This is a genomic window from uncultured Brachyspira sp. (assembly GCF_910578695.1).
Lineage (GTDB): Bacteria > Spirochaetota > Brachyspiria > Brachyspirales > Brachyspiraceae > Brachyspira.
In genome coordinates this window covers 19,367-73,871 of the sequence record NZ_CAJTQJ010000008.1, presented here as the reverse complement: position 1 = coordinate 73,871, position 54,505 = coordinate 19,367, and the positions used below count along the sequence as shown (strand labels likewise).

The 54,505-nt window shown below is 26.8% G+C and carries 48 protein-coding genes and 4 tRNA genes; 24 read left to right on the top strand and 28 right to left on the bottom strand.

What is annotated here, in order from left to right:
- Window positions 1–457: 457 nt before the first annotated feature.
- Window positions 458–3,223 (bottom strand): isoleucine--tRNA ligase, encoded by a 2,766-nt coding sequence (gene ileS, locus QZ288_RS04325; RefSeq protein ID WP_295155436.1) that lies wholly within the window; start codon window positions 3,221–3,223, stop codon window positions 458–460.
- Between the two features lie 152 nt (window positions 3,224–3,375).
- Between ileS and QZ288_RS04320 the strand changes: the two genes are divergently transcribed.
- On the top strand, window positions 3,376–4,242 hold the full coding sequence (locus tag QZ288_RS04320; protein ID WP_295155433.1) for a HindIII family type II restriction endonuclease: 867 nt from the start codon (window positions 3,376–3,378) through the stop codon (window positions 4,240–4,242).
- On the top strand, window positions 4,239–5,171 hold the full coding sequence (locus tag QZ288_RS04315; protein WP_295155432.1) for a site-specific DNA-methyltransferase: 933 nt from the start codon (window positions 4,239–4,241) through the stop codon (window positions 5,169–5,171). Before QZ288_RS04320 ends, QZ288_RS04315 begins: the two co-directional genes overlap by 4 nt.
- Here the strand turns inward: QZ288_RS04315 and QZ288_RS04310 are convergent.
- A complete protein-coding gene (locus QZ288_RS04310) occupies window positions 5,166–6,527 on the bottom strand; it encodes an MATE family efflux transporter (RefSeq protein ID WP_295155430.1) in 1,362 nt (453 codons plus the stop codon). The genes QZ288_RS04315 and QZ288_RS04310 overlap by 6 nt on opposite strands.
- A 318-nt stretch (window positions 6,528–6,845) precedes the next feature.
- Here QZ288_RS04310 and QZ288_RS04305 point away from each other — a divergent pair, with 318 nt between their 5' ends.
- The gene (locus tag QZ288_RS04305) at window positions 6,846–7,232 is read left to right on the top strand and encodes a hypothetical protein (RefSeq protein WP_295155427.1); all 387 of its coding nucleotides are present in this window, start codon (window positions 6,846–6,848) and stop codon (window positions 7,230–7,232) included.
- A gap of 297 nt (window positions 7,233–7,529) precedes the next feature.
- On the opposite strand, the gene QZ288_RS04300 is transcribed toward QZ288_RS04305, so the two are convergent.
- Window positions 7,530–8,264, bottom strand: a complete 735-nt coding sequence (locus tag QZ288_RS04300; protein ID WP_295155425.1) for a Bax inhibitor-1/YccA family protein — start codon at window positions 8,262–8,264, stop codon at window positions 7,530–7,532.
- Window positions 8,265–8,813: 549 nt separating this feature from the next.
- Between QZ288_RS04300 and thiE the strand changes: the two genes are divergently transcribed.
- Window positions 8,814–9,515, top strand: coding sequence for a thiamine phosphate synthase (gene thiE / locus QZ288_RS04295; RefSeq protein WP_295155423.1), 702 nt, complete (start codon window positions 8,814–8,816; stop codon window positions 9,513–9,515).
- Window positions 9,479–10,450: a thermonuclease family protein gene (locus QZ288_RS04290; RefSeq protein ID WP_295155420.1), complete on the top strand. Its 972-nt coding sequence runs from the start codon at window positions 9,479–9,481 to the stop codon at window positions 10,448–10,450. The genes thiE and QZ288_RS04290 overlap by 37 nt, the downstream gene beginning before the upstream one ends.
- A 64-nt stretch (window positions 10,451–10,514) precedes the next feature.
- Here QZ288_RS04290 and hcp read toward each other — a convergent pair whose 3' ends face one another.
- The 6 genes from hcp to QZ288_RS04260 all read right to left on the bottom strand — a co-directional run bounded on the left by hcp (window position 10,515) and on the right by QZ288_RS04260 (window position 17,778).
- Complete coding sequence (gene hcp, locus QZ288_RS04285; RefSeq protein ID WP_295155417.1) at window positions 10,515–12,164, bottom strand: hydroxylamine reductase; 1,650 nt, start codon at window positions 12,162–12,164, stop codon at window positions 10,515–10,517.
- 20 nt (window positions 12,165–12,184) lie between these two features.
- Window positions 12,185–12,622, bottom strand: a complete 438-nt coding sequence (locus QZ288_RS04280) for an Rrf2 family transcriptional regulator (RefSeq protein ID WP_295155414.1) — start codon at window positions 12,620–12,622, stop codon at window positions 12,185–12,187.
- Window positions 12,623–13,003: 381 nt separating this feature from the next.
- Window positions 13,004–13,936: a thioredoxin-disulfide reductase gene (gene trxB, locus QZ288_RS04275; RefSeq protein WP_295155411.1), complete on the bottom strand. Its 933-nt coding sequence runs from the start codon at window positions 13,934–13,936 to the stop codon at window positions 13,004–13,006.
- Window positions 13,937–14,102: 166 nt separating this feature from the next.
- Window positions 14,103–15,566 carry an ATP-binding protein gene (locus QZ288_RS04270; RefSeq protein ID WP_295155408.1) on the bottom strand — a complete coding sequence of 488 codons (1,464 nt, stop codon included), beginning with the start codon at window positions 15,564–15,566 and terminating at the stop codon, window positions 14,103–14,105.
- A gap of 133 nt (window positions 15,567–15,699) precedes the next feature.
- Entirely contained in the window at window positions 15,700–16,680 is a 981-nt protein-coding gene (locus QZ288_RS04265; RefSeq protein WP_295155405.1) for an acetylxylan esterase, read from the bottom strand.
- Window positions 16,681–16,767: 87 nt separating this feature from the next.
- Window positions 16,768–17,778, bottom strand: coding sequence for an FAD:protein FMN transferase (locus tag QZ288_RS04260; RefSeq protein ID WP_295155403.1), 1,011 nt, complete (start codon window positions 17,776–17,778; stop codon window positions 16,768–16,770).
- Between the two features lie 361 nt (window positions 17,779–18,139).
- Between QZ288_RS04260 and QZ288_RS04255 the strand changes: the two genes are divergently transcribed.
- Window positions 18,140–18,571, top strand: a complete 432-nt coding sequence (locus QZ288_RS04255) for a PepSY-like domain-containing protein (RefSeq protein WP_295155400.1) — start codon at window positions 18,140–18,142, stop codon at window positions 18,569–18,571.
- 94 nt (window positions 18,572–18,665) lie between these two features.
- Here the strand turns inward: QZ288_RS04255 and rsmD are convergent, their stop codons facing one another.
- The 15 genes from rsmD to eno all read right to left on the bottom strand — a co-directional run bounded on the left by rsmD (window position 18,666) and on the right by eno (window position 32,632).
- Window positions 18,666–19,229: a 16S rRNA (guanine(966)-N(2))-methyltransferase RsmD gene (gene rsmD, locus QZ288_RS04250; RefSeq protein ID WP_295155397.1), complete on the bottom strand. Its 564-nt coding sequence runs from the start codon at window positions 19,227–19,229 to the stop codon at window positions 18,666–18,668.
- 39 nt (window positions 19,230–19,268) lie between these two features.
- On the bottom strand, window positions 19,269–19,943 hold the full coding sequence (locus QZ288_RS04245; protein WP_295155395.1) for a hypothetical protein: 675 nt from the start codon (window positions 19,941–19,943) through the stop codon (window positions 19,269–19,271).
- Between the two features lie 54 nt (window positions 19,944–19,997).
- Window positions 19,998–21,119 (bottom strand): homoserine O-acetyltransferase, encoded by a 1,122-nt coding sequence (locus QZ288_RS04240; RefSeq protein ID WP_295155393.1) that lies wholly within the window; start codon window positions 21,117–21,119, stop codon window positions 19,998–20,000.
- Between the two features lie 23 nt (window positions 21,120–21,142).
- Window positions 21,143–22,441, bottom strand: a complete 1,299-nt coding sequence (locus QZ288_RS04235) for an O-acetylhomoserine aminocarboxypropyltransferase/cysteine synthase family protein (RefSeq protein ID WP_295155391.1) — start codon at window positions 22,439–22,441, stop codon at window positions 21,143–21,145.
- 254 nt (window positions 22,442–22,695) lie between these two features.
- Window positions 22,696–24,219, bottom strand: coding sequence for a YifB family Mg chelatase-like AAA ATPase (locus tag QZ288_RS04230; RefSeq protein ID WP_295155388.1), 1,524 nt, complete (start codon window positions 24,217–24,219; stop codon window positions 22,696–22,698).
- A gap of 133 nt (window positions 24,220–24,352) precedes the next feature.
- Window positions 24,353–25,150 (bottom strand): OmpA family protein, encoded by a 798-nt coding sequence (locus tag QZ288_RS04225; protein WP_295155386.1) that lies wholly within the window; start codon window positions 25,148–25,150, stop codon window positions 24,353–24,355.
- 23 nt (window positions 25,151–25,173) lie between these two features.
- Window positions 25,174–25,812, bottom strand: coding sequence for a tia invasion determinant (locus QZ288_RS04220; protein WP_295155383.1), 639 nt, complete (start codon window positions 25,810–25,812; stop codon window positions 25,174–25,176).
- A 12-nt stretch (window positions 25,813–25,824) separates the two neighbouring features.
- A complete protein-coding gene (locus QZ288_RS04215; RefSeq protein ID WP_295155380.1) occupies window positions 25,825–26,076 on the bottom strand; it encodes a hypothetical protein in 252 nt (83 codons plus the stop codon).
- 5 nt (window positions 26,077–26,081) lie between these two features.
- Window positions 26,082–26,750 (bottom strand): cell envelope biogenesis protein OmpA, encoded by a 669-nt coding sequence (locus QZ288_RS04210; RefSeq protein ID WP_295155377.1) that lies wholly within the window; start codon window positions 26,748–26,750, stop codon window positions 26,082–26,084.
- Window positions 26,751–26,801: 51 nt separating this feature from the next.
- Window positions 26,802–27,512, bottom strand: coding sequence for a hypothetical protein (locus tag QZ288_RS04205; RefSeq protein ID WP_295155375.1), 711 nt, complete (start codon window positions 27,510–27,512; stop codon window positions 26,802–26,804).
- A gap of 12 nt (window positions 27,513–27,524) precedes the next feature.
- Complete coding sequence (locus QZ288_RS04200; protein WP_295155372.1) at window positions 27,525–28,433, bottom strand: hypothetical protein; 909 nt, start codon at window positions 28,431–28,433, stop codon at window positions 27,525–27,527.
- 16 nt (window positions 28,434–28,449) lie between these two features.
- The gene (locus QZ288_RS04195; protein WP_295155369.1) at window positions 28,450–28,986 is read right to left on the bottom strand and encodes a hypothetical protein; all 537 of its coding nucleotides are present in this window, start codon (window positions 28,984–28,986) and stop codon (window positions 28,450–28,452) included.
- A 357-nt stretch (window positions 28,987–29,343) separates the two neighbouring features.
- On the bottom strand, window positions 29,344–30,033 hold the full coding sequence (gene hisIE, locus QZ288_RS04190; RefSeq protein ID WP_295155366.1) for a bifunctional phosphoribosyl-AMP cyclohydrolase/phosphoribosyl-ATP diphosphatase HisIE: 690 nt from the start codon (window positions 30,031–30,033) through the stop codon (window positions 29,344–29,346).
- Between the two features lie 332 nt (window positions 30,034–30,365).
- On the bottom strand, window positions 30,366–30,737 hold the full coding sequence (locus QZ288_RS04185; RefSeq protein WP_295155363.1) for a PepSY-like domain-containing protein: 372 nt from the start codon (window positions 30,735–30,737) through the stop codon (window positions 30,366–30,368).
- Between the two features lie 599 nt (window positions 30,738–31,336).
- Window positions 31,337–32,632, bottom strand: a complete 1,296-nt coding sequence (gene eno, locus QZ288_RS04180; protein WP_295155361.1) for a phosphopyruvate hydratase — start codon at window positions 32,630–32,632, stop codon at window positions 31,337–31,339.
- A 137-nt stretch (window positions 32,633–32,769) separates the two neighbouring features.
- Here eno and QZ288_RS04175 point away from each other — a divergent pair, with 137 nt between their 5' ends.
- The 3 genes from QZ288_RS04175 to plsY all read left to right on the top strand — a co-directional run bounded on the left by QZ288_RS04175 (window position 32,770) and on the right by plsY (window position 35,422).
- Entirely contained in the window at window positions 32,770–33,198 is a 429-nt protein-coding gene (locus tag QZ288_RS04175) for a hypothetical protein (RefSeq protein WP_295155358.1), read from the top strand.
- A 114-nt stretch (window positions 33,199–33,312) separates the two neighbouring features.
- The gene (gene der / locus QZ288_RS04170; RefSeq protein ID WP_295155355.1) at window positions 33,313–34,779 is read left to right on the top strand and encodes a ribosome biogenesis GTPase Der; all 1,467 of its coding nucleotides are present in this window, start codon (window positions 33,313–33,315) and stop codon (window positions 34,777–34,779) included.
- Complete coding sequence (gene plsY, locus QZ288_RS04165) at window positions 34,769–35,422, top strand: glycerol-3-phosphate 1-O-acyltransferase PlsY (RefSeq protein ID WP_295155352.1); 654 nt, start codon at window positions 34,769–34,771, stop codon at window positions 35,420–35,422. Before der ends, plsY begins: the two co-directional genes overlap by 11 nt.
- 56 nt (window positions 35,423–35,478) lie before the next feature.
- On the opposite strand, the gene hpt is transcribed toward plsY, so the two are convergent.
- Complete coding sequence (hpt, locus tag QZ288_RS04160; protein WP_295155349.1) at window positions 35,479–36,009, bottom strand: hypoxanthine phosphoribosyltransferase; 531 nt, start codon at window positions 36,007–36,009, stop codon at window positions 35,479–35,481.
- Between the two features lie 204 nt (window positions 36,010–36,213).
- On the opposite strand from hpt, the gene gatB reads away from it, so the two are divergent.
- The 5 genes from gatB to QZ288_RS04135 all read left to right on the top strand — a co-directional run bounded on the left by gatB (window position 36,214) and on the right by QZ288_RS04135 (window position 40,685).
- Window positions 36,214–37,665, top strand: a complete 1,452-nt coding sequence (gene gatB / locus QZ288_RS04155; protein WP_295155346.1) for an Asp-tRNA(Asn)/Glu-tRNA(Gln) amidotransferase subunit GatB — start codon at window positions 36,214–36,216, stop codon at window positions 37,663–37,665.
- A gap of 147 nt (window positions 37,666–37,812) precedes the next feature.
- Entirely contained in the window at window positions 37,813–38,715 is a 903-nt protein-coding gene (locus QZ288_RS04150; protein ID WP_295155344.1) for a fumarylacetoacetate hydrolase family protein, read from the top strand.
- Between the two features lie 61 nt (window positions 38,716–38,776).
- Window positions 38,777–39,271: a hypothetical protein gene (locus QZ288_RS04145; RefSeq protein WP_295155341.1), complete on the top strand. Its 495-nt coding sequence runs from the start codon at window positions 38,777–38,779 to the stop codon at window positions 39,269–39,271.
- Between the two features lie 27 nt (window positions 39,272–39,298).
- The gene (locus QZ288_RS04140) at window positions 39,299–39,844 is read left to right on the top strand and encodes a phosphoribosyltransferase family protein (RefSeq protein ID WP_295155338.1); all 546 of its coding nucleotides are present in this window, start codon (window positions 39,299–39,301) and stop codon (window positions 39,842–39,844) included.
- Window positions 39,834–40,685, top strand: coding sequence for a DinB family protein (locus QZ288_RS04135; RefSeq protein WP_295155336.1), 852 nt, complete (start codon window positions 39,834–39,836; stop codon window positions 40,683–40,685). The genes QZ288_RS04140 and QZ288_RS04135 overlap by 11 nt, the downstream gene beginning before the upstream one ends.
- 18 nt (window positions 40,686–40,703) lie before the next feature.
- Here QZ288_RS04135 and QZ288_RS04130 read toward each other — a convergent pair whose 3' ends face one another.
- Window positions 40,704–41,756, bottom strand: a complete 1,053-nt coding sequence (locus tag QZ288_RS04130) for a D-alanine--D-alanine ligase (protein WP_295155334.1) — start codon at window positions 41,754–41,756, stop codon at window positions 40,704–40,706.
- A 117-nt stretch (window positions 41,757–41,873) separates the two neighbouring features.
- On the opposite strand from QZ288_RS04130, the gene QZ288_RS04125 reads away from it, so the two are divergent.
- Window positions 41,874–42,545, top strand: a complete 672-nt coding sequence (locus QZ288_RS04125) for a hemolysin III family protein (RefSeq protein WP_295155331.1) — start codon at window positions 41,874–41,876, stop codon at window positions 42,543–42,545.
- 47 nt (window positions 42,546–42,592) lie between these two features.
- Window positions 42,593–44,251, top strand: a complete 1,659-nt coding sequence (locus tag QZ288_RS04120; protein ID WP_295155329.1) for an AMP-binding protein — start codon at window positions 42,593–42,595, stop codon at window positions 44,249–44,251.
- A 6-nt stretch (window positions 44,252–44,257) separates the two neighbouring features.
- Here the strand turns inward: QZ288_RS04120 and QZ288_RS04115 are convergent, their stop codons facing one another.
- Entirely contained in the window at window positions 44,258–46,438 is a 2,181-nt protein-coding gene (locus tag QZ288_RS04115; RefSeq protein ID WP_295155326.1) for a U32 family peptidase, read from the bottom strand.
- Window positions 46,439–46,647: 209 nt separating this feature from the next.
- Between QZ288_RS04115 and QZ288_RS04110 the strand changes: the two genes are divergently transcribed.
- The 3 genes from QZ288_RS04110 to QZ288_RS04100 all read left to right on the top strand — a co-directional run bounded on the left by QZ288_RS04110 (window position 46,648) and on the right by QZ288_RS04100 (window position 50,218).
- The gene (locus QZ288_RS04110) at window positions 46,648–48,177 is read left to right on the top strand and encodes a hypothetical protein (protein WP_295155322.1); all 1,530 of its coding nucleotides are present in this window, start codon (window positions 46,648–46,650) and stop codon (window positions 48,175–48,177) included.
- Between the two features lie 68 nt (window positions 48,178–48,245).
- Window positions 48,246–48,581 (top strand): DUF2971 domain-containing protein, encoded by a 336-nt coding sequence (locus tag QZ288_RS04105; protein ID WP_295155319.1) that lies wholly within the window; start codon window positions 48,246–48,248, stop codon window positions 48,579–48,581.
- Window positions 48,582–48,769: 188 nt separating this feature from the next.
- Window positions 48,770–50,218 (top strand): nucleoside-diphosphate sugar epimerase/dehydratase, encoded by a 1,449-nt coding sequence (locus QZ288_RS04100; RefSeq protein ID WP_363322946.1) that lies wholly within the window; start codon window positions 48,770–48,772, stop codon window positions 50,216–50,218.
- 80 nt (window positions 50,219–50,298) lie between these two features.
- Here the strand turns inward: QZ288_RS04100 and QZ288_RS04095 are convergent, their stop codons facing one another.
- Window positions 50,299–52,242, bottom strand: coding sequence for a fructose-1,6-bisphosphatase (locus QZ288_RS04095; RefSeq protein ID WP_295155313.1), 1,944 nt, complete (start codon window positions 52,240–52,242; stop codon window positions 50,299–50,301).
- A gap of 131 nt (window positions 52,243–52,373) precedes the next feature.
- On the opposite strand from QZ288_RS04095, the gene QZ288_RS04090 reads away from it, so the two are divergent.
- The 5 genes from QZ288_RS04090 to QZ288_RS04070 all read left to right on the top strand — a co-directional run bounded on the left by QZ288_RS04090 (window position 52,374) and on the right by QZ288_RS04070 (window position 54,358).
- Window positions 52,374–52,447, top strand: a tRNA-Pro gene (locus QZ288_RS04090).
- A 2-nt stretch (window positions 52,448–52,449) separates the two neighbouring features.
- Window positions 52,450–52,523 (top strand) — tRNA-Arg (locus QZ288_RS04085).
- A gap of 65 nt (window positions 52,524–52,588) precedes the next feature.
- A tRNA-His gene (locus QZ288_RS04080) sits at window positions 52,589–52,664 on the top strand.
- A gap of 407 nt (window positions 52,665–53,071) precedes the next feature.
- Window positions 53,072–53,145 (top strand) — tRNA-Arg (locus tag QZ288_RS04075).
- Window positions 53,146–53,212: 67 nt separating this feature from the next.
- Window positions 53,213–54,358 (top strand): hypothetical protein, encoded by a 1,146-nt coding sequence (locus tag QZ288_RS04070; protein ID WP_295155310.1) that lies wholly within the window; start codon window positions 53,213–53,215, stop codon window positions 54,356–54,358.
- The last annotated feature ends 147 nt before the right edge of the window (window positions 54,359–54,505 follow it).

Genomic DNA, 54,505 nt, shown 5'->3' with positions numbered 1-54,505 from the left:
GTTGACTGTTGACTGTTGACTGTTGACTGTTGACTGTTGACTGTTGACTGTTGACTGTTGACTGTTGACTTTCATAATATAAAATACCCTAATTATAACTTTATACTACAATATATCAAAACTGCAAGTTTTGCAACTAAATATAAATATTAAACAAAAAACTTTTTATATATTACTAACTATCATAAAGTGCAGTTGAGTAGTATATGAATAAAGTTTGCATATAATGAGTGTATATATTTCTTTTTGTTATTTACAAACTTATTTAAAAGCTCTTTAATTCTATGATTTTTATTTATTATTTTTTCTAAAATATTTTTAATGATAATAAATGCATTTACTTATAAAATAGCAAGGAAAAATTTAAATTAAATATTCAATAATAAAACAAACAAAAAAGGCAGCCATTATTCACAGCTGCCCTTTTATATTCAAACAATTATTATTTTTTTATACATTATCTCACAGCCTCAGCACAACGGGAACATAACTCCTTATGCTTATCTCCCACACTGTCATAATGCCCCCAGCAGCGAGCACACTTCTCATGACTAGCTTTCTCTGTCTTAACAAAAGAAACTCCGCCCTCTATAAATGTATCGTCCTTGCTGTCGGAAAGCGTCACTTTACTTACAATAAATATCTCATTTAAATACTTTTCATATTTAGCAAGCAAGTCTTTAGTCGATGATTCTTTAGTACATATTGTTATATAAGCCTCTAAAGATTTACCTATAGTATTATTATCTCTAGCCCTCTCAAGCGATAATAATACATCATCTCGTACTTTAAGAAGCAAAGCCCATTCTTTTTCTAAATCTAAATCGATTAAATTATCATCTGATTTAGGATATAATTCTAAATGTACAGAAGAAGCATTTTCTCCTTTGTAGTATCCCCAAACCTCATCAGTAGTGAAAGGAAGCACAGGAGCTATAAGCCTAACTAATACATCTAATATTTCAGTAAGTACAGTCTGAGCACTTCTTCTTGAGAGAGAATCTTTTCTATCACAGTATAATCTGTCTTTTATAATGTCGAAGTAAGTAGCAGAAAGCTCAACAACACAGTAATTTATAAGCCTTTGATAAAATAAATGAAACTCATAACTATCGCAAGCCTTCTCGGCAACCTTGATAAAACTATGAAGTCTTGATAAAGCATATCTGTCTGCAGGAAGCAATTCTTTAATATCAACTTTATCATTGCTGAAATTAAAATCAGAAATATTTCCAAGCAAATATCTGAAAGTATTTCTTATTTTTCTGTAATTGTCAGCAATAGCTTTCATCATATTATCACCCACACGGGCATTATGCGTAAAATCCTCGCTTATACACCAAAGCCTTAATATATCAGCACCATATTTATCTATAACTTCTAAAGGCGAAACCACATTGCCTGCACTTTTATGCATAGCCCTGCCCTGCTCATCTAAAGTCCAGCCATGAGTTATAAGCTCTTTATACGGCGGTATTCCCCTTATAGCCATAGAAGGCCAAATTGCAGCTTGAAACCAGCCTCTGTATTGATCGCCTCCCTCCAAATATATATCAACAGGAAAATTTCCTTCTAAATCTTTATTAGTTTTCTGTACTGCAAAAGATGATACACCAGAATCAAACCAAACATCCAAAATATCTTCTTCTTTGCCGAAATCAGTACAGCCGCATTCACATTCAGTACTTTCAGGAAGTAAATCTTTAGGCTCTAATTCAAACCATACATCTATTCCTTTAGTTTTTACTATATCAGCAAAATGCTTAACAGACTCGGCAGTAAGCAGAGTTTTGCCGCAGTTTTTGCAATAAAAAGCAGGTATAGGAACTCCCCAAGAACGCTGCCTTGATAAGCACCAATCAGGACGATTTTCAAGCATATTTTTCATTCTTTCATGTCCCCAAGAAGGATACCATTTAATATTATTCAAAGATTCAACCGTTCTTTTATCAATATTATTATGCTTCATATTCATAAACCATTGAGATGTAGCTCTGAATATTAAAGGATTTTTACATCTCCAGCATATAGGATAACTATGCACAACTTTTTCTTTATAAAATAATGAACCATTATTTTCAAGTATTTCTACTATTTTAGGATTAGCATCTCTTACTTTCACATTCTGCATTTCTGGAAACTCGCTTGTATATCTGCCCTCTTTATCCACAGGACAATATATATCAAGTCCGTAATTAACACCTGTCTGATAGTCTTCCATACCATGACCTGGTGCAGTATGAACGATACCTGTACCAGCAGAAGCCTCAACATAATCGGCAAATACTACAGCAGATTTCCTATTTTTTATAAAAGGATGTGCTATTTCTAATTTTTCAATATCTTGAATAGTTATAGGAATAATATCTCTGCCTTCTGCTTTCATATCCTTTTTAGATAAAACAGTATCAATTAAAGAAACTGTCATTATTGCATATCTTCCGTCTATTTCAACTGCTGCATATTCCAAATCTCTATTAAAAGCACAAGCCATATTTGAAGGCAGCGTCCAAGGAGTAGTAGTCCATATCATAACATCAGTATTGCCGTCTAATTTATCATTTATTTTATTTAATACAGGAAATCTTACATAAACGCTTGTAGAAGTATGATTATCATCGTACTCTATTTCAGCAGCAGCCAATGCAGTTTCACAGTCAATACACCAATGAATAGTTCTTAATCCCTTATATATATATCCTTTCTCTACCAACTGTGCAAATACTTCAACTATTTCAGATTCATATTCAGGCGACATAGTAAGATAAGGATTTTCCCAATCGCCCATTACGCCGAGTCTTTTGAACTCTTTTCTTTGAATATCAATATATTTCTGAGCATAGGCACGGCATTTTTTTCTCATTATAAACTTAGAAGTTTCTTTATATTTATCTCCCAAATTCTCCTGCACCTTTAATTCTATAGGCATACCATGACAATCCCAGCCTGGAACATAAGGAGAATCGAAACCTTTAGCAGATTTATATCTTACAATAATATCTTTAATAATTTTATTTAATGATGTTCCAATATGAATATCTCCATTCGCATAAGGCGGTCCATCATGTAAAATACATTTAGGAGCACCTTTTCTTAATTCTCTAAGCTTATGATAAAGTTTTTCTTCGTCCCATTTTTTTATTATTTTGGGCTCTTTTTCCTTCAAACCTGCCTTCATAGGAAAAGCAGTTTTAGGCAAATTGATAGTAGAACTATAATCCATCTTATTTTTGCTCCATTTTTTTATTTTATAAAGATATTCAATTCTATACTATAAGCAGAAATTTTACAAGTTTTTATTTTATACTAATCTGCAAATACATTGACAAAAATAGTAATAAATATATATTATAAAAATAATATAACGAGGAATAAATGTTTAATAAATTAATTAAAGAAATACATAAATATGAAAAATTAACATTTGATGAAATATCCGAAAAACTAGAAGATATTATTTTTAATACAAATAATTTTTTAGATATAATATATAATATAAGAATAATACCAGAGTCAATAGGACATGATACTACAGAAGAAAAAATTTTTTCAAAGTTATCTGATATAGTTTTGGCTAGAGCCTTTAGGGAAATAGGTCTTAATTCTTATGTTTTTAAAAAAAGAGGAAACTCAGCAGATGTACATGCAGAATCTAAAATACATAAATATTCTTTAGTAGCAGATGCTAAATCTTTTAGAATGAGCAGAACCGCTAAAAATCAAAAAGATTTTAAAATTAATGCTCTTTCTAATTGGAAAGTAAAAGAAGACTATTCTATTTTATGTTCTCCATATTTCCAATACCCTAGAAAAAAAAGCCAAATTTATAAACAATCATTAGAAAAAAATGTATGTTTACTAAGTTGGGAACATTTAATATTTTTAATAGAGAATAAAATTAAGGAAAATAAATTTATAAATTTGGAAAATATATGGAATTTTGGAAATTTATATTCAGAAAAAATTTCATTGAAAGATAGTGAAAATAATTTTTTTGATAATTTTAATAAAGAATTTTGCAGCACTATAAATATAGATGATGACAACTTTAATGATACATTAATTAATCAAATTACTATAATAAAAAACAGATCAATAAAAGAAAAATTATATTTAGAGAAAGAAATAAATATAATAAAAAACTATACCAAAGAACAAGCAATATCTGAATTGCTCAAATCTCAAAAATTAGAAGATAGAATTAAGCATATAGATGATTTTATTAAAAAGGTTAAATTATGACTATTATAGATAAAATAATATGCGGTGATTCAATAGAGATAATGAAAACTATCGATAGCGAAACTATACATGCTATTATATCAGATATACCTTATGGAATATCTTATGAAGATTGGGATATATTACATAATAATTCAAATTCTGCTTTAGGCGGAACTTCAAATGCTCAAATAGAAATGGGTACTTTATTTAAAAGGAGAGGAAAGCCTTTAAATGGCTGGAGTGAGGCAGATAAAAAAATACCTTTAGAATATCAAGAATGGTGCTCTTCTTGGGCTTCAGATTGGCTTAGAGTTTTAAAATCTGGAGCAAGCTGTTTTATTTTTGCTGGAAGAAGATATGCTCATAGATGTATAGTAGCACTTGAAGATGCAGGCTTCACATTTAAAGATATGCTCGCTTGGGAAAAGAATTTTGCTGCATCTAAAGCTCAAAGACTCTCTGCTATATATGAAAGAAGAAATGATACTGAAAATTATGAAAAATGGAAAGGCTGGAGAGTTGCTAATTTAAGACCAATGTTTGAACCTATATTATGGTTTCAAAAACCGTATAAAATAGGCTCTACAATAGCAGATAATGTAATAAATAATGATGTTGGTGCTTGGAATGAGGACGCAATAAAAAAATATTGTATAAATCATAAAGGTAATAATTTTTATGACAATATAATAAAAGTAGATACAACAAAATACGATTCTGGTATGCATGTTAATCAAAAACCTGTAAAGTTAATGGAATTATTAATATCATTGGTAACAAAAGAAAATGCTATTATTTTAGATCCTTTCGTAGGTTCTGGAACAACTTGCGTAGCCGCTAAAAATACAAATAGGTATTATATAGGTATAGACATTGATGCTAACAATACAAATACAGCAAATAAAAGATTATTAGATGAATGCTGTCAATTTGATTTAAATTTATAAAGTCATATTTGAATTCTTCTGCCATTTATTTGATTTTAAATAATACATACTAAAAAAAGTATTAATTATATAGCATATACCCATAGAAAACCATATACCTACAAGCTCAAAATGAGGCGATAATGCATAAGCTAAAATAGTTCTTAGAATTAATGTTGTTGATGTTGTAAAAGCCATTATAACTATAGTTTTTCCAGCTCCGTTTATAACACCATTACATACAAACATTATAGAATAAAAAATAAATATAGGCATTATAGTATAAATATAGCTTCTTGCATATTCAAAAACCTGCATATCTTTTGTAAACATTCTTATGAGAAGATAAGGATTAGTAATTGAAAATATACTCATAATAGAAGAGATTATAAGCCCTATGATAATTCCGCTTTTTAGAATTTCTTTTACTCTATCTAATTTTTTAGCCCCGATATTCTGTGCAGACATTGTCATAACAGCATTTCCCAAAGCACCCATAGGCATAATAAAAAGAGATTCTACTCTATTTACTATTGCAACAGTTGCACTCGCAGCATCTCCGAAACTGCTTATAAGTCTGGTTATTACAAGCCAGCCGAAAGCTACTATAAATTGATTAAATGAAATTGGTACTCCTAATTTGAGTATTTTTTTAGTCATTTTTAAATCAAATGTAAATATAAAAGGATTGATTTTTATAAAGCTGTTTTTTATTCTAAGATAAGTTATGCTTATTAATACTGAAGTAAATTGAGAAATTACCGTAGCAATAGCAGCACCCTGAAGCCCCATTGCAGGTATTATCCAAAAACCTTTTATAAGTATAGGGTCTAACATTATATTAAGTAATGAAGATATTATTAAAAATATTAATGGTCTTACTGTATCGCCTACAGCTCTTAATATGGAAGAAATAAAAAAGTAAGTATAAGCAAAAGGCATACCCAAAATAGATATTCTCAAATATATTAATGCCATATCCATAGCATTTTTAGGAGTTTCCATCATTATTAATATATTTTTTGAAAATATTAACATTAAAGAACCTACAGAAATTAATATTATAACTCCCAAAGTTGTGGATACCTTTATAACATAGCTTACAGTATCATAATCTTTAGACCCATAATATTGAGAAACTATAACGCCATTAGCCATATTAACACCAAAAGCAAAAGAACCCATTATAAGCATTATTGGAAAACTTACAGCGACTGCAGAAAGTCCAAGCGGTCCTATAATATTGCCTATCCAAATACTATCTGCTATATTATATACAACATTAAGCATATTAGAAAGCAATATAGGTATAAGCAATTTTAATAATGCGGGAACAACTTTTGCTTCTGTAAGATCTGTTCCTATATGATTAGCCATTTATATTTTTAACACCTATTATTTAACTAAACTTATTATCATATTATAAACTAAATAATAATTAATTGAATAGTAATAAATAATTTGTCATATTAATTTTTTAAATGCTTGAAATTCTTTTTATATAAAAATCAGTACTGGATAATACTTATATTCTAAATAATTAAAAAAACTTATAATTAATACTCAAAATAAATAAGAAAGTTAAAGTTTGACTTTCATTTTATTAAATATTAGGATAATATTATTTTCATTTACAAATACAAATATATATTTGAGTATATTTATATATAAAAATTAATCAGAAGGAATTTTAAAATGAATAAAAAATTTTTAATCCTATTATTACTAATAATATTATTAATAAACTGCAAAAGCAAACAAGACCCAAAAGGCATAGAACAGTATAACGGGAATTATTATGCATCAGGAAAAATAGAAGTTAATGGCAAAGATAATACTTTATGGATATCAATAAAAGATTGTACATTTGGAGCAGCTTTTAGCGATAATACTAATAAACCTGCATTTAATCAAAGTGATTATATGGATGTAACAGGTTCAGGCACTGATTATAATTTTCAAGATTATGCTTTTAAAGGAACATTAAGATTTAGTTCTGATGGTTCTTCTGTTACGGTTAAATATGAAAAATGCCAAGACTCTAACTTAACAAATAAATATATTAAATGTTATAAAAAATAATCAATTATATTTTTAATTAAACGGCTTTTACTCAAAGTTTTTTATTTTATTAATATAATATTATCAATATTTTTTTATTTCAGTATTTATTTAAAAAATAAAATCCGTTTCTAATAATAAGGCTTTGAAATGTTTGCAAAATATATATTTAGTATTATAAATAAAATTAAAAAAAATTAATCACAAAAAATATTTGCATTTTTTTATTGATTTACAAACCGCAAATAATATTCATAATGCAAATAAAAAAAGCATGCATAAATTAATATGCATGCCTATAAAATATAATTATTAATTTTAATCTCTGTTTCTTACTTTAGCTAAAAGTTTTAGTATTTCCAAATAAAGCCATACCAAAGTAACAAGAAGCCCAAAAGCAGCATACCACTCAAAATATTTAGGCATATTATATTCTTCGCCTTTCTCCATAAAATCAAAATCCAAAAGAAGATTGAAAGAAGCAATAAGAACTATTACAATGCTTATACCAATACTCAAAGGACTTGAACCATATAAAAAAGGCACTCTCATACCAAAGAATGACATTATAAAATTAATTAAATATACAATGCCTATGCATAATGTAGATACAGTTATTACACTTCTTAATTTATCAGTTACTCTTATTATTCTAAATCTGTATAATATCAGCATTATAAACAAATCTAAAAATGTAAGAAATACAGCCTGCACAACTATGCCTTCATAAACAGCATTAAAAATATAAGAAACAGCCCCAATAGCAACACCTTCAAGTATAGCATAAAGTATAGAAAAAACTTTAGCCAATTCTTTTTTAAAAGTCATTATTAAAGCTAAAACAAAAGCACCAATAGATGAAACTAATGCTGCAGGATAAAGCATATCTGGTCTTTTTGCTAAAACAAAAAATACACTCACCATAGCAGAAAGCATTAATATTAATGTAAGCATTATTGATTTGTTTATTGCTCCATTAAGAGTCATTGTACCTTCATTTTCATTTCTAAGCTCATAATCAAATGCTTTTTCTTGTAAAACAGGATTTGCCATAATTTTTTAAACCTCCAAAATTATTTTCATTAGCCAATTATTATATAATAATTTATATAATAATACAACTATTATAATTCATAAATTATTGTTAATATAATTCCTGTCATCATCATAAATATAAGATACTCACAAGTTTTTTATTTTATTGCTAGCTATAAACTTTTTTATTACTGATAATAAAAATTGTTTTTATTATTGCCGACGAAGTATGCCTTTGGCGTCTGCTTAGTTAAATATAATTTATAAACTGCTCATTTATCGCTTTAAAATTAATTTGCTCTGCAATTCTTACGAATATCAGGCACTCATAATTTTTATATTTAGTCTTCAAGCATTTAAAAAATTATTAGTTTTTATTATCGCTTTAAAAAATTTTATTTAATTCAATAATCCCAAAGCATAATATTTCTATTATGTATATATTAGTATATCAAAAAAAATATTTAAGTAAATAAAAATACTTCTGTAATTATTGCTGATAAAAAAATTATATTTGAAAAAATGATTAAACTGTAATAGAATATATAAAAACTTTAGGATTATTTTATGAATTATATAAAAAATATAGTAAGTATTAATGATATTAAAGAGAGAAGAAAAATCTTAAAAGATAAATATTTTCAGGATTCTATATACTGTACTACGGCAGAAGATTTTTCTAATGGACTAAATAATGTAGAAGTTGTAAAATCAATGCTTGATGCAGGCATAAAGATAATACAGTATAGAGAAAAAGATAATCCTAATAAATATATGCGTGAAAAATATGATGAATGTTTAAAGATTAGAGAACTTACAAAAGAATATAAGGCTTTATTTATAATAGATGATTATGCTGACTTAGCTATTGCTGTCGAAGCTGACGGAGTTCATATAGGGCAGAAAGATATGCCTATAGAGGCAGTAAGAAAAATAGTAGGATATGATAAAATTATAGGGCTTTCTACTACGAATGAAAAAGAAGCTATTGAGGCTGTTAATACCTCTGCAGACTATATAGGCATAGGTCCTATATTTCCTACTAATACTAAACCAGATGCTAATAAAGCTGCTGGAATTAATTATCTTGATTATGTAGTTAAAAATTTGGATATTCCTTTTGTCTGTATAGGAGGCATAAAATTAAATAATATGGATATTCTTATAGAACATAAGGCTATGAGTTTATGCATGATTACAGAAATAGTATCTTCTGAGGATATAAAATCTAAATGCGAACTTCTAATAAAAAAAATGAAAAGATTATAAAATCTCTTATTTTTTCTGCTTTTATAATATTATCTTTTACTTTTGTTTTAAAAACTTCTGATTTTAAAAGCAGTAAGCATAATAAGAATAGTAAATATAATAATAAAGATTTATTCATTGATTCAAAGTCTGTAATAAGTATGATAAATAATAATAAAACAAGCATTATTTATGATTATATAAAAAACAGAGATGAAGTTTATGTTTATAATTATTTTCTAAAGATTAAAAACGAAGATAAAAAATATATAAATACTTATTTTCCAAGCGTAAAATATATCGGAAGTTTTAGATTTTTTATTTATACTCTGCTTTTTAAAAATAGTATTATGTTTTATACAAGCGATGATAAGCTTGCAGATAAATTAAAGTTTTTTAATGCTCATTACTGCAGAGTAATTCTTAGTATAAATGATATAAAAAGCGAAGAATATTTAACTTTGAGAGATATTAATAATGCAAAAATCTTCTTATCATTAACAAATAAAGACTTTTATAAAATAGATTCTAATTATAATAAAGAGCTGTCAAAATATTTAGTTTCCCTTAATAAAGATTTTATAAATGTAATAGACGGAGATACTATAAAATACAAAGACAATTATTACAGATTCATAGGGCTTGATGCACCTGAACTTAAGCAAGATTATGGGAGCAATGTAAAAAACTATGTTGAAGAAAAAATAAAAAATGCATCAAGTATTAATATGCTTATAAGTTCTTATGATATTTTCGGACGAATTTTATGTCATTTATTTATAGATGATATTCCATTAGCATATTTTATGATGAAAGATAAGCAGGCAAAAGAAACAATAATGAAATACGGAGATAACGGATTTATAAATATAGCAAGCAATATAGTTTATTTATCAAAATTTCAAGGCAGACGCCCATTCACAGACCCTGCAAAATTTAGAAGCGAGAACAGATGATAATTTTTTTAATTAAAAAATAACAGAACCTAATTTTAATAAAGTTAAGCTCTGTTATTATATTTTATGCAGTTAAATTAAATTTTTTCAAATCATCATCAGCATTCGTTATTATATTTATACCAAATTTTGAAACTAATATATTAACTACATTAGGCGATAAGAATCCTGGTACAGTAGGTCCAAGATGTATATTTTTAACTCCTAAATATAGAAGCGAAAGTAAAACTATTACAGCTTTCTGTTCATACCAAGCTATATTATAAACTATAGGTAAATCATTAATATCATCTAAACCAAATAAATCTTTAAGTCCCAAAGCAATAACCGCCAATGAATAAGAATCGTTACATTGTCCTGCATCTAATACTCTAGGTATTCCATTAATATCTCCTAAATCTAATTTATTATATCTATATTTAGCACAGCCCGCAGTTAATATTACAGTGTCTTTTGGAAGTTTTTTAGCAAACTCAGTATAGTATTCTCTTTCTTTATGTCTTCCATCACAACCGCCCATTACAATGAATCTTTTTATAGCACCGGATTTAACAGCTTCTGCTATCTTATCTTTAAGAGATAAAACCTGATTATGTGCAAATCCTCCTACTATAAAACCGCTTTCTATTTCTTTAGGAGCTTTACATTTTTTTGCATGTTCTATTATAGAAGTAAAATCTTTATCATTTTCTTTATCAGCATGACTTTCTATATGTTTCAATCCTTCATAACCAGCAGCACCTGTTGTATATACTCTATCTTTATAACTTTCTAAAGGCGGTACTATACAGTTTGTAGTCATAAGTATTGGACCATTAAAGTTTTCAAAATCTTTTCTTTGATCCCACCAAGCTCCGCCGTAATTTCCTACAAAATGTTTATATTTTTTTAATTCAGGATAATAATGTGCAGGAAGCATTTCTGAATGGGTATATACATCTACTCCAGTACCTTCTGTTTGTTTTAATAATATTTCTATATCTTTTAAATCATGACCTGAAACTAATATACCAGGATTGGTGCCAACACCTATATTAACTTTTGTAATTTCTGGGTTTCCATAAGTAGAAGTATTAGCCTTATCAAGTAAAGCCATTCCATCAACTCCATTTTTTCCTGTTTCAAGCACTAATGCTAAAAGTTCATCGCTATTTATATCATTTCTTAATGTTTCATTTAAAGCTTTTTGTATGAATGCATCCACTTCTTCATTCTCATAATCAAGCATATTGGCATGTCTTATATAAGCACTTAATCCTTTGACTCCATATACAACTGTTTCTTTTAAGCTTCTTATATCTTCATTTTTTTCTTCTAATATACCTACAGTTTTTGATTTAGCATCTATATCTTCCTTACTTTTAGGTGTCCACAAAGATTCTTCAAGTATTAATGATTTATCCTTTACCTGATTTGCCAATTCATTACAAAGTTTTGAAGTATATTCTATTCTTTTATAAAAAACTTCTTTATCAAAGTTAGCATTTGTTATTGTAGCAAATAAATTGAATGTTATATCATGATTTATTTTTTTATCTACTTTTCCGCCTTCTTTTCTTACAGCAGTTGTTATATTAGAAAGCCCTTTAGTTATATGTACAAGTAAATCTTCTAAATATGCTAAATCTGGCTTTTTACCGCATACTCCTGATACAACACAGCCTGTATTATTCATTGTTTCCTGACATTGATAACAAAACATTTTATTATCCATATAATTAATCCTCCATTTATTTATTTTTTATAATTTATTTTCTTATTTATTTTAAAATCTTTATTGAGCAGATAACGATCTTTGATGGTGTGGCTTTCCATATAATTCTTGAATTTTCTGTTTATATCGTTAACTAAATCACCCATTATACAGCTTGAACAATATTTGTCACATTTAGAATGAAATAAACAGCTTCTTTCCCAATTCTTACCTTCTATAGTTTCATATATTTCAAGAAATGAAGTATTTTCTTTTCCTTCAGCTATTCTAAATCCTCCGGCCGGACCTTTTGAAGAAGTAAGATATCCAGCCTTTACAAGCGTTTGAAGTACTTTTGATAAATGATTTGAAGATACATCGAATCTATCTGCTATATCTTTTAGAGATACAAACTCTTTTACAGATATATATACAACAGAATGTAATGCTATAGCTGAAGCTTCTGATATTTGAATCATTCCAAGTTCCTTATTTAGTATATTAGTACTATAATACCAAATTAATTTTTTGTCAACATATTTTAATAGAAAATATCAATTCCTTATAAGAAAATAAATTTATTATATACATATAGCAAGCAATATAGTTTATTTATCAAAATTTCAAGGCAGACGCCCATTCACAGACCCCGCAAAATTTAGAAGCGAGAACAGATGATAATTTTTTTAATTAAAAAATAACAGAACCTAATTTTAATAAAGTTAAGCTCTGTTATTATATTTTATGCAGTTAAATTAAATTTTTTCAAATCATCATCAGCATTCGTTATTATATTTATACCAAATTTTGAAACTAATATATTAACTACATTTAAAAAGCTAAACTCTTTTTTATTAAAATTATGCTTTATTTAAATAATGAGTTACGCTCATAGCTGCCACAGCACCCTCTCCAACGGCATTTGCAACTTGACGAACAGGCTTTAATATAGAATCTCCGCATGCAAATACTCCTGCAATATTGGTTTCCATTGTAGACATATCTGTAACTATATGCCCTGTTTCTTTTAATTCTAATCCAGTATCCTTTAAGAAATGAGTAGCAGGCTCCTGACCTACAAAGACAAATACGCCGTCTATAGGCTGATTATGTATAGAACCGTCTACAACATTTTTTATTTTTATGCTATTAACCTTACCTTCTCCGCAAATCTCATCTATTACAGAATCAAGTACATATTCTACTTTTCCAGTATCTGTTAAATGCTTGACATTTATAGGCTCTGCTCTGAACTCTTTTCTTCTATGAACTAAATATATTTTATTAACGAATCTTGTAAGAAAATAAGCCTCATCAAAGGCACTGTTTCCTCCGCCTACTACAGCAACAGTTTTATTTCTGTAAAAAGCTCCGTCGCAGGTAGCACAGTAAGAAACTCCCTTTCCTGAAAAAGTTTCTTCTCCATTAGCACCTAATTTCTTAGAAAAACCTCCCATAGCAAATATTATCGTTTTTGTTTCATAAGTTTTTCCGTCAGCAGTAATGATTTTCTTTACTTCATCTTTAATATTTTCTACTTTTATAACTTCATCATAAACTATTTCATTTTTAGAAAATTTTTCAGCATGCTGCTGCATTCTGGATACTAATTCAAAAGAACTTATATCTTCAGGAAAACCTAAATAATTTTCAACAGCATCAGTACTCATCATCTGTCCGCCTATACCTCTCTTTTCTATTAATATAGAATTAGTTAAAGCTCTTCCTAAATAGAGCATAGCTGAAAGTCCTGCAGGACCTCCTCCTATTATTATGCTATCATATACAGACATATAAACACTCCTTTTATTATTGATAATAATTATATATTTTTAATTAGATACACAAAATATTTTACTGATTTAAATATTTTATATATATCATCTCATCATTTCAAATGCCTTTTTGACATTATATCAGCATTTCAAATGCTTTTTTTACATTATATTAGCATTTCAATTACTTGAAATGCTTTTTTACATAGGCTATTATCTCGCTTGCATTAGCTATCTCTCTTGAAGAATTTCCTACTCTTATATAAAACTTTTCTTCTTTAGCACCCTGCTTATTTGTTATTTTAGTATATACAGGTTCTCTTCCTCTGCTTATATATACTATACAAATATCTTTTCCTTTTTCTGCAACAAAATCTATTCTTATTCCTTCAGCAGAAAATGCATTTCCATAATATGTTTCTATCAATGTTCTTAAATGAAGTTCAAAAAAATCTCTGTTAGGCTGCTTTAATGTAGAATAATCATGTTCAAGCCCTAAAATCTCACCATTATTTGAAATACCTATAAATAGTCTTCCGCCTTCTGTATTACTAAAAGCAGCTATTGATTTCATAATCACTTCTTCCAATGCTTTATTTATCTTTTCAGTATTGCTGTCATAACGAAGCGTAGATTTAAACTCTATATTTGTATTTTCGCCTTCTTCAATAAGTTTTTCTATATTCATATGATTTCTTTTCAAATCTTCAATTATTCTTATATAATGTATGGCAAGCATAACTATTATAACTATAGTAACTATTACAAATATAATCAAAAATAATATTATAGGTATTTGTATTTTATTAATAAGAGCTTTTTCAGGTATAATGATGCCTATTTCTATATTATTATCAACAACTGAAAAAGAACCTTTATATCCCCAATAATTATTATCCTTGTAGAGTACTTTTATCATATCTTCATTAGTGCCTTTAAACTCTTCCGTCATAATATTTGCTATAGTTACATAATCTAAATTCTCTAAATGATTATTTGTATGAGAATATGATATTGGAAAAGTTATTTTACTATTTCCCGTTACCAAATATGCATAAATATTATCTATATTTTTTAATTCAATATCTTTAAAATTTATATTAAATTGCGAAATATATTCAAAAGCAATATTTTCATTTGCTATATATATTAGATGTATATAAGGCTTTCCATCTTTTATATAGAAAGAATCTATACTAAGCTGTTCAAAAGGTACTGATGAATACTGACTTTCTGTATTAGTAGTTACAATTTGCCCTACTACCTTATAGCCTTTCTCTTCTTTAGTTATTGACATATAATTATTTCCGACATGCATAGCCGCTTTTTCTATAAATTGATGTTTTGGAAAAAAATTAGTTATTAAAATCTTATATGCCTCAGGAGCTTGATTTACTATATCAAATATAGGAGTCATCTGCATAGAAAAATAGTATGTAGGATAGAATATTTTCGAGTATTCTTCTACAACTGATGTTTTTACATCCTGAAAAAGAGATTTAAATATAAATCTGATAGGTATTGGATTTCTAATCTGCATATAAACTAAAATAATTATAGATAAAAATAAAACTGAAATAACTACATCTCTTAATATTCTGTTTTTTAATTCGGTTTTAGATAAGAACCTGCCAGATATAATTTTCATACCATATCCATTAATCCGTTATTTATATGCTGCTATGCTATAATAACATATATACAATATATTATCAACCTGCTTATTAAAATTAACTTATACAAAATAATATGAATTTTTAGCCATTACATCATATATACATTTACAAGTTTAATGAGTTCAAAAAGCTTAATTTTTTTTCGCTCTGCTCATTATCTCCGCCCTCATGCCCATTAAAAGTATAAACTTCTATAGACTTTTCACCTGCATAATTATTATAAGCGGCAAATACTGTAGAAGGCGGACATAAAATATCCATTAATCCCACAGAAAATAATGCTTTTACCCTGCTTCTTTTTGCAAATAAAGCTCCGTCAAAATATGATAAAGTTTCAAAAGCAGTTTTTTCATGCATTCTATTAGTTTTGCAAAATCTTGCTATTTCATTATAAGGTAAAGTATCTGTTATAGTACATGCTCTTTTATAATCGCATAGAAAAGGCACATCAATCATAGCAGCCTCAATTTTTTCTTTTTTTAGTTCAGCAAGAGCTAAAACAGCAAGCGATATTCCTCCGCCCTGACTTGTACCGTTTACAGCGATTTTTCCTGTAAGAGTATGCTCTTTTGCAGCCTCAATAGATTTAAAAGCATCTATAAAAACTCTTTTATAATAATAATCTTTTTTATCTAATATTCCCATAGTAAGAAAACCGTCAGCATGAGGAGATGAACCTATAGGATCTGAAGTTACAGCTCCGTTTCCTCCCTCAGCACCTTGTCCTCTTACCTCCATAACAAATAAGCTGTATCCTGCTGAAGGAAAAAGTAAATGATTATTAGGATAATCTCTGCCGCCGCCGTATCCCGGATAGCACATTATACATGTTAATTTTTGATTATTTTCCCTAGCATACTTTGGGGCTATATACCATCCGTTTATAGAATGCTTAGAATATCCCTTGAAAGATACATCCCATACATCAAATAGTTTTAAATGAGTATCTATTAAAGTATATTGAACTTCTGTTTTATGATTATTTTCATTTAAAGTATTAATCCAAAATTCATCAAAATCTTTAGGCTCTTCACTGCTGCCCTTATATTTATAAAGTTCTTCCAAATTTAAATCAAAAAAAGCCATATAAAAAAAACCTCCGTAAAGCTAGTATATTTTTAATTATATTTGAAGTATAGTATATATCATCTTTTTTTCAATATTTTTATATAATTAAAAATTTTCATTAGTAACTATAAATAACTCATTATCAGAAGTTACAATATATGCCTCTTTATACTTGAAAGCCTCATTTGTAAAAAAATTAGTACCCATCAAAAATGCAGTTGTAGACAATGCATCTGCCTCTTCTGCATTAGTATGAACTATTGTAGCAGATATGCTTTTGTATGCAGGATACCCTGTTTCGGCATCTATTATATGATGATAATTAGTACCGTCCTGAGTAAAATATCTTTCATAATCTCCGCTTGTTACTATAGCATAATTAGTAGATTCTAAAAAACCTAAATAACCTTCATCATTATCTCTAGGATTTCTTATAGCTATTACCCAAGGCTTGCCTCTTCTATTAAGTCCGTTGGCATAGGTATCTCCGCCGTAATCTATTAAATAGTTTTTTATATTATAATCTGCAAATACTCTTTTTAATTTTTCTATTATATAGCCTTTGCCGTAAGAACCGAAATCAAATGTTAAAGGCTTTGATAATTTTAATATTTTTTTATTATCATTATTTGTAATTATACTTACAGCTGAATAATCTATATTAGCTGCAGCATTATCTATATCTGTTTTCAAAGGAACTGCCTGATTTTCCTTTACTCCAAATCCCCATAACTCTATCAAAGGTCTTACGCTTATATCAAAAGAGGGATTTAATTTTGAATATTTCAATCCTGATGTAAATATATGAGCCATATTATCTGAAATTTCTATCTCAGTTTTTCCTGATAAACTTTCTCTATTTATTATGCTTATTTCACTTGAAGCATTATACGGATTTAATATATTATCCATATTATTTATTTCATTTGTAATACTTACTATTAATCTCTCCATATTCTTATGAGATGTCTGTGCAGTTATATTAAGTATAGTATCGCTTATCACAACAGAAGATGTTATATATTTGCCTCTGCTTCTATAAAATGAAATAGATATTATTAATGCTACGGCTATTATCGGTATTAATAGGTATATATTTTTTTTCTTTTTTTTCATAGTACTGATTATATCCAATATATTATTTTCTTTTATTTATAAACCATTTATAAAAAATGATTGTAAAAATAAAATTTTACATATTCATATAATAGCTTTTATTTATAAAAGCCATATAAAAAATATAAATATTCTAATAATTAATAAATAAAGTAAAAAATATTTACTATAAAATACATAAAAGATACATAATGTATAAAAAGTATTATAAACTTTAAAATAATATATATTTTTTGTAAAAAAATTGTAAAGTTATAGTAAATTATATTGACATTAATTAATTTTCTGATATACTTATAATTGTAAAGATAATTTACAAGGGATTATTTATAGAAAAATATAATTATTAAGGAGATTTATTATGACAAAAAAATTATTAGCTTTATTAATAACTTTAACTGCTATTTCTACATCAAATCTTTTTGCTGACTGGGTAGTTCCTCCTTCATCATTGCCTCAAAAAGCAAGAAACTTTATAAGAAGAGTTTATCCTAATGTTCAAATATGGAAAGTTGAAAGAGACGGAAGAAAATTTGAAGTTGATTTATCAAATGGTGTTTCTATAGACTTTTTACTTAACGGCGATTGGACTGATATAGATGGAGGCTGGAATGGAATTCCTTTAAGTGTTTTGCCTCAGAATGTGGCTAATACAGTTAGAAGAACTTATCCTCAGGCTATAATGATAGATGTTGAAAAAGAATGGGGTAATTACAAAGTAAAACTTAATAATATGATGGAATTATATATAGCTGCTAATGGGCAGTTAATGGGACAGCAATGGGACGATTAATAATTAAATTAATAAGTTATAATGCTTGTTTATAAAAATTAATAGGGGTTTATGAAATATTTTCGGAGATGATGATTTTACGGTGTCTCCTTTTTTATATATATTGAAATATTACTAATACGCTTTCTCCATATATCTTTATATCATATTTCATAATACCGTTTATAATATCATTTAAACTTTTATCCTCCAAAAATTTTTTATAATAGTCCAATCCGAATTCTGCAGTTAAAATACCATTTTCATTTAATATATTTTTACTCAATATGCAATTTATAATATCAAAATATATTTTAGAATGATAGGGAGGATCTAAATATATTATGTCAAATTTATCATTAGTTTTTTTTACATAATCAAATGCTGATATTCTTTTTATTTTGTATAATGTTTTATCATCTTTAAATATATTTTTGGCGTTTAAGAATATGGTTTTTACAGCATCTCTGTCTATTTCTATCATAACAGCATATTTAGCATTTCTGCTTAAAGCCTCAAAACCCATAGCACCGCTTCCGGAACATAAATCTAAGAATACTTTATCTCCTGCATCAACTATATTAAAAAAAGCCTCTCTTACCTTACTTTGAGTAGGTCTGAAATCTCTTTTCGGAGTTATTATTTTTCTTCCTTTTTTATTTCCAGATATAATATGCATAAATTATTACCATATATCATTTATATAAAATTTTTAATTTCATTTATATAAAACTCTTATTTGTGCAAAAGCAGAACTTACATTCAAATAAAGTATTTCATCAGAACTTCCAATTATGAAATTAGTTTCCCCAAAGCTGACGCTGTCTCCTGTAGGAAGCGAAACATTTCCAAATGCACTTGATGCTTTTATATGCACTTGTACTTTATCGCTTATAAAAACTACAGTATCAGAGAAAGCACTATTAATATCTATAGTTCTGTTTCTATCTATTTTCAAATTTGACAAATCTATATTATTAGTTTTGAAATATACATTGTATTTTATTTGTTTATTTTTAGGCACATCATCTCTGACATAATGCATTCCAAATAATATATATATACCCAAAAATATTATTATCATACCTATAATCATTCTAAATATAGGCGTATACAATATAAAAGGCATATTAACATTAAAGCAGTATCTTATAAGAATATATATTCCTGCCCCTATAACAAATATTCCAAGAAGTGTTTTAGAAGCGTAAAATCCCATTCCAACAACAATAGAAACTCCCCAAGCCATTATCAAAAGTGCAACTATTATAGTGAATACAGGAGTATATGCTAATGCAGGAATATAAATATGAAAAACATATTGCAATAATATATAAATTCCTATTAATATTACAATGCTTCCTATAACAAATCGAGAAAAAATTATTTTCATAAGCAATACCTTAAAATATATACTAACTAATAAATAATAAAAAAACAAGTCTTTTTATAAAAAGTTTTTTATATATTTTGTTTGTTCAGAATTTTTTAATAAAAAAGCATCATGCCCGTAATTAGATTCTATTTCGTAAAATGTTGTATCTATACCTGAATACTGATAAGCAGATACTATTTCAGCGGACTGAGTACTTGGATAAAGCCAATCTGACATAAAAGATATAATAAGAACTTTTTCTAATTCAGCATTCTTTCTTGTTTTTATTTTTTTTATTTCATCTTTAACATCAAAAAAATCCATAGCTTTAGTAAGATATAAAAAACTATTAGCATCAAATCTTGCTGTAAATTTTTCTCCGTTATAATGAAGATAATTTTCTACTTCAAAAGAGGGGGTAAAATATTTTAAAGACTTTTTTCTTTTTCTGCCAAATTTTTTTTTCATATATTCCTCACTCATATATGTAATATGTCCAAGCATTCTAGCTAATGCAAGACCTTTATTAGGGCTTGATATACCATAATACTTTCCGCCGTACCATTCACTGTCTTCTGTTATTGCCTGCCTTGATATTTCATTCAAAGCTATTTGCATAGGAGAATGCCTCATAGAGCTTGCTATTATTATTGCTTTTTTCATCATATTAGGATATGAAGCAGTCCATTGCAAAGCCTGCATTCCTCCCATAGAACCGCCTGCAACACAATGAAGTTTTTTTATTCCTAGATGATCTATTAATAACTTTTGAACTTTTACTATATCTTTAATTGTAAAACTCGGAAAATCCGTACCATAATATAAATTACTATTAGGCTTCTTTGATGAAGGTCCTGTAGTCCCTGAGCAGCCTCCCAATACATTAGAACATATTATAAAATATTTATCAGTATCTATAGCTTTTTTCTTCCCTACAAAATTATTCCACCAAGAAACAACATCAGCGTCCCCTGTAAAAGCATGGCATATTAATACGGCATTATTTTTATTAGCATTTAATTGTCCGTTTACAGTATATGCTATAATCAATTCATCTATATCTGCACCATTTTCAAATTTAAATTTTTTATTATAATTAAAAAATTTTAATTCATTATTCTCAAGTTCATTTTTTTCATTTTTTATTATTTTCTTTTTTTTATTTTCATTATTTTCTTTTTTTATGTTTTTCATAAATAATCCCCAATAATATTATACTATTTATTTGCTATAGTTAAAGCTTCATCTAAATAATACAATATATCATCAATATGCTCTATACCTATAGAAAGCCTTATAAAGTTTTGGCTTATACCAGCTTTTTTTAATTCTTCTTCAGATAATTGAGAATGTGTTGTAGATGCAGGGTGAGCTACCAAACTCTTAACATCTCCTACATTAACTAAATGAGAAAATAATTTTATATTGTCTATAAATTTCACAGCCGCATCATATCCGCCCTTAATTCCAAATACAACTACTCCTCCGAATTTATCTTTCAAATATTTACTAGCTATATTATATGAAGGATCATTTTTAAGTCCCGGATATCTTACCCATTCAACTCTGTCATCTTTTTCTAAAAATTCTGCGGTTTTAAGTGCATTATAGCAATGTCTATCCATTCTAAGTGCCAAAGATTCAGCATTTTGAATAAATATCCAAGAATTATCAGGAGAAAGACAAGCCCCTAAATTTCTAAGCGGTACAGTTCTCACTCTTAATGCAAATGCAATACTTTTAAGTTCATCAGGCAAATCATAAGCCCAGCGAATTCCATGATAATTAGAATCAGGCTTAGTAAATAATGGAAACTTATCGCTTTGCCAATTAAAATTACCTGAATCTGTTATTATTCCTCCTACAGCACTTCCGTGACCTCCTATCCATTTTGTAAGAGAGTTTATCACTATATCAGCACCATATTTAATTGTTTGAATCAGATACGGAGTTGTAAAAGTGGCGTCTACTACTAAAGGTATTCCTGCATCATGTGCTATTTTTGCTGCTTTCTCTATATCAACAAAATCTAATGAAGGATTTGAAATTGTTTCTATAAATATTAATTTAGTTTTATCAGTAATAGCTTTAGCAAAATTATCAGGATTTTTTGCATCAACAAATGTAGTATTTATTCCTAATTTCGGAAGTATAGCTGCAAATTGAGAATATGTTCCTCCATATATATTATTAGCAGATACTATTTCATCTCCTGCCTCGCATATTGTAATTATTGTATAAAATATGGCATTAGTTCCAGATGATACAGCAACAGAAGATTTTCCTCCTTCCATAGCAGTAATTCTTTTTTCAAGAATATCAGCAGTAGGGTCTCCAAGCCTTGTATAAATATAGCCTAATTCTCTTAATCCGAATAAATCTGCTGCATGTTTGGAGTTTTTAAATAAGTATGATGTAGTTTTATATACAGGTATACCCCTGCTTCCAGATGCATCATTCAAATCCTCCTGTCCTGCATGAGCTGCTAAAGTTTCAAATTTTAATTCTCTTGACATTTTTTTCTCCTTAAAAAATATAATATAAAAAAAGCCGCCAAAATTAACTTTGACGGCTTTTAAAATTCAAAAAACAAAAAAATAAACTATACTAACAGCCATCATTATTTAATATACGCATTTGCATAGAACAATGCATTTTGTTTATAACGATGATTGCTTTCATTGATTTTATAACTCCAAAAAATTATATATCATTGTATAACATAATAAAATTATTGTCAATAGTAATTTATATTTTTTTATTAAAAATGCTAATTTAAATTAAATCTGTACTGTAAAGCTTCTGTAATATGATCAATTCCTATGATATCTTTATCCTCCAAATCTGCTATTGTTCTTGATACTTTCAATATTTTATTATAGCTTCTTGCACTCATTGAAAATTTTTCTATAGCTAAATTTAGAAGATTTTTAGCCTTATCATCTAAAATACAAAATTTATCAGTATCTTTTATACTCATAGAAGAGTTTGAAAATATTTTTATATTATTTTCTTTGAATCTTTTTTCCTGCTTCTTTCTTGCTTTAATCACTGTTTTACGCATAGAGGCAGAACTCTCCCCATCAGCTTTTGAAATCATTTTAGCATAATCTACAGCCCTCACCTCTATTGAAATATCTATTCTGTCTAATATAGGACCTGAAAGCTTTGCTATATATTTTCTTCTTGCAATATCAGAACATCTGCATATATGCTTTTCATCTCCATAGTATCCGCAGGGACAAGGATTCATAGCAGCAATTAATGTAAAATTGGCAGGAAAAGAAAGGCTTCCGTTTGCTCTGCTTATAGTAATAGTTTTTTCTTCCATAGGTTCTCTTAAAGTTTGAAGTGCTGAACTCTGAAACTCTACAAACTCATCAAGAAATAAAATACCATTATGAGCTAAAGTAATTTCGCCTGCTTTTATGTTTCTTCCCCCTCCTACAAGACTTACATAAGAAGAAGTATGATGAGGTATTCTAAAAGGACGCTTCTTTACTAAAGGCATATTTTTTGATAAAAGTCCGTAAGATGAATAAATTTTTGTAACTTCCAATGCCTCTTCAAATGTTAATGGAGGAAGTATTGTTGGTATTCTTTTTGCTATCAATGTTTTTCCGCATCCCGGAGAGCCTATCATTATAAAATTATGCCCTCCGGCAGCAGCTATCATTGCAGCCCTTTTAGCATATTCCTGACCTTTAACATCTGAAAAATCTACAGCTTCATTTTCATCATTATCAAAATTGTATTTTCCTTTAGATATTATAGGTTCTCTTTTTCCTTCTATGGCATCTATAGCTTCTTTTAAAGTTTTTACAGGATAAAGATTAATTCCATCAACAATATCAGCCTCATCTATATTATTGAAAGGTATAACAGCATTTTTTATTCCAAGCTCTTTAGCATTAAGAAGCATTGAAAATATACCCTTAACTTCTCTTACGCTTCCGTCTAATGCAAGCTCACCAAGTATAATAGTTTTATCCATAAAATCTGAAAAAAATATCTGAACGCTTGAAGAAAGTATTCCCAAAGCAAATGCTAAATCATACATACTTCCTGTTTTCTTTAAATCTGCAGGTGCTAAATTTATAGTTATTCTTTTTGGAGGAAAAAATCTGCCGCTGTTATTAATTGCAGCAATTACTCTCTCTTTTGCTTCATTAACTGCCTGGTCTGGAAGTCCCACTACATCAAATTTTGGAAGTCCCTCTGATATATTTACTTCTATAACAATTGGTATGCCTTCTATTCCGTAAAGAGCTTCTGAATATATTTTTGTATGCATATAAAACTCCGTTATATAAATATTTATATGCAATTAGTTAAACAAATTTTTTTTATAATTTAAGCCTTAATTATTAATATTTTTTAATAATTAAGTAATTTAATTAATTATAAAGAATTTGATAAAAATATATTTAGTTTTTTAATTTAATAATATCAGTCTCATTATCTTTTTTATATTTAGCTTCTTCATTTGAATTATTTATTATAACAAATTGGCATTTTCTATCTTTATCATTATATTCAGATGAGTATTTAGAGCCATATCCTATATATCTGAGCCTTTCTTTATGTATTCCTTTATCTACTAATCTATTAAATATAGCTTTAGCTCTGTTTTCAGATAAATATATATTATAATTGTAATTTCCTCTGCTGTCGCTATGTCCTTCTATTATTAGATTAACATTTTTATTTTTGTTTAAATATTCATAAATTTCATCTATGCCTTTATTATATTCTTCTTTTAATTCATAAGAATCAAAATCAAAACTTATAATATTTTTAGTAATAAATACTTCATTATCATAATTTTGTTTTGCAATTTTAGTTTCTTTTATTATTGCAGCATCTACAACATCTACAACATCTATAGCATCTACAGAATCCATAATTTCTGCAGATGTTATATTAGGTTCTTCTTTTTTATTGTATTTTTCAGCATCATTTTCATTATTTGCTGTAATTTTCACTTCTTCTTTTTTTTCTATTTGAGCAGATTCCTCTACAGAATTATAAACAGTTGCTATATCATTTTTTTGAGTATATGTTTTAGATGCTGTTTTTGTAGATTCGCTATTATCATTATATAGTACAGCATGCAATTGCTTACTTAAAGCCAATACAATAACATGCTTATCATTTGTAGAGCATGATGCAGCATATATAATAATAATTGATAAAAAAGTCAAAGTAAAAATTTTGTTTTTCATAATAAAACTTCTTAAAAATAATTTTATCTTATAGTAAATCTAGCTCCTAGAAGTACTTCATGAGCATCGAAAAACCCAAAGCCTAATAAGTATCTATATCCTAAATCTACAGCAAGCCAATCAAATACATTGTATGTTATGCCTGCATTGATTCCAAATGCAAAAGAATTTCTAGTGATAAGGGCTTTTCCTATATCATCATATTTATAGAGCATTTGATATAATCTGCTTCCAAAAGATAATCCTATATATAAATTTATAATAGGTGTTCTGCTGTAAAGTATTCTGGAAGTAACGACATCCAACTCGCTGTTTTTTAGGAAAAATACATTTATATCATAATATATGCTAGCCATTATACTTTGCATCCAAGTTTCTTTTTTTCCGACTACTCCCTGAAACATATATTCTATATCAAATCTTAAAGGTACTAATCTAGTTTTTCTAAATAAATCATATCCTACAGCAAAGCCTCCTCCTATATAATTGTTTTTTTCACGAAAAGGAAGTTTTCCTAATTCTAATCTATTAGTTTTATTGAGAGCTTCATGCTTAAAATTTATTTTGGGAGCTATATAAATACCTGAAAAAGTTGCTGACAATAAATTTTTATTGGAAAAAACAGCAATAAAAAATAATAATATAATCACTAATCGTTTCATATAACAACCCTTTTATTTTAAATAAACAAAATTATCTTTTACTAAATTATTAGTATTACTGCTGTAAAAGCAGCTATTCATACCTAAATTATTATTGAATAATCTAGGATAAGCATTAAAGTTATAACTGCTGGTTCTCTCCAAATTTGTCTGAGGCGGATATACAGTTATTTCAATATTTGGTATAGGCACTACAACTAAAGTTCCTGTTTTGCAGGAAATAAACAATACTGCTGATAACAATAATAAAACTATCTTTTTCATAACTATTACTTCCTAAGGTCTGGTATTGGAAATCTTGCTGCTATAGCAAATTCATGCGACAGAACATTATCTAATCCGTATAATAATCTGTATCCTATATCTAAATTGAGGAAACTAGTAACACATATATCAAATCCTACAGCACCTCCTACTGCAAATACAGGCTTTGGTATAGTAGTTACAGTAGCTTTTACTTTACCTCCATCTTCAAACCATCTGTCATAAGTATTGGCATTAATTTTAGTGCCCATAAGCAGCCCTAAATATAAAGACATTATTGGATTTCTTCTATATATTTCTTCAGCTGTGATAGTTCTTAATTCGCTCTTTTTAATATGAAAAATATGAATACTGTAGTATGCTGCTGCTAATATTGAATGCTGAGACTGCTTTAATATATTTGCAGTATGATAATTTCCTGTCATACCATCTTTAAAAGTATATTCTAATTCCACTCTTAATGGTAAGCTTCTTTGATATTTATAAAAATCAAATCCTGCTGAGAAACCCGCTCCAAGATAATTATTTATTATACGCTTTCCTTTTTCATTATTAACACCTGAATCATTAAAATTATATACAACTTTAGGTGCTATATAAAATGATTCAATTAATGCAAATAAAGATGAACTCATAAATAAAGTAATTATCATTAATAATAAAATTCTTTTCATAATAAAAAACCTTACAAAACATTATCAATTATTAAAACAATATACCTATTATTAAAACAATATACCTACAGCCAATCTCGGAAGAGGTATGATTCTAATACCGGGAGTAAATGAATATCCTAAATCAAGTAAAGATATATCTATAAATGGACGAACTTCCCAATTAGAACCAATTTTAGAAAATAAGTCTATTCTAAATCCCATTTCTCCTGATATATAAAAATCATAAACAGATGTTGTTTTATGTCTAATACTGCCGTCATCTCTTAATTCCTTGCCATTTATTATAAATGTTGTCATTCCAACTTTGGGAAGTAAAAAGAATCCGCTTGGAGTATTATTTTTATTAAAATAAAATCTTACTCCTATTGAAGCAGGTATAGCTATTGTACTGCCGTTATAGAATTTACTTAAAGATTTTGAGCTTATAATATTGCCTAAGTTATCAGTAATAGAATTTCCTGAACTTCCGTAATGGGTATCAAAAGCATAAAAACCTAAAGTTATATCAAGAGACTGTTTTGGAAGATATGTATAATTATATTGTAATCTTAATCCAAATTTACCATCATAAAACTTTCCATTATCGCCGTTATTAGGCTTGAAAGCTAAATCTGTTATAATTGGTATTATACCCATAGAAAATAAAGTAGTTCCAAAATCCACACCTAAAGAATGCTTTAAATAATCCTGAGACTTAAGCGAAGCACTTGATATAAAAAATATTGAAGATATAAAAATAATTATTTTATTTAATTTCATAATACAAATCCATTAAAATCTTAAACTAAACCCTATTCTAGGGAATAATGCAAATCTTATATTTGCAAGATATTTAGCAAAATCAGGAAAACTATTCCAAGAAGGAATATTAAATGCAGAAAATCCTGTAGTTAAGGAAGCAGCTCCTCCTGTTACAGTATTGTATACATTTTTAGTCCAAGGTCTTACATAGTATCCTATTTCAAGCAAAGCTATATCTATAGTTGGCTTTACCCTCCATTCTTTAGTAGGGAATAATTCTATATTCCAGCCTATTTCATAAGATATATATAAAGCAGCATCATAAACTGTATGATCCGTTTTTATCCCTGTAAGTCCGTTTTGTGAAGAAACTGTATAGAAAAACGCATCTATGCCAAAACGAAATGCATTATAAAATTGTCTTTTAGGACCGTAAAATTTTACTGAGAAAGTTATAGGCATAAATATAAAAGAAGCATTGAAAACCGTATCAGTTCCAACAGCCCCAACATAATTTCCCTGTCCTAATGCATCCAATAATTTTTCAGCATTATCCTTTGATATTGTTAAATTATAAGTACTTGAATAAAGTCCTATACCTGCCTCCGCTGATATTTGTTTATGTACAAATAATGAATATGATATTGCCGGTATATACCAAGCAGAGCCTTTTGCATCTGCATAGTCAAAATATTTACCAATACTGCCTAAATCCATTCCGATAAGTCCTGTATTATGAACAGCATTATTAACAAGAGTATTAAACAGCAATGGATAGAATACTGCACCGCCGGGATTTAAGTTTATACTAATCATTTGTCTTCCCTTTATCCAGCTATAATCTTCGCCTGATGATAATACAGAAAGAGGAAGTCCTTTTGCATAAACATATACATTAAAACAAAATAAGACAGATAATAATATTAAAACTTTTTTCATAATAAAACCCATTATATTATTTAATAGCTTCACCATTTGTAAATTTACCGCTTGAATTTTTTAATATATTTTCAATTTCAGTTCTTTTTTCAGCAGGTAAGTTTGTACCTGCAAGTATTTTATTAGGATCGCTTAAATCTATATCAGCACCATTTTCCATAACAGCACTTATTAAATTCCCAATAACAGCTTCGCCTCCTTTATCATCTATAACATCAAGTATGGCATCAACAGCTTTTTTAGCATCTTTATCCATTTTAACAACATAAAGCTCATTTCCTGCAGGAGCCGCCATAATATACTCACCTTTATCATCCTTGTATACTCCGCCTATACCTAATATAGGTTCTTCAAATGTATAATCCCCATTGAAATTTTGACTTCCGCTTATATTTAATTTATTGCCGTTAGCAGATGCATTAGCCCAATTTCCGCTTTGCATTTTTGAAAGAATTAAATCTGCTCCCGGTTTAGTTATTTTTACGCCGTAGTCTTTAGTACATGAAGTTATTAATAAAAATTGTAAAATCAATATAATAGATAGTATTTTCATCGCATATTCCATATTTTTTTATATATAAAATATACATTTATACATAAAAAAAGTCAATTAAAATTTAATTATTAAATTTAATATTTTAAAAATAATTAAAAATTTGTATATATATGCCTTATATCTATATTTTTTCTATTTACTGCTTTATTTTATGTGTTATACATTAATATATAGTAAATCAATGCTATAATTAGAGATAGTTTTAATAATATTTTATTTTAGATTATTAGTATTTTTTATAATTAGTGTATTATTTTGTATAATATGAAACTGATTTTGTTATTCTTGAATTGCATACAACCTGAAACAAAGATATAATATGCTGTATATTTTATTAGAGTATAATGATTATTTTTATTTCATACTTTTTTGCTTTTCTTTTTTATCAATTACTGATCTTGATGAAAGTTCATTTTTTATATCATCAATAGTTATATTTTTTTCCGCCATCAAAACTAATGTATGATAAAGCAAATCTGATATTTCGTATATTATTTCTTTACTGCTGTCATTTTTAGCACCTATTATAACTTCTGTGCATTCTTCTCCGACTTTTTTTAATATTTTATCTATTCCGCTTTCAAATAAATATGTAGTATATGAGCCTTCTGTTTTATTAATTTTTCTATTTTTTATAATATCATAAAGCTGGTATATTGAAAAATCTTTATAATCCTCTTTTGAATATATTTCATTAAAAAAGCAGGATTCATTTCCTGTATGACATGCAGGCCCCTCTTTTATCACTTCTATAATCAATGCATCATTATCGCAGTCGGATTTTATGCATTGTATATTCTGATAATTTCCTGAAGTTTCTCCTTTTCTCCATAGTTCTTGTCTGCTTCTGCTGTAGAAACAGGTTTTATTTTCTTTTATGCTTATTTCAAGGCTTTCTTTGTTCATATATGCAAGAGTTAAAACTTCCTTTGTATAATAGTCTGTAACTATAGCAGGTATCAAGCCTTTATCATCAAATTTTAATTTTTCTATTATTTCTTCTGTTTTTTCTGCTATATTATCATTATTGCTGTTATTATTCATAAAAATTATCCGTAAAATTTTAAAATATTATTAACAGTAATTATGATATAAATATGATTTTTTTGCAATATTTAATTGGTATATTTTTTTAATATAAATTAAAATGATAATAATTAAAAAAAGAATGTTCTTACTTTATTATTTAATATTTTTGTATAGTCAATAATTATATATACTAAAAATTATATGATATAATTATAATTAAAAAATTATTTAAAACATTGCATTTTTTATATATTCTGCATAACAATAGTTTTTTATTTTTTTATATATTAGATAAAAGACCTAAATATAAATATTCAAGCCTTTTATATATATTTATTATTTTGATATTATGCTATTAATTGTCCGTTATTTCTTATGCAAATCTCTAAAGAATTAGTTAATTTCACTCTGTAAAATTCTATTCTTTTATTAATTTCAAATATATGAGCATTATTATATTTTTTCATTATATTTTTTAGTCTGCTGGCTATTATTTTAGGAAGTATATTTACAGATAATCTATCATCGCTTGATATATAATTCCAAATACCGTTTTTGTCAAAATTAATATGAATTCCATTGCTTAGTTTTATTTCATATTGATCTTTGAATTTATCTATATAAACTATTTTAGTATTTCTATAATTATCTTCTATAAATTTTCTGATATTCTGAGGCAGTTTGCTAGGTGTAATTTTAATAAAAAGGTTTCTAGTCATTTATATTTCCTTATCTGTAGTATTGTAAAATCTCTTTACATTTATAATTATACCAGATTGTAAAAATTAGGCAATATTTATTTACAAAAAATTTACATAAAATTTACAAATATTATATAATAAACAGTAATAAATATACATATACTACAAAAATAGAGTATAAATGTAAAATAATTTTACTTAAAATATAAAAATCAGTATATTTACTATGTAATTATGATATAAATTATGTTTTTTATATTTTCTATGTAAAAAATATTTATAAATATACATTTTCAGCTGATTTATTTAAATTATGTAAAATTATTTTGAAATAAATTTAATTATTTCTATGAGTTAGACATTCATAAGGAGTTATGCCGATATATACACAAGTTTTTTATATATAAATAAAAGCTATAGTTAATTAGATTAGTTTTTTAATAAAAATCGCGGAGCATATTTATACTTTAGTATAAATATTTTTACAGCGTAGCAATTTTTATTAGTAAATAAAACAAAATAAAAATTGCCTGCAAAAAAAAACAGGGAATAACTTTTTATATTATTATTCCCTGTTTATTTTTAATTATATAGTATTTAAAGCTTTAAAATTAATATTATTTTATAACATTATAAAATGCTTTTTTGCCTAAGTAAACGGCTCTGTTTCCTAATTCTTCCTCAATTCTTAATAACTGATTGTATTTAGCAATTCTATCGCTTCTTGAAGCTGAACCTGTTTTGATTTGTCCTGCATTAGTAGCTACAACTATATCAGCAATAGTAGAATCTTCGGTTTCGCCTGAACGGTGAGAAACAACAGCTGTATAGTTATGAGTTTTAGCAAGCTCTATAGAATCCAAAGTTTCAGTTAATGTTCCTATTTGATTAACTTTAATAAGAATAGAGTTAGCAACATCTTTATCTAATCCCATTTGAAGTCTTTTTACATTAGTAACAAATAAGTCATCGCCTACTAGCTGAACTTTTTTTCCTAATTTTTCAGTTAAAATTTTCCAGCCTTCCCAGTCATCTTCAGCAACACCGTCTTCTATAGATATAATAGGATATTTGCTGCATAAATTAACATAGAAATCAACCATTTCAGCAGGAGTTAATTCTCTGTTATCAGATTTATGAAATACATATTTTTTCTTATCTTTATTATAGAATTCACTAGAAGCAGGATCCATAGCAATCATTATATCATCTCCGGGCTTATATCCTGCTTTTTCTATAGCCTGTATAATTACCTGAAGAGGCTCTTCATTATCTTTAAGAGTAGGAGCAAAACCGCCTTCATCTCCTACTGTAGTGCTTAATCCTCTGTCATGAAGTATAGCTTTTAGGCTATGGAATACTTCGGCTACATAGCGAAGCCCTTCTTTGAAAGTAGGAGCGCCCACAGGCATAACCATATATTCCTGAAAGTCTATCGGAGCTGATGAATGTGCACCGCCGTTTAAGATATTAGCCATAGGTACAGGTAAGGTTTTAGCATTAGTACCGCCTATATATCTGTATAAAGGCATTCCCAATTCTTCAGCGGCAGCCTTTGCCACAGCAAGCGATACTCCAAGTATGGCATTAGCACCCAATTTCCCTTTATTTTCAGTGCCGTCAAGTTCTATCATAGTTCTGTCAATTTCTACCTGCTCTAAAGCGTCCATATCAATAAGTTCATTACAAATAATTTCATTAACATTCTCAACAGCTTTCTGAACGCCTTTGCCTAAATATCTAGCCTTATCTCCGTCTCTTAATTCAACTGCCTCATGTTCTCCTGTAGAAGCTCCTGAAGGTACAGCCGCTCTTCCCATAACTCCGCTGTCAAGCCAAACATCAACTTCTACTGTAGGATTACCTCTTGAGTCTAGTATTTCTCTAGCTACTATATTATCTATTAAAGACATATTATAACTCCTTATAAATTCTTATTTAATATATAATATAACATAATGCATAAATTTCAAGTGAAAAACTGAACATATAAATAATTATATTATTTTTTATCATTTGATTTGTTTTATATTTATAGGGGTGTTTTATTATGAAAAGAATATATTTTATTTTTTTACTCATATTAATATTTTTATCAAGCTGCAATATGTATATAAGCGATAAAGTAAGTATTTTGATGTTTGATGAAGATGCTAAGGGAAATATGCTTACTAATGAAATGCTTAATTTTATTTTAGTAAAAAGAGAAGATACAAATAGTTTAAATAAGCTTACTTATATTTACGGTACTATAGATAATAAAAAAGGAAATCAAGTAATAAAAAATATAGAGGAAGCTAAATATATAGAAGACATTAAAAATACTAATAATATTATAGATTTAAATTTTGATAATACTAAAATGACTATTAATTATAGTAAAGAAAAAATTTTATTTACAGATACTAACGGCATTGAATATATTCTTAATTTAAATAATTCAGAGGATACTTGGTTTTATAAATTGATTTCAGAATAATACAAAATTATAAAATAAATAAAAGTAAAAATAAGCATATTAAAAATATAATAGCAATATATTAAGAATTATGATATCATTTGATTTTATCATATTTTATTTAAGGTTTAATAAATGAAAAATATCGCTATATTAGGAAGACCCAATGTAGGCAAGTCAACGCTTTTTAACCGATTTGCAGGAAGAAGAAAATCTATAGTTGACCCTACAGCAGGAGTAACAAGAGATATCAGTATGGCTAAAACTTATATAGATGATATAGCTTTCAATGTTTTTGATACGGGCGGACTTCTTGACATAAGCGATGATACTTTAAATGAAAAGGTAAGAGAAAAGGCTTTGAAGGCTGCGGCTTTTGATGCGGATATATTATTATTTTTAGTAGATGTTCATCAAAATCACCCAGATGACAGATATTTTATCAATACTATAAGAAAATTAAATAAGCCTATAATACTTGTTATAAATAAAGTAGATGCAGATTCTCATACTAATTTGATTAATGAGTTTTATTCTTTGGGTATAAATGATATAGTTCCAATAAGTGCTGAGCATAATAGCGGCATTGATAATTTAAGAGAAAAAATACTTGAAGTGCTTGAAAGTATAGGAATTGATTTAGAGGCTGAAAGAATAAATAGCAGAAAAGATAAAAAATATAATATTAAAAATAGCAAAGAGAATACAGAAAAATATAATAAATATGATGAATACGATGAAAAAAATATAACAGAAGAAAAATATAAAAATAATAATGAAGAAGAAAAAGATGAAGAAAATAAAATCATAAATATAGCTATAGTAGGAAAGCCTAATGCAGGAAAATCTACTTTATTAAATACATTGATAGAAAAAGACAGAAGCATAGTATCAAATATAGCAGGAACAACAAGGGATTCTATAGATGAAACTTTCAATTTTAAGGGAGATGATATTTGTCTTATAGATACTGCAGGAATAAGAAAAAAGAAAAATGTTAATACTGATATAGAATATTACAGCGTAAACAGAGCCGTAAAAGCTATAGAGTCTTCTGATGTATGCATACTTATGCTTGATGTTTTTGAGGGGCTTACAGATCAGGATAAAACTATTGCTAATCTTATAATAGAAAGAAGAAAGGGCATTGTAATTGCTGCAAATAAATGGGATATAAGGGAGAAGGGCACTACTTGGAATGATTATGAGGCATATATGAAAGAGGCTTTTCCTATTTTGAATTATGCATTTTATGCTAGGGTATGTGCTTCCAGAAAAAACGATGCAGATAAATTATTATCTCTTGCTGTGAGAGTGGCAAAGACGAGACTGCAGAGATTTGAAACTCATGCACTTACAGAAACTATGGTAAGAGCTACAAGAGAATATACTATATCTGCAGGAGGAAATCCTTTTAAGATTTTCTATGTTACTCAGACGAATGTTAATCCTCCTTCTTTTGCAGTATTCTGCAATCATCCGCATAAATTAAATCAGCATTATAAAAGATATTTAGAAAACAGATTCAGAGAGATGTTTGATTTCAGAGGAACACCTATTGTACTTAATTTCAGAAAGAGAGGTAAAAAATATGACAGTTAAAATTATAATAAGTATATTAGTTTCCTATATAGTAGGAGCTATACCATTTTCATTTATAATAGGAAAGATAAACGGATATGATATTAGAAAAGAGGGCAGCTGTAATCCCGGTGCCAGCAATGTACTTCGCGTATGCGGAAAAAAAGCTGGAATTGCAGCTTATATATGCGATATAGGCAAGGGTATGGCAGCAGTTTTAATTTCTTCTTTTATATTGTCTTCAGTAATTTCTTCTCATAGCTATATATTAGCAGCCTGTGCTGTTGCTTCTATACTTGGGCATGTATTTTCTATATTTTTAGGATTTAAAGGCGGTAAAGGCGTTGCTGTGAGTGCAGGCTCTATGTTTATGCTTGCCCCTATAAGCTTGATTATTACTATGGTATTTTTCTTTATAGGTTTATTTATTTCAAAGAAAACTGTTGCTATCGGCTCTACATTCGGAGCTCTTGCTTTTCCTATAGTTTTAAGTTTATTATATTTTAAATTTAATTTCCTATATAGAATATTTTTTAATATAAATTATATGACTCTTCTGCCTATAACAATATTTCTTGCAATATTCATTATAATAAAGCATATACCTAATTATAAAAGAATGCTTAAGGGCGAGGAAAATAGTTTTTCAAAGAATAATAATTAATAATAATAATAATTAATAGATTATAATAAATTCAAATTATATTAATAAATATTATTCTACTCTACAACACCTATATAAGGCAGATTCCTATATTTCTGTGCATAGTCAATGCCGTATCCTGCAACAAATTCATCTTCTATATCAAAACCATTATAATCTATTTTTATATCAATTTTTCTTCTTGAAGGTTTATTTAAAAGAGTGCATATTTTAAGAGAAGCGGCATTTCTATTTTTTAAAACCTCGCATATCTTTTCTAAAGTATATCCTGTATCTATTATATCTTCTACTATAATAATATCTCTTCCCGTTAATGGTATATCAACATCTTTTAAAATTTTAATTTCAGAGCCTATTTTATCATTTCCATAACTTGATACTATCATAAAATCAATCTCTACAGGAACATCTATATATCTTGATAAATCTGCTAAAAATATAAATGAGCCTTTAAGAAGCCCTATTAAACAAGGCACTGTTTTCTTTTCTCTAATATCATCAGAAATTTGCTTAGCTAATTCTTTTACTTTTTTATTAATATCATTTTCAGAGATTAGTATTTTATTTATATTTTCATCTTTTTTCATAATTTTTATTTCCTAACTTTTTAATTTAAAAGTTATTATTAATATGCTTTAACTAATTTTAATATAAGCTTTTAATTTCTGCTTAATTATAACAATATTAGAATGTTTGTCAATTTAAGCATTTTTTAATATTGAAATTATATTGAAAAAAAATTGAAATTCATATAAAATAAACATAATATTTTAAAATTAGGATTAAATAATATGCAATATGAAGCAGTCATAGGATTAGAGGTGCATGTTCAGCTTAATACTAAAACTAAAGCATTCTGTTCATGCCCAAACACTTTCGGTGCTCCTGCAAATACTCTCACTTGTCCGAGATGTCAGGCTCACCCAGGTACTTTACCTATAGTTAATAGAGAAATGGTGCATAAAACTATAAAAGCAGGACTTGCTACTAACTGCACTATTCAAAAGAAAAGCAGATTTGCAAGAAAGCATTATTTCTATCCGGATTTGCCTTCCTACTATCAGATTACTCAAATGGATGAGCCGATATGTACTGAAGGGCATCTTGATATTACTGTGCTTAATGATGATGGTTCTTCTTATAATAAAAGCATAAGAATAAACAGAATACATATTGAAGAGGATGCTGGAAAACTTGTGCATGATGATACAGGAAGACCTTTAAGCTATGTTGACCTTAACCGTGCAGGCTGCTGTTTGATAGAATGCGTAAGCGAGCCTGATATATCTACTGGAGAAGAGGCTTATCAATATCTTACAGAACTTAAAAAGATTTTTAAATATATTGATGTTTCCGACTGTAATATGGAAGAGGGTTCTTTAAGATGCGATGCTAATGTATCTATACGCCCTAAAGGAAGTACAGAACTAGGCGTTAAAACCGAAGTAAAAAATATGAACAGCTTTAGAAATGTAAGGCTTGCTATAGATTATGAAATAAAGCGTCAGATTAAGGCTTTAAATAGCGGAGAGAAAATACTTCAGGAAACAAGACTTTATGATGCTAAAGAAAATACTACAAAAGGTATGCGTTCAAAAGAAGGTGCGGCAGATTACAGATATTTTCCAGACCCTGATATACCGCTTTTAGTTTTAAAAGATGAAGAGATAGAAAATGCTAAAAAAGAACTTCCTGAACTTCCTCAGCAAAAGAGAGAAAGACTTAAAAAAGATTATGATTTGCCTGACCAAGATATAGTTGTACTTACAGAAGATGCTGCATTAGCTGATTATTATGAGGCTGCCGTTAAATCTTATCCTAAACAGCCTAAGAAAATAAGCAATTGGATTATGGTAGAAGTTAATGCATACTTAAATAAAAAACTTCAGACTATAAAAGATTTCAAGCCTAAACCTGAGCATATAGGAGAGATTTTCAAACTTATAGATGAAGGAATTATAAGCGGTAAAATAGCAAAAGAGATTTTTGAAGATATGTGCGAAACAGGAGAAGCTCCTTCTGTTATAATTGATAAAAAAGGAATCAAGCAGGTAAGCGATACAGGAGAGCTTGAAGCCATTATAAGAAAAGTTTTAGAAGAAAATCCTAAATCAGTGGCAGACTTTAAAGCAGGCAAAGAAAAATCATTCGGCTTTTTAGTAGGGCAGACTATGAAAGCTACTAAGGGTCAGGGTAATCCTAAGCTTGTTAATGAAGTATTAAGAAAAGTTTTAAGCGAATAATTTTATAATTAAATCACATCTGAAATAAATTGTTTTTGGATGTGATTTATTTTATATAAGTTTTATTTTGTCAAATAGATAATATATAAAATCTTAAAAAAAGCGTCAGTATTTAATATATAGCAAAATTATTTCGGAGTTATAATAATGAAATTTGTATCTTTTGTTGAATGGAATAATACGGAATCTGTAGGTATATTAAGTAAAGACAGTAAAAAAGTTATTGCTGTAAATGAGATTATAAGCGATTTTAAATTAAATGATAATAATAATATGATTCATTTAATAAAAATGATTAATGAAAATAATGATATATTAAATAAATTAAAGTATGCAGAAGAAAATTTTGAAAGAGCCTATTCTATAGAGAACATAAAAATATTATCTCCTATAAGAAAACCTATTCACGATATTATATGCGTCGGAGTAAATTATAAAGATCATTTGGGAGAAATAAAAAAGAATATGACAGATTTCAAAGAAAAAGAATTAAAAGCTCCTATTTATTTTTCTAAAAGGGCTATAGAGATTATAGGGCTAGGCGATAAAATTAAAGCAAGATTCGATTTAGATGAATGCTTAGATTATGAAGCTGAACTTGCCGTTATTATTGGAAAAACTGCAAAAGATATAAAGCCTGATGAGGTTAATGATTATATATTCGGATACACTATATTTAATGATATATCTTCAAGAAAAATACAAAAAAATCATTCTCAATGGTATAAGGGAAAAAGTTTAGATTCTTATTCTTCTATGGGACCTTGCATAGTTTATAAAGATGATTTGAAATTTCCTTTGGAGCTTGGTATTAAAAGCATATTAAATGATGAGATAAGACAATCATCAAATACAAAATATATGATTTATGATATAAGTTATTTAGTATCAGATATATCAAAAGGTATGACTTTAGAGGCTGGTGATATAATTGCATCGGGAACACCGGGAGGAGTAGGTATGTCTTTTAATCCCCCTAGATATATGAAAAAAGGCGATAAAATAGTATGCTCTATAGAAAATATAGGAGAGCTTATAAACTTTATATAATTTTTGACAAACATAAGCAAATATAATAAAATATAAATAAAACTATTAGGAATTATATACTATGAAAACTTTATATTTAAGAAAAATCAATATTAATATCATTATATTATTTTTATTAAGCATTATAAGTTTAGCATCTCCTATAATAATTCATTATTTTGGATTAAGAGGAAATGAATTTCTGCCTATATTTTTTGCATTATCATTGGGAGCTTATATATTAAATCCTTTATTTTTAATTCTGCTTTCAGTGATATCTCCTATTTTAAATTATACTCTTACAAATATGCCTATGCCTCCGATATTATATTTTTTAATATTTGAAGGAATAGTATTTGCTTTTATTATAAGTATGCTGAAAAATAAAAATGTATCATTTATATTACTTTCATTATCTGCATTAATATTGGCAAGATTATCTTCTATTGTTTTAACTTTTATTTTTGATATAAATATTAATACTTGGATTAGAGGTATTATATTAGGATATAAAGGCATAATAGTTAATTGGGCTTTTGCAAGCATAATGTATATTATATTTAAAAAATATAATTAATAAAAAATAATTAAAATATTATGATTAATGTATATTTATAAAAAATTTTATATTGATAATATTTCAATAACAGCATTAGGCGATTTAGATAAAGAGCTTGGAGATGAGCTTAGAGCTTTCAAAAGGAAAGAAATTGATTTTCCTATTAAGATAATAGAAAAAATAAAAAAATATTATGAAGAGCATAATAAAAAATTTGATATTATACTTTATGTGCCTTCAAATAAAAATAACGGAGTAATGGACTTTTTTGCAGATTATATTTCTAAAGAGTTTAGTATAAAAAAATATGATTCTATAAAATATAAAAATAAAAAAGAAGTAAAGGAACAAAAGTTTTTAGAAACTCTTAAAGAGAGAAGCGAAAATATAAAAGATGCTTTTGAAATAGTTAGTACAGAAGAATTTGAAAATAAAAATATTCTTTTAATTGATGATGTTTATGCTTCAGGCGAAACTGTAAAAGAGATTATAAAAATATTTAAAAAATTTAATTTTAATTATAATTTAGAAATATTAATTTTCTGCTATAGAAATCATTTTTTTAATGGGATTTGTTTATATGATAGATAAGAGAATTAAAGAGCTTACCAGAAAAATAGAAATGGAATCAAAAAAGCTTGATAAAAAAATAAAAGATATAGAAAAAATAAAATCAAGCATAACAAAAGATTTAAAAAAAAATGTTAAGGAATTAAAAAACAGGCAGCTAAGCAGACTTCAGGAAGAAAAGAAAAATATCAATAATAAAGTTAAGGAGATGAAATATAATCTTTTAAATGCCAAAAAAGAAAGCACCGAAAATAAAGTTAATAAAAGAATAGAAAAAGCAAAAAAAAGAATAGAAGAAAATAAAAAAAGAATAGAGGAAGATAAAGAAAATAAAAAACCTGCAGATAAAACAGTAAAAAAAATTATGAATATGATGGCATTATATAATAAAAGAGCAAATGATGAGCTTATTGATATTTTAGAAACATTAAAAGATAGAGAGTTAAAAAAAGAAAACGGGGCTTATCATAAATCTATATATGAAACTTTTATACATATTCTTAAAATAGATATATATTTATTTAAAGTATACAGAAAATATTCAAATAAAAAAAATATAAATGATAAGGATATATTTAATTATTTTGATGATGATTTGAACTTTAATAAAGATGTAGATTTTCAAACTATAATAGAAATACGAAAAAAATTAGATAATATTATTTTATCTGTAATAAACTCTATAGAAAACTTTAATTCATCAGGAAAAGTTATAATGATGAACACAGAAATAAAAAAGCCTATATATCATATAATAATGCATTCTTTCAATCATAGTACGCATCATAGGGGCGAAATATCGGCTATGCTTGATCAAATGGGGCATAGAAATGATTATTCTAATTTATTAAATACTGTATAATTTTTAAGCTATAATTATTTAATCAATAAGTCCTAAAATATATAATACAAGATCATTAAAATCTAATTTTATATGCTTAGCCATTGCAGGTATATCAGAAGTATTTGTCATTCCTCCCTGAGTATTTACCTCCATAAGATAAATTTCATTATCCTCTCCTATTATTGCATCTATTCTTGAAAGTCCTTTACAGCCCAAAACATTATAAGCTTTTTTACATATTTCTATTACCTTATTTTCTATTTCCTTTGATAATTTTGCTGGCATTTCCATTTCAGTTTTTCCGGGCGTATATTTAGCATCATAATCATATATTTCATTTTTGGGATTGATTCCAAGTATAGGAAAAACATATATTTCTTTCTTTACTCTTTCCTCTCTTTTTTCTCTTATTTTTTCTCTTTCTTCTTTTTTTAATTTTTTTTCTTCTTCTTTTACTAATACCAAACCGACAGTGATTTCTTTTCCTTTTATATAAGGCTCTAAAAAGTAATTATTCTTATTTTCTATTTTTGAAGTTATACTGTCAAATTCTTTTTTTGTTTTAATTAATGATACGCATACACTTGAACCGCTTGATATGGGTTTTAATATTATAGGAAAATTAAAAGATAATGATTTTCCTTCTATTTTATCATCATAAATTTCTTTAACATCTTTTAAAAGCATAAAATCAGAAGTAGGTATATTAGAAGATTTCCATATTCTTTTTGTATAAACTTTATTCATACATAAAGCACTTACCAATATATTTTCTCCTGTATATTTAATATTAAGACTTTCTAAAAGCCCCTGAATAGTTCCGTCTTCTCCTGAAGTGCCGTGAAGTATATTATAGCAGTATTCAATATTATTTTCTTTTAATGTTTTTACTAATTGATAAGAATCATTTACATCTATTAATATAGAATTATTTTTTAACTCATCAAAGCTTATTAATGCTTCATAAACATTCTTTCCGCTTCTTAAAGAAACTTCTCTCTCTTCATTCTGCCCTCCGTATAAAACGGCTATCTTTTTATTTTTAAATCTGTTTAATATATTTTGTTTTAATTCATTATTCATTATCATTTTTATTATCCGTATATTTTAGCTTTAATACTTATCGTATAATTTTTTAATTTTATAATTAAAATATTTATGAATTACCATTTACTTTATTATGAATAAGGTTTATTATTATACACTATGGATATTAGTTTAAATAATAATAAAATTAAAAAATCTGTTTCTAAAATAAGTGCTGTTATATGCATAATATGTGCAAGCTCGGCAATAGCGGTACTTATTATTTTGATAATTAATTCTAAAACAGCAAGAGAAATAACTTCATTTTCTCTTTATTCTAGTTTTCTGACAATATTTTATATTATAAACTCAATATACCATTTTTTTCCTTTTAATAATAAAGCTAAAAAAGTTTTTTATATATTATCACACGCTTTCTTTATAATGATGATATGGGGAGTTTATATACCTCCCTGCCTAATATCATTGCAAAATGGGTGGGGCTGGAGTTTTTTCGGTATTATAACAGGGCTTTGCATATTAGGAATTACATTAAGAAGCATATTCGGATATAGATGGCGGAATGCTACCGAAACTATATACTATTTTTTATTAAATTGGGTTTGGCTTATAGCTATATCAAAAATATCTTCTGCTGTGGGAGAATATGGGGCTATATTATATTTGACAGGATTTTTACTTTTGAACATATCAATGGTATTTTATAGGCTTGCTATGTATGAATCAAATAAAAGATATACTTTGTTTCTGCCGCTATTTTATTCTCTTTTGATAATATCAAATATTTGCCATGCTGTATTTATGTTTAGATATGTTGCCAAAATTTTATAGCTTTGTTATAATTTATAAGAAATACATAATAAATGGAGACTGATTATATGATAAAAGAAAAATTAAGCAGCTACATTCTAAATAGTATAAAAGAAAATTGGGATATAAATGCATTAGCGGATTACGGCAGCAATAATATATTAAAATACAGCGATATGGCAGAAAATATTTTTAAAATACATACAGCTTTTAAAAAATTAGATATATATAAGGGTGAAAAAATAGCATTATGCGGAGGAAACTCTGTTAATTGGGTTTTAACATATTTATCAATTATAACTTACGGGGCTGTTGTTGTTCCTATACTTGTCGACTTTTCAAAAGAAGATATTGATTCTATTATAAAAGATTCTGGGGTAAAATTTTTATTTGCTGATTCTAATATTTTAAAAGGTTTAGACAGCAGTACTTTATCATTATTGAATAAATCTTTTTATTTAGAAAATTTTAATACATTTATAGAAAAGTCAGATAATAAAGCAGATAATAAAACAAATGAAGAAACAGAAGAAAATATATTTAACAAAATAGAAATATCAAATTTCAGCAAAGAAGATTTCAGCCTCACAATATTTGAAAATGATACTTTAGCTGCAATTATATACACTTCAGGAACTACAGGCTTCAGCAAAGGCGTAATGCTAAATCATAATTCTCTTGCTGCAAATATAAGATTTGCAATTGATAATATGCCTATAAAGCCTAATGATCATATACTTTCATTTCTTCCTCTTGCTCATGTATTCGGCTGTTTATTTGATTTTTTATTTCCATTTTCAAAAGGGGCATGCATATATATGCTTAATGCTATACCTAGTCCTAATATTCTGCTTAAAGCATTTGATGAAGTAAAACCTAATCTTATACTGATGGTGCCTCTTATAATAGAGAAAATTTATTTAAAAAAAATACTTCCTACAATAAGCAAGCCTTTAATTGCTAGTTTATTAAAAATGCCTATCATATCTTCTTTATTAAAATCAAAAATAAGAAATACTCTTACAAAATCTTTCGGCGGAAATTTTTATGAGCTTATAATAGGAGGAAGTGCTTTAAATAGCGATATAGAAAAATTCCTTATGGATATAGGCTTTAAGTTTACAGTAGGATATGGTATGACAGAATGCGGTCCTTTGATAAGTTATGCCCCTTGGGATAAACATAAACCAAGAAGCTGCGGATATTTAATAGATACTTTAGAAATAAAAATAGATGCTGAAAAAGAGGGAGATGTAGGCGAGATTATGGTTAGGGGCGAGAATGTTATGCTTGGCTATTATAAAAATTATAAAGCTACTGCTGATGTTCTTTCTAAAGACGGCTGGCTTAGAACGGGAGATTTAGGACTGCTTGGAGAAAATAACAGAATATTTATAATGGGAAGAAGCAAAAATATGCTGCTTGGTGCAAGCGGACAGAATATTTATCCTGAAGAGATTGAAAGCAAATTAAATACTATGCCTTATATTTTGGAGTCTTTAATTTTACAAAGAGATAATAAACTTCATGCATTATTATATTTAGATTCTGAGAGAATTAAAGAAGAAAATTTAAGCGAAGAGGAAATAAATAAAGTTATAGAAAATAATAGAATAGAAATTAATAAAGTGCTTCCTGAATTTGGAAGAATATCAGGATTTACTATTCAAAAAGAAGAGTTTATTAAAAATCCTACAAAAAAAATAAAGAGATTTTTATATAAATGAATTAAATTAATATAAATGATAATAAATGCTTCCTGTTTTATTTTTTATTTTTTCTAATATGAAGCTAGTTTTATTATGCATTTTTAAGCAGTCAAATATAACACTATTTCCTTTATTGTCAATAATGTCTTGCTCTTTGCATTTGTTGCATCCTACAGACATACTTTTAGGACAGAATACAAAATTCATAGCAGGTATAAATCCCTCTTTTACAGATAATGTATGTTTTAAATTTTTACCTGCTTCAACAGCTGATATAACAGTATCAATCCCTAATTTATACAAAAAGTTTACACTGTAATTATTAATTGCATTTAAGCCTATTCCAGCCCATAATATGCATTTATCTCTAAAAGCCTCAATATGTCCCAAGTTATTGCATATTACTATCATATTATTTGTTTTTGACACTATATTTTTTATTAATTCAATATCTTTGTCAAATGTTATATGAGGCAGAAGTATGCCGTCTATTTTTTTATTTTCAAAAAGTTTAATTATATTTTCATCATAAACTTTTGGAAATAATATTTTTTTATCATAATCAATATCAGAATATAAATTAGACTTTTCTTCATCATTTACTATTAAAACTTTTATATGAGTATTAGGATAATTAATATTTTTTTCATTATATATTTTTTTATCATAATTAATTTTTTTAGACTGCATTAAAATATTTTCAAGTTTTTCAATTAGGCATCTTCTAGCTTCATTCAAAACTTTTACAGGTATAAAAGGATTTTCAAATTTTTCTTCAATATTAATATTATCAAATTTAAATACAGTGCCTCCTGTTTTTGAAAGAGAGTTAAAAATATCTTCTTTGGATACTGATTTAGTTTCAGCTTTCTGAAGTTTATAATCACTTATATATTCTATATTATTTAATCTTTCATCATATTTGCTTTTTACTTTTAATTTTATTCTTTTATCATTATTATAATCAAAACCAATTATGCAATTTAAATCAAGAATATGCTTAAAATTATCTTTTTCAATTATTTTATCCGCTTCGTCCATCTGCAGTTTATCAGTGGTTCTGTAAACTTTATCTCCGATATTTATATTTTTTAAAACAGAAGAAAAACTTAAATTGCCTTTTGCTCTTTTTACTCTTATATTATCTTTATACAAATCAGAAATCTGCATTCCTATTTTTCCGCTCTCTCCGAATGAAAGCCCGTCATAAATATTTAATTCTTTTTTGGTTTTTATATATATTTTATTTTTCTTGTATGCTGTAATATTTCCTATATATTCTCCGCTATGACTTGGCTTATAATTTTCAAAAATATCTTTTGAATTATAATAATATCCTTGAGAAAATCCTCCTCTATTAAAAATCTTCATTAAACTTTCTCTATATTTTTCAATAGGCATATCTTTATTTTCTAAAGCAAAATCTATTACCTTTCTATATATATAGGCAGTAATAGCAGAATATTCGCTTCTTTTTGCTCTGCCTTCAATTTTAAAAGATGTTATTCCGCTTTCAATTAAATTCGGTATAATATCAATAGTCATCAAATCTTTAGTGCTTAAAGGATAATCAGTTTTTCCTCCGCTGTACTCCATTCTGCAAGGCTGAGCACAAGCTCCTCTGTTTGCACTTCTTCCTCCATGCAGATAAGAATATGCACATTGTCCTGAAAAACTTACGCATAAAGCCCCATGCACAAAAGTTTCAAGTTCTATATCAGTATTATTTCTTATATATTTTATATTCTCCAAACTCATTTCACGGGCTAGAACTACTCTGTCAATACCTATTTTTTTAAGGAGATTAACACTATATAGATTATTACAAGACATCTGAGTACTTGCATGCATTGGAATATTAAAATTATTTCTCACAATATCAATAATGCCTAAATCCTGAACTATAACAGCATCAGCACCCATATCATAAATATTTTTTATAAGAGGCATTACTTTATCAATTTCATCATTATAAGCTAAAGTATTAACTGTGATATAAACATTTACATTTCTTAATTTTGCAAACTTTATATTTTTTTCAAGAGTTTTTTCATCGAAGTTTTGAGCAGCTCCAACTCTGGCATTAAAACTTTTAGTACCGAAATACACGGCATCAGCCCCAGCATTAACAGCAGCCCTTAAGCCTCTTTCATCGCCTGCAGGGGCAAGCAGTTCTATTTTTTTATTATTCAAATTATTTTCCATTTATATTTTTTAATATTGACAGTTTAAACTATAGCATATAAGAAAATGAATTCAAGTGATAAAAATAATAATTTAAAAAAATAAAAATTGCAGTTTATAATAATTTTATTATTTATAGTGATTTTACACATGGCTATAGCTAGAATTAAAATGGTTCAATTTTTATTTATCTGATATAAAATATATTAATTAGTATATAGGATACAATTATGAATGATAAAGAAAAACAATTAAATAAAATTTTTAAAGAAATAGAAAAATATAATGACGGAAAGCATGATAATAAAATAATAAAGTTATGCGATGAAGGTTTAAAAATTGATAATAAAAATTATAAATTATATTTTCATAAAGCCAACTCACTTTATCAATTAGGTATATACAATAATGACAGTGATAAATATTTAGAAGCAATTAGCAATTTCAATATAGTTTTAAATATTTTCCAAAACAATAAAATTACATATTATAAGAGAGGATTATGCTATTTTTATTTAGCTTTAAATGAAAATAATAATATAGAGTATATTAATAAAGCAATAGAAGATTTTAACAATCTGATAATTGTTTTAAAAGAATTTGAAAAAAATATAAAAACTAAACATGAAATAATAGAATTAAATAAAAAATATGATGAAAGTTATAGTATACGAGCTTTATCTTATATTCATTTAAATAAATATGATAAAGCATTATATGATTTTAATATGGCTATCAAATATAATTCAGAATATGGAGAATATTATTATAATAGAGGACTTTGTTATTACAATATTGCTATAGAAAATAATAATGACATAAAATATTTCAAGTTGGCAATAAAAGACTTAAATAAAGCAAAAGAATTAGGATTTAATAATAATTATATTTATTTCTTAAAAGGATCATCTTATTTAAATTTGGGCTTAGTAAAAAGTGATAATAGCATAGAACATTTAAATAATGCTATAAGTAATTTTGATATATCAATTAAATTAGATAATAATAAAGTAGAAGCATACTATAAAAAAGGATTAACCTATATGTATTTAGCTTTATACTTAAATAATGATATTGAATATTTTAAAAAGTCTTTAGAAAATTTTAATATTGCAATAAATTATAATTCAACATTTGGAGAGTATTATTATAATAGAGCTTCTTGCTATTATGATTCAGCATTGATAAATGACAATATAAATACTAATGATTTAAAATTGGCTATTAACGATTATAATAAAGCTATAGAGCTAGGCTTTAATGATTATAAAGTATATTATAATATTGGATTAATATATACTTCATTAGGGTTATTAGAAAATAATAAAGCACATTTTGAAACATCATTAATTAATTTCAATAAATATATTAAATTCGATAAAAATAATGCTGATTATGAAGAATCTTTGGAGAATTTTGATAGAGCAATTTCTCTTAACATTAATGATGTATTTTTATATTATTATATATTTTTATCAAATTTTAATTTACAAAATTATAAAGAAGCTATAGAAAATATAAACAAATTCATAGAAGAAAGTCCTAATTCAGAAATCGGATATTGTAACCGAGGTTTAAGTTATATAAATTTAGCTTTATTAAAAAATGAAAATTATAATAAATATTACGAAATGTTTGAAAAAGATTTTAATAAGGCTATAGAATTAAAACCAAATGATGAATTTATACTTTCAGAATTGGGGGGATTTTATTATATTTTTGGTGATTATGATAAATGCTTAAATCAATTCAATAAGTAAATGTTCATATACAAAAAAAAGATGAAAATAAGCTAATAATAATTAATAAAAATATTATTAGTAATGTTTTGATAGATAATAATGTTATCAATCATATTATAGAATTATTTGCTGTAAAATCTAAAGAATGGAAGTATGAAGATGAATATCGTATACTTTTTTATGATAAAAAAAATAAAAATACTAATGGTATTCTTATTAGCTTACCAATAAAAAGTATTTGTTTTGGAGTGCAAACTTCAGATGAAGATAGAGAACTTGTATGCAATATAGTAAAGTTAATAAATGAAAAAAATATAGATAAAAACGGTAAAAAATATAAAAGAATTAAATTATATTATGCTGAATTAGATGATAATGAACTTTTTAAGATTAATATTAAGCCTTATAAACATAAAAAATAATAGTTTATATAATAATATAGTCATTAATAAACAAAATAAAATAAATTAATATAAAATTAGAAGTACTAATATAAATAATATAACTTGTATAATAAATAAAAAAATATATACTATAATGATTATTTATATATTTTATATTTTGGGTTTATATAATGGATAAGAAAAATATAATTGATAAGAAAAATATAATTAATAAAAAAAATATAGTTATCATTGGGGCTGGAAATGCAGGGGAAACTCTTGCGTATGAAATACTGACATCTGATGATGATAATGAATATAATATACTTTGCTTTTTAGATGATGATGAGAATAAAAAAGAGGTAAAAATTAATAATCATTCTATAAATGTAGAAGGCAGGATTAAGGATATAGAAAATATTATAGAAGAATATAAAAAAAATAATATAGAGATAGAAGAAATTATTATAGCAATTCCTACGCTTAATCAAAAAGAACTTCTTGAAATACTTAATATTATATATCCTACAGGAATAAGATATAAAATACTTCCCTGTTTCTTTGAAATAATAAAAGGTAATGCCTCTATAAAAGATATTAGAAATATAGAGCCTTCTGATTTGCTTGGAAGAGAGGAAATCGGATTTGATGAAAAGGAAATATCTGTTTATTATAAAGACAAAACTATACTAGTTACAGGAGGAGGAGGCTCTATAGGAAGCGAACTTGTAAGACAATTAATAACTTTGCCTGTAAAAAAAGTTATGGCTTTGGATAATTCAGAAAATGCCGTTCATAATCTTATAATGTCTTTAAATGATAAAAAAAATGAAAAAAATAAACATAAATTCAAATATATAATATCAAATGTAAGAGATTATGTTAAAGTAGATAAGATACTCAAAGAAGAAAAACCTGATATAATATTTCATGCCGCAGCTCATAAGCATTTGCCTTTTATGGAAAGCTATCCTGAAGAAGCAATAAAAAATAATATATTAGCTACAGAAAATATAGCAACATTAGCCATTAAAAATAATATAAAAAATTTTCTATTTATATCAACAGATAAGGCAGTACACCCCACTTCTTTAATGGGGGCAAGCAAAAGAATATGCGAGAGAATGATAATTTCTTTATCTCATGAACAAAATAATACAGCATTTAAAATAACAAGATTCGGAAATGTACTTGGAAGCAGCGGAAGCGTTATACCTGTATTTGAAAAGCAGATAAGAGAAGGAAAGCCATTAACTGTTACGCATCCTGAAATGGTTAGATTTTTTATGTCTATAAGAGAAGCTGCAAGACTTGTGATAAAGGCATGTACCTTAAATGACGGAATAATATTTACTTTAGATATGGGAAAGCCTGTAAAGATTTTGGACTTGGCTAGAAATATGCTTAAAATGTATTGCCTTACAGAAAAAGATATTCCTATAGTTTTTACAGGAATAAGAGAAGGGGAAAAGCTATATGAAGAGATTTTAATGGACGATGAAACTCTAATACCATCTCAGTATAAAAAATTGTTCATAGCAAAAGATTCTCTGCAATGCCTTACACCTGAAGAGAGAAAAGTAATGATAGATGCATTCGATATAGCCTCTCTTGATGCAGATAAAGAAACAATAAAAATGCTTATGCGTAAATATATAGAGGAATATACAGGATAAATTTTATCTTTGTTTATTTAAGAAAAAATAATAATAAATAAAAAGCCGGCATTAAAATACTGCAAATAAAAAAAACTTTATTAATTAACTTTCTCTTTTACTATACCGCTTCTATAGGCATTTAAAAGCTCTAATAAATCATCTATCCTTTTTGATAACTGCTTTCCTACATCAGTTTCCCCTACAGTAATCCTTTTAATAAAACTTTCTACTATAATAGATTTAGGGCTTAATCTAAATCCTGATTCTACAACTTCGCTGAAAGGTCTATGCTCTGCTATCACCATCATATTGGAATTTGATATTAAAGTATATCCGCCTATTCCTGTATTCTTATGATAAGCCTTAGAAAGTCCTCCGTCTATCACTAAAAGAAGTCCTCCTCCTTTTATAGGGCTTTCGCCTTTATGAGTTTTTACAGGAACATGTCCGTTAATTATATGAGATTTTTCCGTATCTAAATTAAATTCCTTTAATATGTTTTGGCAGTACTCTTTACTGTCTACATAGTAATAGTACGGATTATAATTTTCTTTATGGGTTTCTTTATCTTCTATGAAATATCTTTCAAATGTAGCCATTCTGTTTTTACCGAATAAAGGAGATTTAGGACCGCACCATAAATACCAGCAGTAATCAAGAGCATTAAGCTGTTCTTCGCTTCCAAACTCGCAGTAAAATGCTTTTCTTACCTTATCTTCAGCCTGCTTTAAATAATTTTTTCCGTATAAATTTTGATTATCTATATAAACATTGTCAAAAGAGCCGTCCTCTTTAGTAGGTATGCATCCATGATATAATAAATTTCCATTAAAAATTTTATATATTCCTCCTTTAGAATACATATAATTTGCATGCCTTTGAAGTGTAGGGCTATTCATAAAAGAGAAAGCCAAAGTCTGTATTAAAGTATTTTCACCTTCTGTAAGTTCAAAAGGGTTATCTCTGTCTATTGTAGGGAAATTTTTATCTTTAAGTTCATAAGTTTTTCCTTCTATTGTTATAGTTCCCTTATCATAATCTATTTTATCTAAAAGTATTCTATCATTCATTTCATAATTAGGATGTCTTTTTATAAGCTGGCATTCTAATTTAAATTGAATTATTGATATAGCCTTATGCATTTTAGCTGCTAAATCTTTATCTACTTCATCATATATATTTTTATCCAATGTATTAGGCTTGAATATATCGCAGGGATCATCTCTGTAAACATCATTTGCAAAAGAAGATAATGATCTTAAATTTATTCCGTAATTATACTCAAGCAAATCAAAATTATTATATCTTATAGCAAGTCTTACAGCATTAGCTACGCATATCAAACTTCCCTTAGCCGCTCCAAGCCAATGTATATCATGATTGCCCCAAGCTATATCCACATCATTAAAAGTCATTATACTATCCATAACTTTATCAGGGTGAGGACCTCTGTCATAAATATCTCCTACAATATGAAGTCTGTCTACACTGCATTGTCTTATAAGCTGACATAATGCTATGATAAATTTATCTGCTGCAGATATTTCTATAATGGAATCTATTATAGAAAAATAATAATTTTCTTTATTCTCTTCAGAATCAGTTTGCAGAAGCTCATCTAATATATAGGCAAAATTAGCAGGCATTTTTTTTCTTATTTTAGATCTTGTATATTTGCTTGTTACAAGTCTGCATATTCTGATAAGTCTGTATATAACAATTTTGCACCAATCTGGGAAATCTGCATTATTTGATTTTTCATTTATCATATTTTTAGTATCTACTATTAATATCTGAAGCTCCACTCTGTCATGTTCAGGCAGCGTATTTTTAAAAAGCAGTTCTATTTTTTCTCTTATAACTCCTGAAGAAGTGCCTAATAAATAATCAAAACCGTCAGATTCTCCATGTATATCGCTTAAAAAATATTCTGTACCCTTAGGAAGTTCTGATATAGCTTTTAAATTTATAATTTCAACAGAAGCATCATCTATTGTAGGGTACTTTCTAGATAATAATTCTAAATAATCTTTATCTCTCATAAAAGAACTCCAATATAAAATATTAATTATATAGTAAATATTATATACAAAAATATATATAAATCTATATCATATAAAAAATAATGTTGACAAAAAAAACAATTGATATATAATTAATAGACATAATTTAACGGGATGTAGCGTAATTGGTTAGCGTACCTGCTTTGGGAGCAGGGGGTTATGAGTTCGAGTCTCATCATCCCGAATGCGCTAGTAGCTCAATTGGATAGAGCAACTGCCTTCTAAGCAGTAGGTTACAGGTTCGATTCCTGTCTGGCGCGTATAGAGCATTAATTATCATTACTTAAGCTTTAATTAATAAAATTATAAGTTCTATTTTTTAAATGGCGAATGTAGCTCAGTTGGTTAGAGCGCCAGATTGTGGATCTGGATGTCGCGGGTTCAAGTCCCGTCTTTCGCCCTTTTCTTTTTTATATCTAAAATTTTAAAACAATACTCAAAAAAACTTGATATTTTTTATATTATGAAATAATATATTTAGGATTAAAAAATAAAATAATATTTGATTTTGGTTAACTACTAGACTGGCTATAATAAAAATCACTATAAGCATATTATCAAAAATATAATACAGTTATGAAAGCTATAAAATTAATAAAAAGATAAAATAAAGATTTTTTTAGTATTTACAGCTTTAAAATATTCTATATTTTTCGGCTCTAAAACAGCTGTTAATTTAGGATTATATTTTTTGATAGTACTTTGTATTAGCTTATAAAAATGCTGAAAATTACAATTAAGGTTATATACAAAATTATAAACTATAGTTCATAAATTACCGATAATTATGCCAGTATAAATAAAGAAAGCGTCTGTGGCTTAATTGGATAGAGCAGCGGATTTCGGTTCCGTAGGTTGGGGGTTCGAATCCTCTCAGACGCGTTTAATAATTTTTAATACTAGAAGTCAATCATAAAAATTGTATTAGTAAGATAAGGATTATTATAAAATGAAAGAAAAAACTATAAAAAGATTCAATATATCTATACTAATACTATTTCTAATAATACTATTAATATTCACTATATTATATAATATATATAGTATTGGAACTTTAAATAGAATAAAAAATGAATTAGAAAATTTTACTAACTCCATTTCATTAAGAATGGAAAATAAATATATAGAAATGATGACTTTTTATTTTAAAGAAGAATTAGATAATTATGAAAAAGCAAATAATTTCACTAATTTAGTAAAAGAAAATATAAGATTAGGAATTACACCATATTTTAATTATCTTAAGCTGCATGTAGATGATGCTATGAAAGTAAGAGTAAGAAATATTACTTATGCATTATTGCTCATAGCTTTATTTATGTTTTTATCTATATTAATTCTTAATTTTACAAATAATAATTTAACGCAAGTCTTACCTGATAATACTAATATTATTAATAAAGAAAAAACCAAAAGCACTATAAATAATAATGAAGATGATAATATCAAACTGGAAATACAAGAAATGTATAAAGACTTAGTTGAAGAAATTAAAAATCAAAGAGTAAAAGAAGCTTTAGAAATAATAGAAAAAATGTTTAAATTAGACGATAAAAACTATTTAACTTTAAATGGAGCTGGTATTTTATATTCTAAAATGTACAGCAGAGAAAATAAAAAAGAATACTTTTTAAAAGCTAATGAATATTATGAAAATGCTTTATCTTTATATGATTACAGCGATAATATTGCAAATAATAAAGCTGTTATTTATTCTGTAAAATATGAACTTGAAGAGATGGAAGAGGATTATGAAACTTCTTTAAGCTTATTTAATAGTGCATTGAATGAAAATAGTTTGGATGTAGAACTTATTAATAATAGGGCTACCTTATATTCTGTAAAATATCAAATAAGTAAAGATGAAAACATATTTAAAAAAGCTTTGAATGATTATAATGAACTTATAAATATTGATTTTAATAATATATATACTCTTAATAATAGAAGCACAATATATTTTAATAAATACAAAAATACAGGCAATAAAATATACTTTAATAAATCTATAGAAGACCGTAATGCTGCTTTTGAAATTAATCCGTCAAAACAATTATATGATAATATAAAATATTTGTATATATATAAATATTAATTTATTAAAATATATTATTATTAGCATATCAAAAAAATATTTAAGTAAATAAATATAAAAATTATGAGCGTCTGATATTCACAGAATGGCAGAATATTAAAGCTCATAATTTTTATTAGCAATAATAGAAAGTTTATAGCTAGCAAT

Coding starts and splice junctions, on each gene's coding strand:
- ileS (WP_295155436.1), bottom strand. CDS start 3,223: ATGGATTATAGTTCTACTATCAATTTGCCTAAAACTGCTTTTCCTATG.
- QZ288_RS04320 (WP_295155433.1), top strand. CDS start 3,376: ATGTTTAATAAATTAATTAAAGAAATACATAAATATGAAAAATTAACA.
- QZ288_RS04315 (WP_295155432.1), top strand. CDS start 4,239: ATGACTATTATAGATAAAATAATATGCGGTGATTCAATAGAGATAATG.
- QZ288_RS04310 (WP_295155430.1), bottom strand. CDS start 6,527: ATGGCTAATCATATAGGAACAGATCTTACAGAAGCAAAAGTTGTTCCC.
- QZ288_RS04305 (WP_295155427.1), top strand. CDS start 6,846: ATGAATAAAAAATTTTTAATCCTATTATTACTAATAATATTATTAATA.
- QZ288_RS04300 (WP_295155425.1), bottom strand. CDS start 8,264: ATGGCAAATCCTGTTTTACAAGAAAAAGCATTTGATTATGAGCTTAGA.
- thiE (WP_295155423.1), top strand. CDS start 8,814: ATGAATTATATAAAAAATATAGTAAGTATTAATGATATTAAAGAGAGA.
- QZ288_RS04290 (WP_295155420.1), top strand. CDS start 9,479: ATGCGAACTTCTAATAAAAAAAATGAAAAGATTATAAAATCTCTTATT.
- hcp (WP_295155417.1), bottom strand. CDS start 12,164: ATGGATAATAAAATGTTTTGTTATCAATGTCAGGAAACAATGAATAAT.
- QZ288_RS04280 (WP_295155414.1), bottom strand. CDS start 12,622: ATGATTCAAATATCAGAAGCTTCAGCTATAGCATTACATTCTGTTGTA.
- trxB (WP_295155411.1), bottom strand. CDS start 13,936: ATGTCTGTATATGATAGCATAATAATAGGAGGAGGTCCTGCAGGACTT.
- QZ288_RS04270 (WP_295155408.1), bottom strand. CDS start 15,566: ATGAAAATTATATCTGGCAGGTTCTTATCTAAAACCGAATTAAAAAAC.
- QZ288_RS04265 (WP_295155405.1), bottom strand. CDS start 16,680: ATGGCTTTTTTTGATTTAAATTTGGAAGAACTTTATAAATATAAGGGC.
- QZ288_RS04260 (WP_295155403.1), bottom strand. CDS start 17,778: ATGAAAAAAAAGAAAAAAAATATATACCTATTAATACCGATAATAGCC.
- QZ288_RS04255 (WP_295155400.1), top strand. CDS start 18,140: ATGACAAAAAAATTATTAGCTTTATTAATAACTTTAACTGCTATTTCT.
- rsmD (WP_295155397.1), bottom strand. CDS start 19,229: ATGCATATTATATCTGGAAATAAAAAAGGAAGAAAAATAATAACTCCG.
- QZ288_RS04245 (WP_295155395.1), bottom strand. CDS start 19,943: ATGAAAATAATTTTTTCTCGATTTGTTATAGGAAGCATTGTAATATTA.
- QZ288_RS04240 (WP_295155393.1), bottom strand. CDS start 21,119: ATGAAAAACATAAAAAAAGAAAATAATGAAAATAAAAAAAAGAAAATA.
- QZ288_RS04235 (WP_295155391.1), bottom strand. CDS start 22,441: ATGTCAAGAGAATTAAAATTTGAAACTTTAGCAGCTCATGCAGGACAG.
- QZ288_RS04230 (WP_295155388.1), bottom strand. CDS start 24,219: ATGCATACAAAAATATATTCAGAAGCTCTTTACGGAATAGAAGGCATA.
- QZ288_RS04225 (WP_295155386.1), bottom strand. CDS start 25,150: ATGAAAAACAAAATTTTTACTTTGACTTTTTTATCAATTATTATTATA.
- QZ288_RS04220 (WP_295155383.1), bottom strand. CDS start 25,812: ATGAAACGATTAGTGATTATATTATTATTTTTTATTGCTGTTTTTTCC.
- QZ288_RS04215 (WP_295155380.1), bottom strand. CDS start 26,076: ATGAAAAAGATAGTTTTATTATTGTTATCAGCAGTATTGTTTATTTCC.
- QZ288_RS04210 (WP_295155377.1), bottom strand. CDS start 26,750: ATGAAAAGAATTTTATTATTAATGATAATTACTTTATTTATGAGTTCA.
- QZ288_RS04205 (WP_295155375.1), bottom strand. CDS start 27,512: ATGAAATTAAATAAAATAATTATTTTTATATCTTCAATATTTTTTATA.
- QZ288_RS04200 (WP_295155372.1), bottom strand. CDS start 28,433: ATGAAAAAAGTTTTAATATTATTATCTGTCTTATTTTGTTTTAATGTA.
- QZ288_RS04195 (WP_295155369.1), bottom strand. CDS start 28,986: ATGAAAATACTATCTATTATATTGATTTTACAATTTTTATTAATAACT.
- hisIE (WP_295155366.1), bottom strand. CDS start 30,033: ATGAATAATAACAGCAATAATGATAATATAGCAGAAAAAACAGAAGAA.
- QZ288_RS04185 (WP_295155363.1), bottom strand. CDS start 30,737: ATGACTAGAAACCTTTTTATTAAAATTACACCTAGCAAACTGCCTCAG.
- eno (WP_295155361.1), bottom strand. CDS start 32,632: ATGTCTTTAATAGATAATATAGTAGCTAGAGAAATACTAGACTCAAGA.
- QZ288_RS04175 (WP_295155358.1), top strand. CDS start 32,770: ATGAAAAGAATATATTTTATTTTTTTACTCATATTAATATTTTTATCA.
- der (WP_295155355.1), top strand. CDS start 33,313: ATGAAAAATATCGCTATATTAGGAAGACCCAATGTAGGCAAGTCAACG.
- plsY (WP_295155352.1), top strand. CDS start 34,769: ATGACAGTTAAAATTATAATAAGTATATTAGTTTCCTATATAGTAGGA.
- hpt (WP_295155349.1), bottom strand. CDS start 36,009: ATGAAAAAAGATGAAAATATAAATAAAATACTAATCTCTGAAAATGAT.
- gatB (WP_295155346.1), top strand. CDS start 36,214: ATGCAATATGAAGCAGTCATAGGATTAGAGGTGCATGTTCAGCTTAAT.
- QZ288_RS04150 (WP_295155344.1), top strand. CDS start 37,813: ATGAAATTTGTATCTTTTGTTGAATGGAATAATACGGAATCTGTAGGT.
- QZ288_RS04145 (WP_295155341.1), top strand. CDS start 38,777: ATGAAAACTTTATATTTAAGAAAAATCAATATTAATATCATTATATTA.
- QZ288_RS04140 (WP_295155338.1), top strand. CDS start 39,299: ATGTATATTTATAAAAAATTTTATATTGATAATATTTCAATAACAGCA.
- QZ288_RS04135 (WP_295155336.1), top strand. CDS start 39,834: ATGATAGATAAGAGAATTAAAGAGCTTACCAGAAAAATAGAAATGGAA.
- QZ288_RS04130 (WP_295155334.1), bottom strand. CDS start 41,756: ATGATAATGAATAATGAATTAAAACAAAATATATTAAACAGATTTAAA.
- QZ288_RS04125 (WP_295155331.1), top strand. CDS start 41,874: ATGGATATTAGTTTAAATAATAATAAAATTAAAAAATCTGTTTCTAAA.
- QZ288_RS04120 (WP_295155329.1), top strand. CDS start 42,593: ATGATAAAAGAAAAATTAAGCAGCTACATTCTAAATAGTATAAAAGAA.
- QZ288_RS04115 (WP_295155326.1), bottom strand. CDS start 46,438: ATGGAAAATAATTTGAATAATAAAAAAATAGAACTGCTTGCCCCTGCA.
- QZ288_RS04110 (WP_295155322.1), top strand. CDS start 46,648: ATGAATGATAAAGAAAAACAATTAAATAAAATTTTTAAAGAAATAGAA.
- QZ288_RS04095 (WP_295155313.1), bottom strand. CDS start 52,242: ATGAGAGATAAAGATTATTTAGAATTATTATCTAGAAAGTACCCTACA.
- QZ288_RS04070 (WP_295155310.1), top strand. CDS start 53,213: ATGAAAGAAAAAACTATAAAAAGATTCAATATATCTATACTAATACTA.